The 52,076-nt window shown below is 60.3% G+C and carries 45 protein-coding genes and 12 pseudogenes; 25 read left to right on the top strand and 32 right to left on the bottom strand.

Annotated elements, in window-relative coordinates; translation table 11 throughout:
* Positions 1 to 56: 56 nt before the first annotated feature.
* Positions 57 to 1,283 (bottom strand): ISL3 family transposase, encoded by a 1,227-nt coding sequence (locus ACN8ZM_RS41510; protein ID WP_137962687.1) that lies wholly within the window; start codon positions 1,281 to 1,283, stop codon positions 57 to 59.
* 362 nt (positions 1,284 to 1,645) lie between these two features.
* Between ACN8ZM_RS41510 and ACN8ZM_RS41505 the strand changes: the two genes are divergently transcribed.
* Both ACN8ZM_RS41505 and ACN8ZM_RS41500 read left to right on the top strand, forming a co-directional pair.
* Positions 1,646 to 2,758 (top strand): IS1182-like element ISBuce1 family transposase, encoded by a 1,113-nt coding sequence (locus tag ACN8ZM_RS41505; RefSeq protein ID WP_011875621.1) that lies wholly within the window; start codon positions 1,646 to 1,648, stop codon positions 2,756 to 2,758.
* A gap of 454 nt (positions 2,759 to 3,212) precedes the next feature.
* Complete coding sequence (locus ACN8ZM_RS41500; RefSeq protein ID WP_137962686.1) at positions 3,213 to 3,464, top strand: transposase; 252 nt, start codon at positions 3,213 to 3,215, stop codon at positions 3,462 to 3,464.
* A gap of 6 nt (positions 3,465 to 3,470) precedes the next feature.
* Here ACN8ZM_RS41500 and ACN8ZM_RS41495 read toward each other — a convergent pair.
* Positions 3,471 to 3,977, bottom strand: a pseudogene (locus ACN8ZM_RS41495) (Tn3 family transposase); the annotation flags it as partial.
* A gap of 140 nt (positions 3,978 to 4,117) precedes the next feature.
* Between ACN8ZM_RS41495 and ACN8ZM_RS41490 the strand changes: the two are divergent.
* Complete coding sequence (locus tag ACN8ZM_RS41490) at positions 4,118 to 7,033, top strand: Tn3-like element IS1071 family transposase (protein ID WP_003049965.1); 2,916 nt, start codon at positions 4,118 to 4,120, stop codon at positions 7,031 to 7,033.
* Between the two features lie 143 nt (positions 7,034 to 7,176).
* Here the strand turns inward: ACN8ZM_RS41490 and ACN8ZM_RS41485 are convergent.
* The 4 genes and pseudogenes from ACN8ZM_RS41485 to ACN8ZM_RS41470 form a co-directional block, all read right to left on the bottom strand.
* A pseudogene (locus ACN8ZM_RS41485) lies at positions 7,177 to 7,647 on the bottom strand (ImpA family type VI secretion system protein); the annotation flags it as partial.
* Positions 7,648 to 7,649: 2 nt separating this feature from the next.
* Positions 7,650 to 7,811 (bottom strand): annotated as a pseudogene (locus tag ACN8ZM_RS41480) (type VI secretion system baseplate subunit TssG); the annotation flags it as partial.
* 31 nt (positions 7,812 to 7,842) lie between these two features.
* Entirely contained in the window at positions 7,843 to 8,400 is a 558-nt protein-coding gene (locus ACN8ZM_RS41475; protein WP_003100847.1) for a recombinase family protein, read from the bottom strand.
* Complete coding sequence (locus tag ACN8ZM_RS41470; RefSeq protein ID WP_003100853.1) at positions 8,394 to 8,765, bottom strand: hypothetical protein; 372 nt, start codon at positions 8,763 to 8,765, stop codon at positions 8,394 to 8,396. The genes ACN8ZM_RS41475 and ACN8ZM_RS41470 overlap by 7 nt, the downstream gene beginning before the upstream one ends.
* Before the next feature lie 72 nt (positions 8,766 to 8,837).
* On the opposite strand from ACN8ZM_RS41470, the gene ACN8ZM_RS41465 reads away from it, so the two are divergent.
* Positions 8,838 to 10,012 (top strand): IS3 family transposase gene (locus ACN8ZM_RS41465; RefSeq protein ID WP_137962692.1). Its coding sequence is split into 2 segments (ribosomal slippage): positions 8,838 to 9,111 and positions 9,111 to 10,012, totalling 1,176 coding nucleotides; the frame shifts between segments, so codons are not numbered across the junction.
* A 30-nt stretch (positions 10,013 to 10,042) separates the two neighbouring features.
* On the opposite strand, the gene ACN8ZM_RS41460 is transcribed toward ACN8ZM_RS41465, so the two are convergent.
* The 7 genes from ACN8ZM_RS41460 to merR form a co-directional block, all read right to left on the bottom strand.
* Entirely contained in the window at positions 10,043 to 10,534 is a 492-nt protein-coding gene (locus ACN8ZM_RS41460; RefSeq protein WP_420213345.1) for a transposase, read from the bottom strand.
* The gene (locus ACN8ZM_RS41455) at positions 10,531 to 10,857 is read right to left on the bottom strand and encodes a hypothetical protein (protein WP_003100858.1); all 327 of its coding nucleotides are present in this window, start codon (positions 10,855 to 10,857) and stop codon (positions 10,531 to 10,533) included. The genes ACN8ZM_RS41460 and ACN8ZM_RS41455 overlap by 4 nt, the downstream gene beginning before the upstream one ends.
* Before the next feature lie 254 nt (positions 10,858 to 11,111).
* Entirely contained in the window at positions 11,112 to 11,468 is a 357-nt protein-coding gene (locus ACN8ZM_RS41450) for a cupin domain-containing protein (protein ID WP_003465043.1), read from the bottom strand.
* A 47-nt stretch (positions 11,469 to 11,515) separates the two neighbouring features.
* Entirely contained in the window at positions 11,516 to 11,689 is a 174-nt protein-coding gene (locus ACN8ZM_RS41445; protein WP_003154411.1) for a hypothetical protein, read from the bottom strand.
* A 15-nt stretch (positions 11,690 to 11,704) separates the two neighbouring features.
* Positions 11,705 to 12,091: a DUF86 domain-containing protein gene (locus ACN8ZM_RS41440; RefSeq protein WP_003100872.1), complete on the bottom strand. Its 387-nt coding sequence runs from the start codon at positions 12,089 to 12,091 to the stop codon at positions 11,705 to 11,707.
* Positions 12,088 to 12,378, bottom strand: coding sequence for a nucleotidyltransferase family protein (locus ACN8ZM_RS41435; RefSeq protein ID WP_001247892.1), 291 nt, complete (start codon positions 12,376 to 12,378; stop codon positions 12,088 to 12,090). Before ACN8ZM_RS41435 ends, ACN8ZM_RS41440 begins: the two co-directional genes overlap by 4 nt.
* A gap of 222 nt (positions 12,379 to 12,600) precedes the next feature.
* A complete protein-coding gene (gene merR / locus ACN8ZM_RS41430; protein WP_005798840.1) occupies positions 12,601 to 13,035 on the bottom strand; it encodes an Hg(II)-responsive transcriptional regulator in 435 nt (144 codons plus the stop codon).
* A 71-nt stretch (positions 13,036 to 13,106) separates the two neighbouring features.
* Between merR and merT the strand changes: the two genes are divergently transcribed.
* From merT to ACN8ZM_RS41395, 7 genes are read left to right on the top strand one after another with little or no spacing between them, the layout of a single operon-like run.
* Complete coding sequence (merT, locus tag ACN8ZM_RS41425; protein WP_005798838.1) at positions 13,107 to 13,457, top strand: mercuric ion transporter MerT; 351 nt, start codon at positions 13,107 to 13,109, stop codon at positions 13,455 to 13,457.
* A 13-nt stretch (positions 13,458 to 13,470) separates the two neighbouring features.
* Positions 13,471 to 13,746 (top strand): mercury resistance system periplasmic binding protein MerP, encoded by a 276-nt coding sequence (merP, locus tag ACN8ZM_RS41420; protein ID WP_004178136.1) that lies wholly within the window; start codon positions 13,471 to 13,473, stop codon positions 13,744 to 13,746.
* Between the two features lie 27 nt (positions 13,747 to 13,773).
* Complete coding sequence (gene merC, locus ACN8ZM_RS41415; protein WP_000522996.1) at positions 13,774 to 14,199, top strand: organomercurial transporter MerC; 426 nt, start codon at positions 13,774 to 13,776, stop codon at positions 14,197 to 14,199.
* 38 nt (positions 14,200 to 14,237) lie between these two features.
* Positions 14,238 to 15,923: a mercury(II) reductase gene (gene merA, locus ACN8ZM_RS41410; protein ID WP_005798829.1), complete on the top strand. Its 1,686-nt coding sequence runs from the start codon at positions 14,238 to 14,240 to the stop codon at positions 15,921 to 15,923.
* A gap of 17 nt (positions 15,924 to 15,940) precedes the next feature.
* Positions 15,941 to 16,306, top strand: coding sequence for a mercury resistance co-regulator MerD (merD, locus tag ACN8ZM_RS41405; RefSeq protein ID WP_005798827.1), 366 nt, complete (start codon positions 15,941 to 15,943; stop codon positions 16,304 to 16,306).
* Positions 16,303 to 16,539 (top strand): broad-spectrum mercury transporter MerE, encoded by a 237-nt coding sequence (gene merE / locus ACN8ZM_RS41400; RefSeq protein ID WP_005413392.1) that lies wholly within the window; start codon positions 16,303 to 16,305, stop codon positions 16,537 to 16,539. The genes merD and merE overlap by 4 nt, the downstream gene beginning before the upstream one ends.
* A 15-nt stretch (positions 16,540 to 16,554) precedes the next feature.
* The gene (locus ACN8ZM_RS41395) at positions 16,555 to 16,875 is read left to right on the top strand and encodes a DUF3330 domain-containing protein (RefSeq protein WP_010981356.1); all 321 of its coding nucleotides are present in this window, start codon (positions 16,555 to 16,557) and stop codon (positions 16,873 to 16,875) included.
* Positions 16,876 to 16,913: 38 nt separating this feature from the next.
* Here the strand turns inward: ACN8ZM_RS41395 and ACN8ZM_RS41390 are convergent.
* Positions 16,914 to 17,369: pseudogene (locus ACN8ZM_RS41390) on the bottom strand (recombinase family protein); the annotation flags it as partial.
* A gap of 115 nt (positions 17,370 to 17,484) precedes the next feature.
* Between ACN8ZM_RS41390 and istA (ACN8ZM_RS41385) the strand changes: the two are divergent.
* The 3 genes and pseudogenes from istA (ACN8ZM_RS41385) to ACN8ZM_RS41375 all read left to right on the top strand — a co-directional run.
* A pseudogene (istA, locus tag ACN8ZM_RS41385) lies at positions 17,485 to 18,435 on the top strand (IS21 family transposase); the annotation flags it as partial.
* Between the two features lie 308 nt (positions 18,436 to 18,743).
* Positions 18,744 to 19,691 (top strand): DNA-binding protein, encoded by a 948-nt coding sequence (locus tag ACN8ZM_RS41380; RefSeq protein ID WP_011875871.1) that lies wholly within the window; start codon positions 18,744 to 18,746, stop codon positions 19,689 to 19,691.
* A gap of 34 nt (positions 19,692 to 19,725) precedes the next feature.
* A complete protein-coding gene (locus ACN8ZM_RS41375) occupies positions 19,726 to 21,207 on the top strand; it encodes a tyrosine-type recombinase/integrase (protein ID WP_011875870.1) in 1,482 nt (493 codons plus the stop codon).
* Here ACN8ZM_RS41375 and ACN8ZM_RS41370 read toward each other — a convergent pair.
* The 7 genes from ACN8ZM_RS41370 to ACN8ZM_RS41340 all read right to left on the bottom strand — a co-directional run bounded on the left by ACN8ZM_RS41370 (position 21,204) and on the right by ACN8ZM_RS41340 (position 30,230).
* Positions 21,204 to 21,623 (bottom strand): hypothetical protein, encoded by a 420-nt coding sequence (locus ACN8ZM_RS41370; RefSeq protein ID WP_306415730.1) that lies wholly within the window; start codon positions 21,621 to 21,623, stop codon positions 21,204 to 21,206. The genes ACN8ZM_RS41375 and ACN8ZM_RS41370 overlap by 4 nt on opposite strands.
* A 105-nt stretch (positions 21,624 to 21,728) precedes the next feature.
* The gene (locus ACN8ZM_RS41365; protein WP_011875868.1) at positions 21,729 to 24,665 is read right to left on the bottom strand and encodes a Tn3 family transposase; all 2,937 of its coding nucleotides are present in this window, start codon (positions 24,663 to 24,665) and stop codon (positions 21,729 to 21,731) included.
* Positions 24,666 to 24,896: 231 nt separating this feature from the next.
* Positions 24,897 to 25,850, bottom strand: a complete 954-nt coding sequence (locus tag ACN8ZM_RS41360) for a nickel/cobalt efflux transporter (RefSeq protein ID WP_420213611.1) — start codon at positions 25,848 to 25,850, stop codon at positions 24,897 to 24,899.
* 85 nt (positions 25,851 to 25,935) lie between these two features.
* Positions 25,936 to 26,508 (bottom strand): hypothetical protein, encoded by a 573-nt coding sequence (locus tag ACN8ZM_RS41355; RefSeq protein WP_007180433.1) that lies wholly within the window; start codon positions 26,506 to 26,508, stop codon positions 25,936 to 25,938.
* Between the two features lie 76 nt (positions 26,509 to 26,584).
* Entirely contained in the window at positions 26,585 to 26,848 is a 264-nt protein-coding gene (locus tag ACN8ZM_RS41350) for a hypothetical protein (protein ID WP_007180432.1), read from the bottom strand.
* Positions 26,845 to 27,207, bottom strand: coding sequence for a hypothetical protein (locus tag ACN8ZM_RS41345; protein WP_156903410.1), 363 nt, complete (start codon positions 27,205 to 27,207; stop codon positions 26,845 to 26,847). Before ACN8ZM_RS41345 ends, ACN8ZM_RS41350 begins: the two co-directional genes overlap by 4 nt.
* Positions 27,204 to 30,230 (bottom strand): Tn3 family transposase, encoded by a 3,027-nt coding sequence (locus ACN8ZM_RS41340; RefSeq protein WP_007181927.1) that lies wholly within the window; start codon positions 30,228 to 30,230, stop codon positions 27,204 to 27,206. Before ACN8ZM_RS41340 ends, ACN8ZM_RS41345 begins: the two co-directional genes overlap by 4 nt.
* 143 nt (positions 30,231 to 30,373) lie before the next feature.
* Here ACN8ZM_RS41340 and ACN8ZM_RS41335 point away from each other — a divergent pair, with 143 nt between their 5' ends.
* The 5 genes from ACN8ZM_RS41335 to ACN8ZM_RS41315 all read left to right on the top strand — a co-directional run bounded on the left by ACN8ZM_RS41335 (position 30,374) and on the right by ACN8ZM_RS41315 (position 35,794).
* Entirely contained in the window at positions 30,374 to 32,065 is a 1,692-nt protein-coding gene (locus ACN8ZM_RS41335) for a site-specific integrase (RefSeq protein ID WP_007180429.1), read from the top strand.
* 107 nt (positions 32,066 to 32,172) lie between these two features.
* Positions 32,173 to 32,841, top strand: a complete 669-nt coding sequence (locus tag ACN8ZM_RS41330) for a hypothetical protein (RefSeq protein WP_420213610.1) — start codon at positions 32,173 to 32,175, stop codon at positions 32,839 to 32,841.
* 232 nt (positions 32,842 to 33,073) lie between these two features.
* Positions 33,074 to 33,712, top strand: a complete 639-nt coding sequence (locus ACN8ZM_RS41325) for a hypothetical protein (RefSeq protein ID WP_137962482.1) — start codon at positions 33,074 to 33,076, stop codon at positions 33,710 to 33,712.
* Positions 33,713 to 33,860: 148 nt separating this feature from the next.
* Positions 33,861 to 34,643, top strand: a complete 783-nt coding sequence (locus tag ACN8ZM_RS41320; RefSeq protein WP_137962481.1) for a hypothetical protein — start codon at positions 33,861 to 33,863, stop codon at positions 34,641 to 34,643.
* Positions 34,644 to 34,783: 140 nt separating this feature from the next.
* Positions 34,784 to 35,794 carry a tyrosine-type recombinase/integrase gene (locus ACN8ZM_RS41315; protein ID WP_137962480.1) on the top strand — a complete coding sequence of 337 codons (1,011 nt, stop codon included), beginning with the start codon at positions 34,784 to 34,786 and terminating at the stop codon, positions 35,792 to 35,794.
* 331 nt (positions 35,795 to 36,125) lie between these two features.
* Here the strand turns inward: ACN8ZM_RS41315 and ACN8ZM_RS41310 are convergent, their stop codons facing one another.
* Positions 36,126 to 36,353, bottom strand: coding sequence for a hypothetical protein (locus tag ACN8ZM_RS41310; RefSeq protein ID WP_137962479.1), 228 nt, complete (start codon positions 36,351 to 36,353; stop codon positions 36,126 to 36,128).
* A 30-nt stretch (positions 36,354 to 36,383) separates the two neighbouring features.
* A pseudogene (locus ACN8ZM_RS41305) lies at positions 36,384 to 37,037 on the bottom strand (ImpA family type VI secretion system protein); the annotation flags it as partial.
* Between the two features lie 144 nt (positions 37,038 to 37,181).
* Between ACN8ZM_RS41305 and ACN8ZM_RS41300 the strand changes: the two are divergent.
* The 4 genes and pseudogenes from ACN8ZM_RS41300 to ACN8ZM_RS41285 form a co-directional block, all read left to right on the top strand.
* Positions 37,182 to 38,144, top strand: a pseudogene (locus ACN8ZM_RS41300) (DUF4158 domain-containing protein); the annotation flags it as partial.
* 168 nt (positions 38,145 to 38,312) lie between these two features.
* Complete coding sequence (gene istA, locus ACN8ZM_RS41295; RefSeq protein ID WP_059453606.1) at positions 38,313 to 39,836, top strand: IS21 family transposase; 1,524 nt, start codon at positions 38,313 to 38,315, stop codon at positions 39,834 to 39,836.
* Between the two features lie 12 nt (positions 39,837 to 39,848).
* A complete protein-coding gene (istB, locus tag ACN8ZM_RS41290) occupies positions 39,849 to 40,616 on the top strand; it encodes an IS21-like element helper ATPase IstB (protein WP_059888203.1) in 768 nt (255 codons plus the stop codon).
* Between the two features lie 86 nt (positions 40,617 to 40,702).
* Positions 40,703 to 41,743, top strand: a pseudogene (locus tag ACN8ZM_RS41285) (Tn3 family transposase); the annotation flags it as partial.
* 33 nt (positions 41,744 to 41,776) lie between these two features.
* Here ACN8ZM_RS41285 and ACN8ZM_RS41280 read toward each other — a convergent pair.
* Positions 41,777 to 42,951, bottom strand: a protein-coding gene (locus ACN8ZM_RS41280) for an IS3 family transposase (protein ID WP_137962692.1) whose coding sequence is annotated in 2 segments (ribosomal slippage) — positions 41,777 to 42,678 and positions 42,678 to 42,951 — 1,176 coding nt in all. Because the reading frame shifts where the segments join, the coding sequence is not laid out codon by codon here.
* A gap of 54 nt (positions 42,952 to 43,005) precedes the next feature.
* Here ACN8ZM_RS41280 and ACN8ZM_RS41275 point away from each other — a divergent pair.
* A pseudogene (locus tag ACN8ZM_RS41275) lies at positions 43,006 to 43,938 on the top strand (Tn3 family transposase); the annotation flags it as partial.
* 143 nt (positions 43,939 to 44,081) lie between these two features.
* Here ACN8ZM_RS41275 and ACN8ZM_RS41270 read toward each other — a convergent pair.
* Positions 44,082 to 44,592 (bottom strand): annotated as a pseudogene (locus tag ACN8ZM_RS41270) (IS91 family transposase); the annotation flags it as partial.
* 18 nt (positions 44,593 to 44,610) lie between these two features.
* Positions 44,611 to 45,105 (bottom strand): annotated as a pseudogene (locus ACN8ZM_RS41265) (tyrosine-type recombinase/integrase); the annotation flags it as partial.
* Positions 45,106 to 45,159: 54 nt separating this feature from the next.
* Between ACN8ZM_RS41265 and ACN8ZM_RS41260 the strand changes: the two are divergent.
* Positions 45,160 to 46,334 (top strand): IS3 family transposase gene (locus ACN8ZM_RS41260; protein ID WP_137962692.1). Its coding sequence is split into 2 segments (ribosomal slippage): positions 45,160 to 45,433 and positions 45,433 to 46,334, totalling 1,176 coding nucleotides; the frame shifts between segments, so codons are not numbered across the junction.
* 33 nt (positions 46,335 to 46,367) lie between these two features.
* Here ACN8ZM_RS41260 and ACN8ZM_RS41255 read toward each other — a convergent pair.
* The 6 genes and pseudogenes from ACN8ZM_RS41255 to phnD form a co-directional block, all read right to left on the bottom strand.
* Positions 46,368 to 46,757 (bottom strand): annotated as a pseudogene (locus ACN8ZM_RS41255) (site-specific integrase); the annotation flags it as partial.
* Between the two features lie 348 nt (positions 46,758 to 47,105).
* A complete protein-coding gene (locus ACN8ZM_RS41250; protein ID WP_137962690.1) occupies positions 47,106 to 47,972 on the bottom strand; it encodes a LysR family transcriptional regulator in 867 nt (288 codons plus the stop codon).
* A gap of 4 nt (positions 47,973 to 47,976) precedes the next feature.
* Positions 47,977 to 48,981: a phosphonate dehydrogenase gene (locus ACN8ZM_RS41245; RefSeq protein WP_137962689.1), complete on the bottom strand. Its 1,005-nt coding sequence runs from the start codon at positions 48,979 to 48,981 to the stop codon at positions 47,977 to 47,979.
* Between the two features lie 16 nt (positions 48,982 to 48,997).
* Complete coding sequence (locus tag ACN8ZM_RS41240; RefSeq protein ID WP_011875618.1) at positions 48,998 to 50,380, bottom strand: PhnE/PtxC family ABC transporter permease; 1,383 nt, start codon at positions 50,378 to 50,380, stop codon at positions 48,998 to 49,000.
* Positions 50,380 to 51,210, bottom strand: coding sequence for a phosphonate ABC transporter ATP-binding protein (locus ACN8ZM_RS41235; protein ID WP_050782032.1), 831 nt, complete (start codon positions 51,208 to 51,210; stop codon positions 50,380 to 50,382). Before ACN8ZM_RS41235 ends, ACN8ZM_RS41240 begins: the two co-directional genes overlap by 1 nt.
* Positions 51,210 to 52,076, bottom strand: an 867-nt coding sequence (gene phnD / locus ACN8ZM_RS41230) for a phosphate/phosphite/phosphonate ABC transporter substrate-binding protein (RefSeq protein WP_137962688.1), incomplete at its 5' end; no start/stop codon positions are given. The genes ACN8ZM_RS41235 and phnD, both read right to left, overlap by 1 nt.

Here is a 52,076-nt window from a genome sequence, read left to right as displayed (position 1 = left end):
AAATTGCTCCTTATTGATAAATCAGGCTCTTTTGAAAACGGTGTGGGTAACGGGGTTCACCGAGCGTTTTCGTTGAAGCGGAAGAAGTCGAGTTTTCCAGCGACGAGGAAGAGGACTGTGCGCATGGTCTCAAAGCGCGCATATCCGCGAGCCTTGCGCTTTGCCGCTTGAAACAAACCATTGATGGCCTCGATATAACCGTTGGTCTGACGAGTCTGAGTCCAAGCAACGATTCCGTCGAAATGTCTGCGAATCAAGCTGACGACATCCTTCATAGGCTCGACCTTGGAGCGCATGACGTTGGTGCACCACTGATGCAGCATCTCGGAGACGACGTTGATTTGTTTGCGCTCGAGAATGTCGCGCAATTGTTCTCGGTAAAGCCAGGCTCGCGCGGTGCGATTGGTCGTGTACTGACTAACCAACGCTTCAAGGTCGGTGAGTTGTGCGAGGTTCAGTTTGTCGGCGTCCTTGAGCAAAGTCCAACGCATGCCTTTAAGCTGAGGGTCGAGTTTCTGCTGCTGCCGACGGACTGCGTCGAGTGCCTTGGAAGCGTGTGCGACGACATGGAATTTGTCAAAGGTAACGCGCGCTTCGGGGAGATGTTCATTGACGCCCTTGATGAAAGCCGGCGACATGTCGATGCTCACCGAGCTCACTTGCTCGGGCGAGCCGCCGTGCTCGCTCAGATAAGTTGCAAAACGCTCTATCGTGCTGGCATCCTTGCCCATAGTGACGAACGCGACCCGCCGCGCCTGCATGTCGGCGACCAGCGTCAGATACTCATGACCGCGACGGTACGAAGTTTCGTCAATCGCCACCGCCGTCACATCCGACAGGTCGGCCGCCGCGAGTGCCAACTCTACATACCGCGAACAGATGGCATGTACTCGATGCCACGACAGGTTGACCGCGCGTGCAACGGCGGCGAACGGCATCTGCTGCGCGAGCATCAGCACGAGCGCCTCGAACAGCAGCGTGAAGCCGTTGAGCTGTCCGACCCAATCAGGTTCGACCAATCGTACCGAGCCATCGGGCAAACGCACACGCGGAACCCGCACTTCCAGAAAACACTCGTGCTGGAAGAAATTCAGATGCCGCAGACGCTTGATTTGTGTATCGTGCACAGGATGCTCGCCTGCGATTCCGGCATAGGGAAATCGGCTGCCTGCAACGAAGTCAACGGCGATGTTGAGCTGCCGCTGAGCAGCATCGAAGTCAATACTTCGGACATACCAAGGAGCCGTGATACCGAGGGCGGATTCGAACAATTGATTCGTCATAGCAGATTGGCTTTACATGGGTGATTCCCGCATTCTGCCGCAATCACCCATGACTCATCTTACTGGGAGAGCGCACCTCAAGGGTTCGCTGCGCCGGGCTCACGCCCGCCCTTGACCCGCCAAACCCACCCACTACAAATTCAAAAGAGGCATAAATCAGTTATTGTGATTTGGTTTCGGAATCAATCCCGGCCAATGATTGCTAAATCGAATTAGCGAATGAATTCTAGTTACCGTTTGTTACGGCAGCATGACACTCATGGATTCCTTTGCTCTTAGCAGGCTGCTGAAAAACTGGCCGACGGAGACGGTCGAGCAACGGGTAGCAAGGACAATTTGAGCACCCGATCTGACTGAGAACGATGCGAGGCACCGACACCTTCACCGAGAGCCTGTTCACCATGCGCAAGCTGGAGGACTTCGTGCCGGCACGGCACCCGCTGCGCGAGATTCGCAAGACGGCCAATGCGGCGCTGGACAAGCTGGGGCCAACGCTGACGGGGATGTATGCAGCCGAGGTCAAGGGCGGACGGCCGAGCATCGCGCCGGAGAAGCTGCTGCGCGCCATGCTGCTGCAGGTGCTGTTCAGCGTGCGATCTGAGCGGCAGCTGATGGAGCAGGTGCACTACAACCTGCTGTTCCGCTGGTTCATCGGGCTGTCGATGGACGACGCCGTGTGGGTGCCAACGGTATTCACCAAGAACCGCGAGCGCCTGATCAAGCATGACGCGGTCATCAAGTTCTTCAACGAGGTGGTGGACATTGCGCACAAGCGCGACCTGTTGTCGGGCGAGCATTTCAGCGTGGACGGCACGCTGATCCAGGCCTGGGCCGGGCACAAGAGCTTCGTACCCAAGGACGACAAGCCCGACGCAGACGGTGGTGGTGCCCCGGCCGGCGACTTCAAAGGCCAGCGACGCAGCAACGACACCCACGAATCGAAGAGCGACGGCGATGCACGGCTGTACCGCAAGGGCAACACCGCCAGCGAGCTGCGCTACATGGGCCACACCCTGAGCGACAACCGCCATGGGTTGATCGCCAGTGCCATGGTGACCCAGGCCGACGGCTTTGCCGAACGCGAAGCGGCCAAGGCCATGATCAGCGATGCGCGCCAAGCGCTGGGTGACGACGAGCGCGAGATCACGCTGGGCGCTGACAAGGGCTACGACGCCAAGGAGTTCATCGACGCCTGCATGTCGATGAAGGTCACCCCGCATGTGGCGCAGAACACGTCGGGCCGCAAGTCGGCGGTGCCCGACGAGATCGCGCAGACGCAGGGCTATGCGACCTCGCAACGCAAGCGCAAGCTCATCGAGCAGGGCTTCGGCTGGGCCAAGACAGTGGGCGGCATCCGCCAGGTGATGGTGCGCGGCCTTGAGCGTGTGGACCAGATGTTCGTGCTGACCATGGCCGCCTACAACTTGGTGCGCATGCGCAGCCTGGGACAAGTCCGTCTGCAGGCTGCCCAGTGACCAGAAACCGACCTGAAAGCGCATGAAAGTCGCTCCAAACCGATGAACTTCATGCTCAACATCCCGCATCGCGAAAAGCTCAGTGCCCCGACCTCGAATCGTGTGCAGAAGATCCGCGATCGGGGTGGTTTTTCAGCAGCCTGTTAGTGGCAAAGAGCAATTCGACCTGCGATGAAATTGGATTTATTTCATGAAGTTGCAAATCTCACTTCCTCAGACCATTGAAAGATTGGCGGATCATTCGTTCCATCCCAGAAAGCCGACCATGTTCTCGACCCGAAGATGTACTAGAGGATGTCCAAGCGATACGCTTCTGGTGAAGCAGGGAACTCAGTTTAGACAGGATATTTCGCAAGACTAGCTGGACAACGGCTGCTTGGGTCGTTAGTGAAGTTGAAGTTGAAGTTGACCCCATTTCACGGACACCTTATTGTTCTTGCAGAAGGAGTCCGAAGTGAGCAAACCACATACCCCCAAGCCACCTTATCCAGCGCAATTTCGTGAGCAAATGATTGAACTGGTTCGTGCCGGACGCAAGCCCGGCGAACTGGCCCGTGAGTTTGGCTGCCATGCCACCAGCATCCTGAACTGGGTGCGTCAGGCCGATGCGTCCAGCGGTGTTGTCCCTGGAGAGGCCGGTGCGTTGAGTGCCAGCGAGCGCCAGGAACTCATCGAGCTAGGGGTCGTCTCAGAAAACGGAAAATAAAGCACGTTAAGCTGGTGGCAGCGGTCGCAACGCCCTGAACTTCCCTGCACCGACCTTGGTGCTGCTGCGCCAAAGGTAATCGCCGGTCAGATTGATGTGTTCCCACCCCAGCGGCGATAGGTACTGCAACAGCGTGTCATCGACGGTCTGGCTGTGGCTACGCAAAGCACTGGTGGCACGCTCCAGATAGACCGTATTCCACAACACGATGGCCGCCGTCACCAGATTGAGGCCGCTGGCTCGATAGCGTTGTTGCTCAAAGCTGCGGTCGCGGATTTCACCCAATCGGTAGAAAAAGACAGCCCTGGCCAACGCGTTGCGCGCTTCGCCCTTATTCAGTCCAGCATTGACGCGGCGACGCAGCTCCACGCTTTGCAGCCAATCCAGTATGAACAGCGTGCGCTCAATGCGCCCCAACTCGCGCAGTGCAACGGCCAATCCGTTCTGACGCGGATAGCTACCGAGCTTGCGCAACATCAGCGAGGCCGTCACCGTACCCTGCTTGATCGGGGTCTCCTCGTTTTCAGTGCAATAAGTGACGGTACGCAAAGCTAGCACTGGCGCGGGGGTGGTCTGGGTAGACCGTTGATTTCATTGACTTTCCTGTTCGCTTTGTAAACGGGTATGGTGGCCTCCCACTTTTGAGGTTCACGATGCAGGGTTGGCACACAACGTTTTTGGGGATGCGTGGGCTCCCCCGCGATATCAGCGACTTCGAGATGAAGGCATTTTTCACCTTCGATGGTGCCGAGCGCGACGCAATCAATGCACGCCGAGGTGATTCCCACAAGCTTGGTCTGGCGCTCCATATTGGTTTCCTGCGCATGAGTGGGCGTTTGCTCGGTGCCTTTCGGGTAATTCCAGTAGCCTTGTGGCGCCACCTTGGCAACGAGCTTGGCATTGCAGCACCAGAAGTCGCCTCGCTGAGAGCCATGTATGAACGCGGGCGCACGCTATTCGATCACCAACAAGTAGCCTGCACGGTCCTTGGATTCCAGTGGATGAGCGAGCACCAGCGCCGCTCACTGGTACGTGAACTGCGCGACGAAGTGGCGCGCTGCGCCGACCGCGATCAGCTACTCGTGCGGGCGCGTCAATGGCTGTACAAGAACAAGCTGGTGATCGTGCACGAGCGGGCAATTCGGACACTGATTGCGGCGGCACTTGCCCAGCTTGAAGTTGAAACAGGCACCGCCATCGCCGCCAGCGTTGATCCAGCAACACTTGATCGCTGGCGAGCCTCAGTTTCAGAGCTGCGCCCAGATGGACAAACCCAGCAGAGTTGGCTATGGGCTGCACCGGCGAAACACTCAACCCGCCAAATCAGCGAGGTACTGGAGCGCATCGACCTGCTTTACACGCTGGACGTTCATAAGCACCTGGCAGACATCCCCGATCTCATCTTGCGCCGCTACGCGCGCCGACTTGTCTCCAGGCCGCCCTCAGCCGGAGCCAAGATCAAAGAGCCAGCGCGCACCGTGGAGGTCGCATGCTTTCTTCGGTATTGCCTGTTCACCACCACAGACCAGTTGATCCTTATGGTGCAGCGCCGGATCGCCGATCTGTGGCGTCAGGCTGCCGCCGATGTCCCCGCTACCGTCAATTGGGCCGCAATGTACAAAACGCTGCTCGGCGAACTTGTTGCCTTGAGCGCGCAAGGTGCGGTGCCAGATGCTGAGTTGCGTGCCCGTCTTGAAGCCTTGATCACCGAAACCCAGAAACGCAAACCACCGAGCAGGGCCTCCCTGGTCCGCGAGGGATTGATTGATGGAATTCGCCCCGTGCGGTCGTTGCTCGTCGCCATTGCAAAGCTGCCCTGGCAGGCCACCGGCGAGCATCCTGCCATCGAGTACCTTGCCAAGCTGCAAGCTTTATATCTCAAAGGATCCAGAAAGCTGCCAGTTGAAGTGGTGGCACCAAGTCTGGGAATGATCTGGCAGGTTTCGATCTCCAGCCCAGACCGGGAACGGGCGTTTCAGGCGTTGGAGGTGGCCACCCTGTTTGCCCTGCGCCGCGCGGTGCGCAATGGCTCGGTCTGGATTGAGCACAGCCTGAGCTTTCGGGGTCGTGCGCGCTTGTTCTTCACGGACGAGCGTTGGCAGGCAGAGTCCAAGAAACACTATGCCCGTCTATCGTTACCCAGCAAGGCTGCCACTTTCTTGAAGCCTTTGCTGGCCAGAGTAACTGCCGGTGTCGATGCGGTGGCCGCTGCAGCCCGCAGTGGCGTACTGCGCGTGGATGATGAACTCCATTTGTCGCCATTGCCCGCAGAGGACGAAGACCCAGAAGTGACCAAGCTGCGCGCGGCTTTGGATCACCGCATCGGTGAGGTTCAATTGCCGGAAGTGATTCTGGCCGTTGACGCCCAGGTGCGCTTTAGCTGGATCATGCTCGGACGTGAGCCGCGCTCTACCGACGAGCTGCTGATGGTCTATGCCGGCATCATGGCCCACGGCACCAGTCTGACTGCGGTCGAATGCGCGCGCATGATTCCGCAATTGTCTGCCACCAGCATTCGCCAGGCCATGCGCTGGGCGCGGGACGAACGGCGTCTGAGCCAGGCCTGCCAGGCTGTGCTGGAATTCATGCAGCGACACCCGATTGCCGCCACCTGGGGGCGGTCCGATTTGGCATCTTCTGACATGATGAGCATGGAGACCACCAAACGGGTGTGGCAAGCCCGGCTTGATCCTCGGCGCAACACACCTTCCATTGGAATCTACTCCCATGTAAAAGACCGGTGGGGCATCTTCCATGCGCAGCCCTTTGTGCTCAATGAGCGCCAGGCGGGCGTGGCCATTGAAGGTGTCATCCGCCAAGAAAAGCTGGAGACCAGCCAGCTTGCTGTGGATACCCATGGCTACACCGACTTTGCCATGTCACATGCCCGTTTGCTTGGTTTTGATCTTTGCCCGCGGTTGAAGGAACTCAAACAGCGCCACCTCTTTGTGCCACGCGGCACCAAAGTGCCCGCAGAAATCGCTGCGGTGTGCGAAGCCAATGTCGACGTCGCTTTGATCGAAAAGCATTGGGATAGTCTGGTGCACCTGGCAGCCTCGGTCATGAGCGGACATGCCAGTGCGGTGGCAGCTCTTGCGCGGTTCGGTTCTGCCGCCCAGGGCGATCCAATCTATGAGGCTGGCGTGCAATTGGGGCGGTTGCTGCGTACGGCGTTTTTGGCTGACTACTTTGTCAAGGACGCTTTCAGGAACGAGTTGCGCCGGGTGCTCAATCGGGGCGAGGCTGTTAACGCCCTCAAGCGCGCCATTTATACCGGCCGGATCAGCCCGGCGCAGGCCAAACGTGTCGATGAAATGCAGGCTGTGGCCGATGCGTTGAGCCTGATGGCCAACATCGTGATGGCGTGGAATACCTCACAGATGCAGGCGGTCCTGGATCGCTGGTCGAACCGCCGCCAGGTCATTCCACCGGAACTGATCGGGAAGATTGCGCCCACCAGGCTGGAGAGCATCAACTTGCGGGGTGTGTTTCGCTTCCCGGTTGACCGCTATGCTGACCAAATCCTGCCTTCGCGGCCAAATGCATCGATAACTGGCACCAATGGATGAAACCGACCACGGTTTGACGCCACGAATCGCAGATTTGAAAGTGAACAGGAAAGTCAATGAAATCAACGATCTACCAACACCACCTCCGCGCCAGTGCTAGCTTTTCGTACCGTCACTTATTGCACTGAAAACGAGGAGACCCCTAGCAGCCCATCGGGGTCCGCAAGCCCCTGCAACGCATTCATCCGCATGTCCAGCGCGGCCTCGCGATCATTGTCAACGCCTGCCTGTGGATGGATGTTGTCCGGAAACGTCTGCAGCCATGTCGCGAGCAGTCCCGTACCTTCCGCGAGTCCGACCGCACCGCCCAAGCGGGTGCGGCAACGCGTGTAGAGCGCTGCCACACGCATGTCCTTCGTGCGCAGCATCAGGCGCCGGCAGTCGCGTTCGATCTCGCTCCAGTTGAGCGGATCGGGCCCACCGACGAACGCGCCGTATTGCACGTCCTGCCTGGGTGCAGCGCCCGCGAAGAGGACCACGAAATCGTGGTCGTATTCGAGATCCGGGCCGCAAGGCGCGCCGTCGCTCACGGGCGTGAGCCAGTCGAAGTGCGACGCGCCCGTGACGGGCGCGTGGCCGGGTTTGCCGTGCGTGGCGGATTGTTTCTTGCTCATGTTCAATTTTTGGAGTCAGTGGCACGGCGATCGAAATGGCGCACGTAACGCTCGGGCTCGAAACGCATGCCGGTAATGGGTTTATGCGGGTCCGGACGTCCCAGCCATCCGGACCAGCCCATGCGCTGCCGGCCACCCATCACTGCCGGTGGCGCACTCTCAGGGGTCGTCTCAGAAAACGGAAAATAAAGCACGCTAAGCGTGCGTGGAGGCTGGCACCCAGCGGTACAGCGTCGGAATGGACACGCCGAGGTTCTTGGCCACGTCCTTGGGCGGCACCCCGCTGGCCAGCAGCTTCTTGGCCGACTCGATCTTGCTGTCGGTCATCTTCGGCTTGCGGCCGCCTTTGCGGCCGAGCTGCTTGGCGACTTCCAGCCCGGCGCGGGTGCGCTCGACGGTCAGCTCGCGCTCCATTTCGGCAAGGCTCGCCATGACGTGGAAGAAGAACCGCCCGGATGGTGTGCCGGTGTCGATGGAGTCGGTGAGGCTCCTGAACTGGACACCGTGCTTGTGCAGATCGCCGACCAGATCGACCAGTTGCTTGACCGACCGGCCCAGCCGGTCGAGCTTCCAGACGACCAAAGTATCGCCTTCGCGCAGCATTTCGAGCGTCTTGGCCAAGCCAGGCCGGTCTGCCCGCGTGCCACTCACCTTGTCCTCGAAGACCTTTTTACATCCGGCCTTGCTCAAGGCTTCGCGTTGCAGCTCCAGGTTCTGATCCTGCGTCGAGACGCGCGCATAGCCAATCAACATGGCTTGTCTCGCGCCCGGTCGATGCGTTCCTGCATCGCCTGCATCACTTCTTCGTGGGTGTACGATCTGGCGTTGGCGTCGGTGGCTTGCCGCAGGGCTTCCTCAACCTCGCGCGTCATCCGCTCGTAATCCTCCGGCCACAGCGCTTGCTCCATGCGCAGCGACGCCTGACCCAGCAGGTGCAGCAGGCTGAACAGCCGCATGTCGTTGGTGGCGACGATGCGCTCCCGAATCTGCTCCTGAATAGCTTCGCTAGCCCGATGCGCTTGTGGTGTGGCAGTCCCCTCGTAGTCAGCGGGGAATTCCGCTTCCTCGGCAATCCTTGCCCAGGCGCTGGCCAGCGCCTCGATGGTTGACGTGCTCATTTCCGCCGCTCCTGAGGTCGGCCGAAAAAAGTGGACGCCAACATTCCGTAGAATTGAGGAATGGAGGCACTGATGAAGCGAATCCCCAAGGCTGTGTACACGAAGGAATTTCGTGAAGAAGCAGTAAAGCTAGCAATGACTGACGGCGTCGGCGTGTCTGAAGCTGCACGTCGAGTGTCAATATCGATGAAGACGTTGGCGAACTGGGTTCGCGCCGCAAAGGACGGCAAGCTGGAGACCGTGGGGCAAACCCAGAAACCACTGACAGAGATCGAGGCGGAGCTGGGCCGGCTCAAGCGAGAGTTGGCAGAAGTGAAGATGGAGCGCGATCTGTTAAAAAAGTTTGCAACGTACTTCGCGAAGGAGTCGCGGTGAAGTACGGCGTAATTGAGCAGATGCGACAGCATTACCCCGTGCCGCCGATGTGCCGGTTCCTGGGCGTGTCCACCAGTGGCTACTACGCCTGGCGCAAACGGCCGCTGTCGTTGCACGATCAACAAGAGCCTGGGCTCGAAGCGCAGGTGCGTGCAGCTCACGAGCGTAGTCGACAAACCTTCGGCCCGGAACGGCTACAGAAGGATCTAGCGAACCACGGTGTCCAGATTGGTGTTCACCGCATCAAGCGTTTGCGGGCAAAGCTCGGCCTTCGCTGCAAGCAAAAGCGCAAGTTCAAGGCGACGACCAACTCGACGCACAATCTGCCAGTCGCACCGAACATCCTGGATCAGGACTTCAGTGTGAGCGCACCAAATCAGGCCTGGTGCGGTGACATTACCTACATCGCGACCGATGAGGGATGGCTGTATCTGGCCGGCCTCAAGGATCTGTTTAGCGGAGAGATCGTCGGCTATGCCATGAGCGAGCGCATGACAAAACAGCTGGTCATGCAGGCGCTGTTTCGGGCTGTCGCGTCGCACCGGCCACCGACGGGCCTGATACAACACACGGATCGCGGTAGTCAGTATTGCGCCCACGCCTATCAGAATCTGCTCAAACAGTTCGGCATGCAGGCATCAATGAGCAGACGTGGAAATTGCTTCGACAACGCACCCATCGAATCATTCTGGGGCTCACTGAAGAATGAACTCGTCTATCATCGCAAGTTCGCGACCCGCGATCAGGCCAGCAAAGAAATCACGGAATACATCGAGATCTTTTATAACCGGCAGCGCACACAGGAGCGTCTGGACTATCTGTCGCCGGCCGCTTTCACGCAGCGATTCCATTTGAGTAAAATGGCTGCTTAACCCGTTGGCGTCCACGGATTCCGACCGACCTCACTCCTGTGCTCTTTGGCGAATCAACCGGCCAAGGGGCCTCGACGCGAAAACCAGCAGCATCACGCCTATCGGATACCAGGTCGAGAAGACCACCAAGGCATCGAAGGCTGGCCGTCCGGTGTTGGTAGGCAGTACGGCGGTCACAGCCATCAACCCGCCGACCGTCCAGATGATGCGCCACACGTAGGGCATCACGCGGGGCACGTAGCCGTCATCGAAAGCGGTCTGGTAGTAGCGGCGCAGGCCGCGCTCGGCAAGCGCCTGGCGCTGCCGCTCCGACAGCGCATCCGTCCGGCCATACCAGCGCCGGAATGGTGGACAGCGCAGCAGCAAAGGGGTGAAGAGGATCATCACCGCCACGATCGCGACACCCCACGCCATGACGGCGCCGGCATCGGGCCGCTTGGCGTTCTCGATCACGGGCGCGAAGACGCCCGGAGCACCGATCATCCAGAACAGCGCAATGTGCTGATGGAAGGAGAGCTTCATTTGCTCATCCACTTGCGCAGCAGGCGCTTTTTCAGGGAGGCGCGTTCTTGCGGGTTGCGTCCCTTGTGATTGGCGATGCGATCCGCCGTGGCGGCCTGGCGCTTGACGGGCCAGTAGGAGCGGCCATCCTTGCCCATCGACCAGACGCTGCTGGCCTGGTTTTCCAGCAGGGGCAGATGGGCGCTCAGGGCTTCGGGCGACGCGCTGGTCAGCGCCGTGCGCTCACGGGTGCGCCAGCGCTGATGCCAGAGCTTCTTGTCCTCGCGCTCGCTGCCGCAGGTCGTGTGCCCGACGATGGGTGTTTTGCGGCGGCTGCGGCTCATAACGTAGTGGTCTCCAAGAACATTCAGGACTGATCCCAGGCGTCGATGGTCAAGACCTGATCGGCAGGACAGGCGGCTACGCGGTCGGGAACTGGATGGTGTTCAGTCTCATGCCGACCCCATTCGATTGATCGCGTCGCTTGCGGCACGCTGCGACGCAAGGAGGTTTGCGACCTGGTTTAGCAGCCGTGTCCGCTGCATGTCTGTTACCTATCTCCCCGACCGCTCATTGGACCAACTCCAGAGATTGGGCTCTATCGCTCAGCCAATACGAAACCGGCATTGGCTGATGCCACAACCGAGACGAACACAAATGGCTCGGTACCTGTATTTCGCGCCCCGTGCACTTGGCCCGGTCTTGCCACGGCTATCTCACCTTCCCTGAGGGCACGAACAATCCCATTGCCCTGAAAGTAATCAGCCATTCCCGACAAAACAGTCCACGTGTCTTGGCCGTGAGGATGAATGTGAGCCGCAATTTCCTGCCCGGGATGGACATGCCAAACCACGATAATTGAGTCTCGGGTTTCAAGCACAACGGAACGAATAGGCTCGCCTTCGGACGGCTGAACATACTCGGCTACAGAAAATATTCTCGATTCAACAGTCATCGGAGATCCCTCTTTCACAGTGCCCCCAGACAGGCTGGATATGAGTTCTAACTCGAATTTGAACGGGAGGCTGGTCGTGCGGTCGTGCAGTTGCCGATGAGCGTGTCGGCTGCTGCCTCCTTGCCCACCAGCGAACTCACGTCCGTTGCGGCCATCCAGAAGGTCTTGCCCGAGCGCGGCTCATAGGTCGCGGGATCGAACACGCCAGAGGGGCCGAACATCGGCGGCTTGATTGGTCATGGCTCCATGCCTTTGTCGTTACGGTCTTCATCGTCGGCATCCTGACGCACGGCGGGCAATTGCTGGAGCAACGCCGGCAGCCATTCCTGTACCGTCTCCCACACCACATCGAGGTTGATGTCGAAATAGCCGTGAGCCATGCGATTACGCATATTGCGCATGCTGCGCCACGGCACGTCGGCATGCGCCTGGGTGAACTCGACGTAGCCATCCATCACCTTTGTGGCCGCCTCGCCGATGACGATCAGGCTCATGATGACGGCCTGCTGGGTGCGCTTGTCGGCCAAGAAGTCGTCCTTGGCCATCCCTTCCACGAAGCTGCGCGCATCGGTTGCGGCCTGCTGAATGTGGTCGAGGTAATCGGGCAGGCGGTTCTCGCTCATATCGGTTGCGCCTCCGCGAGCACCTTGGCCCGGAACTTCGGCGGCAGGTCGCCGGGAGTCAGCAGATCGACGTCAACGCCGAGCAGCGATTTCAGTTCTTCTTCCAAATCGCCCAAGTCCAACAACGTGGCACCGGGCAGCGCATCGACCAACAGGTCGAGGTCGCTGCCATCCCGGTCGGTGCCATGCAGCACCGAGCCGAAGACGCGCGGGTTCGCGGCGCGAAAGCGGCCTACCGCTTCACGCACTGCGCTTCGCTTCATGTCAAGCACAACAGACGGTCGCATGCGCATCCTTTCTTATCGAAACTCGTTGAGATGATATGCAATCAAGAATAGAATTTCAAGAACTATTTTCGAGAATCGCAATGCCTTGATTCCCGTGCCGCGCCTGTCATTTTCAGAAGGCGATAGCACGAATTATCAAAAGTCGGCCGCACGGTTTTTTCTGACGGTTGACGTCACCTCAGAAAACGGAAAATAAAGCACGCTTAGGCGTAGTTCCCTTGGCTACACCGCGTCGGTACTGCGCGGTTCTTTCTTCCCTTGCAGTGAAGCAATCAGCGGGCAAGAAACATTCCCCTGCCGCAGGTGGCAGGCACACACAAGTTCGGAAAGCACCGACTCCATACGCGCCAAGTCAGTCATTTTTTCGCGCACGTCCTTGAGCTTGTGCTCGGCCAGACTACTGGCTTCCTCGCAATGGGTGCCATCCTCCAGCCGCAGCAGTTCGGCTATTTCATCCAGACTGAAGCCCAGCCGCTGGGCTGATTTCACGAACCGCACCCGCGTTACATCCGCCTCGCCATAGCGGCGGATGCTGCCGTAAGGCTTGTCCGGCTCCGGCAACAAGCCCTTGCGCTGATAGAACCGGATGGTCTCTACGTTGACCCCGGCCGCCTTGGCGAAAACGCCGATGGTCAGATTTTCCAAATTGTTTTCCATATTGCTTGACTCCGTACATGACTACGGAAGTAAGGTTACGCTATCCAATTTAAATTCGAAAGGACACGCGCATGTCTGAACCACAAAACGGGCGCGGGGCGCTCTTCGCCGGCGGGCTGGCTGCCATCCTCGCCTCGGCCTGCTGCCTGGGGCCGCTGGTTCTGGTCACCTTGGGGTTCAGCGGCGCTTGGATCGGCAACCTGACGGTATTGGAGCCGTATCGGCCGATCTTCATCGGCGCGGCGCTGGTTGCACTGTTCTTTGCCTGGCGGCGCATCGTCCGACCGACCGCAGCCTGCAAGCCGGGCGAGGTGTGCGCGATTCCGCAAGTGCGCACCACCTACAAGCTCATTTTCTGGTTCGTCGCCGTGTTGGTCTTGGTCGCGCTTGGTTTTCCCTACGTCATGCCATTTTTCTACTAATCAGGAGTTCATCATGAAAAAGCTGTTTGCCTCCCTCGCTCTCGCCGCTTTCGTTGCCCCCGTGTTCGCCGCCACTCAGACCGTCACGCTGTCCGTGCCTGGCATGACCTGCGCCTCTTGCCCGATCACTGTCAAGCACGCGCTTTCCAAGGTTGAGGGCGTGAGCAAGACCGACGTAAGTTTCGACAAGCGCCAGGCCGTCGTCACCTTCGACGATGCCAAGACCAACGTCCAGAAGTTGACCAAGGCGACCGAGGACGCGGGCTATCCGTCCAGCCTCAAACGCTGATCCGTTAACCGAACTCGGGAGCGACACATGGGACTCATCACGCGCATCGCTGGCAAAACCGGCGCGCTCGGCAGCGTCGTTTCCGCGATGGGCTGCGCCGCCTGTTTTCCTGCCATCGCCAGCTTTGGCGCGGCCATCGGACTGGGCTTCTTGAGCCAGTACGAGGGGCTATTCATTGGCATCCTGCTGCCGATGTTCGCCGGCATCGCGTTACTCGCCAATGCTATCGCTTGGCTCAATCATCGACAGTGGCGACGCACGGCGCTCGGCACGATAGGCCCGATCTTGGTGCTGGCAGCGGTGTTTTTAATGCGGGCTTACGGCTGGCAGAGCGGTGGACTGCTCTATGTCGGCCTGGCCTTGATGGTTGGGGTGTCGGTCTGGGATTTCATCTCGCCAGCACATCGCCGCTGCGGGCCGGACAGCTGTGAATTGCCAGAACAACGTGGCTGACGGCAACAGCCGTAGCCACCACAGAAAAGGAAAAATACATGACCACCCTGAAAATCACCGGGATGACCTGCGACTCGTGCGCGGCTCACGTCAAGGAAGCCTTGGAGAAAGTGCCCGGCGTGCAATCGGCGCTGGTGTCCTATCCGAAGGGCACAGCGCAACTCGCCATTGAGGCGGGCACGTCATCGGATGCGCTGACTACCGCCGTGGCCGGACTGGGCTACGAGGCAACGCTTGCCGATGCGCCACCGACGGACAACCGCGCCGGCCTGCTCGACAAGATGCGCGGCTGGATAGGGGCCGCTGATAAGCCCAGTGGCAACGAACGCCCGTTGCAGGTCGTCGTCATTGGTAGCGGTGGCGCGGCAATGGCGGCAGCACTGAAGGCCGTCGAGCAAGGCGCGCACGTCTCGCTGATCGAGCGCGGCACCATCGGCGGCACCTGCGTCAACGTCGGCTGCGTGCCGTCCAAGATCATGATTCGCGCCGCCCACATCGCCCATTTACGTCGGGAAAGTCCGTTCGACGGCGGTATCGCGGCGACTGTGCCTGCGATTGACCGCAGCAAACTACTGGCCCAGCAGCAGGCGCGCGTCGAAGAACTGCGCCATGCCAAGTACGAAGGCATTCTGGACGGCAACCCGGCCATCACCGTTGTACATGGTGAGGCGCGTTTCAAGGATGAGCAGAGCCTGGTCGTCCGTTTAAACGATGGTGGCGAGCGCGTGGTAGCTTTCGACCGCTGCTTAGTCGCCACGGGTGCCAGCCCGGCCGTGCCGCCGATTCCGGGCCTGAAAGAGTCACCCTACTGGACTTCGACCGAGGCCCTGGTCAGCGACACCCTTCCCGAACGCCTAGCCGTGATCGGCTCGTCGGTGGTCGCGCTGGAACTGGCGCAAGCCTTCGCCCGGCTGGGCAGCCAGGTCACGATCCTAGCTCGCAACACGCTGTTCTTCCGCGACGACCCGTCCATCGGCGAGGCCGTCACAGCGGCCTTCCGTGCCGAAGGGATCAAGGTACTGGAACACACGCAAGCCAGCCAGGTCGCGCATGTGAACGGCGAATTCGTGCTGACCACGGGACACGGTGAAGTACGTGCCGACAAGCTGCTGGTCGCTACCGGACGGACACCGAACACGCGCAGCCTGGCACTCGACGCGGCGGGAGTCACCGTCAATGCGCAGGGTGCCATCGTCATCGACAAGGGCATGCGCACCAGCACGCCACACATTTACGCGGCCGGCGACTGCACGGACCAGCCACAATTCGTCTATGTGGCGGCAGCGGCCGGCACCCGTGCCGCGATCAACATGACCGGAGGGGATGCTGCCATCAATCTAACCGCGATGCCGGCCGTGGTGTTCACCGATCCGCAAGTAGCAACCGTGGGCTACAGCGAAGCGGAAGCGCATCACGACGGGATCGAAACCGACAGTCGCACGCTCACGCTCGACAACGTGCCGCGTGCGCTTGCCAACTTCGACACACGCGGCTTTATCAAGCTGGTCATCGAGGAAGGTAGCGGACGGCTCATCGGCGTGCAGGTCGTCGCCCCGGAAGCCGGCGAATTGATCCAGACGGCTGTTCTCGCCATTCGCAACCGCATGACGGTGCAGGAACTGGCCGACCAGTTGTTCCCCTACCTGACGATGGTCGAGGGGTTGAAGCTCGCGGCGCAGACCTTCAGCAAGGACGTGAAGCAGCTTTCGTGTTGTGCCGGATGAGGAAAAGGAGGTGTTCGATGAACGCCTACACGGTGTCCCGGTTGGCCTTTGATGCCGGGGTGAGTGTGCATATCGTGCGCGATTACCTGCTGCGTGGATTGCTGCGGCCAGTCGCCTGCACCACGGGTGGCTACGGCCTGTTCGATGACGCCGCCTTGCAGCGACTGTGCTTCGTGCGGGCCGCCTTCGAGGCGGGCATCGGCCTCGGCGCATTGGCGCGGCTGTGCCGGGCGCTGGATGCGGCGAACTGCGATGAAACTGCCGCGCAGCTTGCTGTGCTGCGTCAGTTCGTCGAACGCCGGCGCGAAGCGTTGGCCAATCTGGAAGTGCAGTTGGCCGCCATGCCGACCGCGCCGGCACAGCATGCGGAGAGTTTGCCATGAACAGCCCCGAGCGCATGCCGGCCGAGACGCACAAACCGTTCACCGGCTACCTGTGGGGCACGCTGGCCGTGCTGACTTGCCCCTGCCACCTGTCCATCCTCGCTGCCGTGCTGGCCGGCACAACCGCCGGTGCATTCCTTGTCGAGTATTGGGTCATCACGGCGCTCGGTTTGACCGGCCTGTTTCTTCTGTCACTGGCGCGGGCGTTGCGGGCATTCAGGGAAAGATCATGAGCGCTTCCCGGCCGGATGGATGGACTACGGCGGAGGGCCCAAGCGTTCGAGCGCGGGCAAGGCTTTCTGTTCGCAAAGCCGATGCCGGCGGCGGCATTCGCCGTCTTCGTCAGTCAATGGAGGGGTGCCACCATGAATGCAAATGATCCGACCGCCACCAGTTGCTGCGTGTGCTGCAAGGAAATTCCGCTCGATGCCGCCTTCACACCGGAAGGCGCGGAGTACGTCGAGCACTTCTGCGGGCTGGAGTGTTATCAACGTTTCCAGGCGCGGGCCAGCACTGCGACCGAAACGAGCGGCGAACCGAACGCTTGCGGTTCGCCGCCGTCAAATTGAGACAAACCACGCTTTCGCTACGTCGCCTCATGTCGGCATCAAATTCGGCTGAGTAGCTTCTCGCCATCTGGACGTAGCTCGCCCTTGGGTGAAATATGCCGATACAGGGTCTGCCGCGTGATGCCAAGTTCCTGGCACAGGTCGCCGACCTTGGTCTCTGACTGCCCCATTGCCGCCATCGCCAGCCGCAGCTTGGCGGCGGTCATCTTGAACGGCCGGCCGCCTTTCCGGCCGCGTGCCCGTGCTGAGGCCAGGCCCGCCACGGTGCGCTCGGCGATCAACTCGCGCTCGAACTCGGCCAGCGCGGCGAAGATACCGAAGACCAGCTTGCCGGCGGCGGTCGTGGTGTCAATGGCCGCGCCGTGCCCGGTCAGCACCTTGAGGCCGATGCCGCGTCCGGTCAGGTCATGGACGGTATTGATCAGATGGCGCAGGTCGCGCCCGAGCCGATCCAGTTTCCAAACGACCAACGTGTCGCCTGGCCGTAGTGCCTGTTGGCGCCGACCGAAAACTGAGCCACTTATGAGGGTTGTGCCGACCCAAAATTGAGCCAGGTGTTCAACCTACTCTGCTGTTTTTTTGTGCAGCAGAGGACGAGGAGTGATCACCATGGACATGATTGGCAGGATCCGGCGTTTGCATGCCCGGAAGAACAAATCGGAGCGCGAGATCTCGCGCATGACGGGGCTGTCGCGCAACACGGTTGCGAAGTGGCTGCACGGCGAGGTGGATGGCCCGCCGAAGTACCGGCGCGGGGAGCAGCCGAACAAGCTCACTGCGTTCCACGAGGCGCTCAGGCAGGCGTTGAAGGCCGACGCCCGGCGGCCCAAGCGCGAGCGTCGCACGGCCAAGGCGCTGTACGCCGAGATCAGGGGCGCTGGCTACGACGGTGGCTACACGCGGGTGACCGACTTCATCCGGGCGTGGCGCCAGGGCGAAGGTCAATCTGCGAGCGCCAACGCCTTCGTGCCGCTGGCCTTCGAGCTCGGCGAAGCCTTCCAGTTCGACTGGAGCGAGGAAGGGCTGGTGGTGGGCGGGATCTACTACCGCATGCAGGTCTCGCACATGAAGCTATGCGCTTCGCGGGCCTTCTGGCTGGTGGCCTATCCGAGCCAAGGCCATGAGATGTTGTTCGATGCCCATACCCGCAGCTTTGCAGCCCTGGGCGGCGTGGCCCGGCGCGGCATCTACGACAACATGAAGACCGCGGTGGACAAGGTCAAGAAGGGTAAGGGCCGGATCGTCAATGAGCGCTTCGCGACCATGTGTGCGCACTACCTGTACGACCCGGACTTCTGCAACGTCGCCAGCGGCTGGGAGAAGGGCGTCGTCGAGAAGAACGTGCAGGACAGCCGCCGGCGCATCTGGATCGACGCGGCCAAGCAGCGCTTCGGCAGCTTCAGCGAACTCAACGCCTGGCTGGGCCAGCGGTGCCGGGCGTTGTGGGACGAGGTGCGCCACCCCGAGCACGAGCAGTTCAGCGTGGCCGAGATGCTCGAACACGAGCGGGCGCATCTGATGCCCATGCCGGCGCCGTTCGATGGCTACGTCGAGAAGCCCGGGGTCCCCTTGATTTTCATGCAGTTTACCGGTGTAGGTCCACCTAGCTGCGACAAGGGTTAGCGCTCCGCCCCCAAAATAATAATCAATAAAATCAGCCGCTTCCTGACTGGTCTTTCTGCTCCTCCTCAACACCTCTTCGCCGAGCCCCGGCGGGCGTAGACATGCATTCGCCGGCGCGGTCGGGTCTGCATAGCAGCGATAATGAAAATTATCTTGGATCACTATCTTTATATCGTCCTAAAAGGGGTTATCTAACGTTAGATATATGTGGAATAATTGAGCCAATTTGACTCGATTAGTCCGTCATGTCCCGCCCAGCCGCCGTCACCGCCGATCAGATCCGCACCGCCGTGCTCGCGATGCTCGCCGAGGCCGGCGACGCCGCGCCGGCCAGCGGGACCCGCTTTCGCCAGATCGTGTCGGTCCGCAAGCTTCGCGCGCGCCTCGGCGCGGGCGACCCCGCGACGCTCGCCCGCGCGCTGAATGCGATCGAGGCGGAGGTCGTCCGAGCAGGACTGACTGAAGTCGCCATTCCGGATCTGCCGCCCGACATTGCCGATCTCATGCGCGCACTTTGGCAGACCGCCGTCGCGGTGCAGCTCGATGACGTCGTCCGGCTTAAACAGGCGGCCGACGCCAACGTCGTCGCAGCCGAAGCGGCCCGTACCGATGCCGAGCTGCGCGTCGAATTGCTCCGGCAGGAAGTCCAGACCCTCCGCACGACGCTCGTCACGCGCGACGCCGAGCTGGCCGATCTGCGCGCCCAACACGGAGTGCAGCGGGACCGCTGCGCCTCCCTTGAAGCGCAAGCCGACGAGCGTCAGGTCGCCCTCGACGCGCTGACAACCGAGCAGGCTTCCCGGGACCACGCACACACGACCGCGCTCGAGGCCGCCCAGCACCGGTATGAAGCGCTGTCGAAGCAATTGCTGCAGGAAACCGCGCATCAGCGCGAGGCGCTGAAAAAAGAGCACACGCATGCGGTGACGCAACTGAAATTCGCCGAGCGCCGGATCGCTGCGCTGGAAGGCGAACGCGATCGGCTCGACAGCGAGGTCGTGCGTGAACGCGAGGCGCGCCAACAAGCGGTCGGCGAGGCACTGGCGCTGAAAGCGGTCAATGCGCAGCAACACGCCCAGCTCGGCGACCTGCTGCGCGACATCGCGCCGAAACCAGCGCAGACCGCCCGCGCAGGCCTTGCAACGGCAAAACGCGCCACGGGTAGCGCATCGACGAAGCGCAAGGGAAAATGACCCGGCCCGCCGCTTGCCCGATCGCTGACCTCTCATGAACTTCGCCGACTGGATCGATACCGGTGCGACGCCACCGCAGCGTCTGCCCAACGGTCTCGATGCCGCCATCGCTTACGTGAGCGATGTGCTCGGCCAAGTCGTCTATCTGCGCTGGACGCTGACGCTCGTCAAGCGGCGCTTTCCGTCGCTCGCCGATGCGAAGGTCGCAAAGCCGGCCGTGATGCGGCTATTGCTCGATCAGTCGACCGCGGTCGAATACTGGGATCGCGGTCGCGCACGGGTCGTGTCGGTCGACGACGCGCCGGCATCCGAAGCCGTGCTGACACGCGTGCTGCACGCGCATGGGCGGCGCTTCAAGTTCGGCGAGGTGGCATTACTGGCGATCACGAGCGGTGAGTGGTTTCGGGAGTCGGCGCCGCTGGTTGGCGGCGTCCCGCTTGCGTTACGGCCATGGTTCGCGCGCGCGGGGCGCTTTGCCGCCGTCGCGAGCGCAACCAACACGCTCGGCGTCGGCGATGACGCCCAGGCGACCGCGCTGTTCCTGCGCGACCGGGCCAGTCGGTCGCCCCATACGGCACGCGCCTACCTGACCGAGATTCGCCGCCTTGCGGCGTGGTGCATCGCGCACGAGCTCGGGCCGTTGTCCGACCTGACGCGACACGATTTGCTCGAATACAAACGCATGCTGCACCGTCCTTCGCAGGACGTTGCTGACGATGCGCAACCTGAAGGCCGACTGTCCGAGGCGACACAGGCTCGAGCGCTCGCGGTCGTCGCCAGCCTGTTCCAGTACTGGACCGAAACCGGTTACCTGACGGCGAACCCGGCCGCTGGCCTGGTGCGAGGACAACGGCGGCATGCCGGTTTCGCCCCGACCCGCATGCTGTCAGCTGCGCAGTTGGGCGCTTGCGATGCCGAGGTTGACGCGGTCGATCGCGACGTCGAGCCGCTGATCGCGGCGCGACGCCGGGCGATCTGGAGCCTGTACCGCTTTGCGGGCGTACGGCTGGTCGAGTTGGCCTGGTCCGACGCACGACAACTACCCGTACTCGACGTCGACTCCAATGGATGCTGGACCTTGCACGTGTGCGGCAAAGGACAGAAACCGCGAGCGATTCCGTTGCCCGCGGGTTGCGTCTCGCGTCTGCAAACCTATCGACGGTTGCGGGGACTGCCTGAGCAGCCGGAACCAAGCGAACACGTGGCGCTGGTGCATGGCCTCAAGGGCGGGACGCTGCAGAGTTCGGGGCTGTATGACGAGGTCAAGGCGATCTTTCGGGCGGCGGCCGCGCGACTCGACCCGACCGATCCGCCGAGTGCCGCCACGTTGCGGCGGGCGTCGCCGCACTGGTTGCGCCATGCCTATGCCCGCACGCTGGTCGTCGACCGGCAGGTGCCGCTGCCGGCCGCGCAGGCACTGCTCGGCCATGCGTCGATTCAGACCACGGCCGGCTACGCAAAAACGGATCTGTCGCAGTTGCGCGCGTTCGTTGATCGCGCGTTCGATACCGATTAGGGTTCGGTCGCCAACGGAGGAATCGGCGATTGCAATCCTTCTACGGCGAAGCGATTCAGTTTGTCGAGCGCCGTCAGGTAACAATGCGTCGGTATGCTCGCCAGTTGCTCGTCGTGAAGCACCAGGATCCGCTCGATCACGACTTTGTCTCGATCGAGCATGACCCAGGTTTCACCGCGCTCGGCGCGCGCGATGCACCGAGCCAGCGCAGCTTCCGCGCGCTGGAATTCGGCATCGTCACCGGTCGCCGGCGTTTCCTTGCGCAGATAGAACGCCGTATAGACGGCCTTCAGCAAGCAGACCATCAAGTCGACATTGGCATGGCCCTTTGCGATGGTGGCCAGCGCGAGATGATGTTCGAGCGACAACGCGCGGGTCCGTGCGAGCGGGAGCGGCAACAACATTTCTTTGCTCAACGGACGGTGTCCCGAACGCCGGGCGGACTTTCGACTCATGGCGGCATAGCAAAAGACAGGAGCCGCGTATTATGCCCCGACCATTTACGCGGACTCCTGCCAATTTCATCCGCGTGCCTCGCGTCCCGCCATCGGCATGCCGATCGCAAGACTGGGCATCAGGCGATGCGCGTAGTCAGCGACCGGGAATTCGAACGTGCCGCGCAGGTTGATGCCTTCCAGATACGTCGGCGCGATGCGCCGCAGATAGTCGGGTAGCACTGGCGTTTGTCCGAGTGTCTCGATGCGTTCGATCGCCTGCTGCATGTGCATCGTGTTCCACGCCAGCACGGAATTGGTCAGCAAACTCAACGACGACGACACGGCCATGAGCGTATGGCGGTGCCGCGTGAGCTCGACGGGAATCTTGCCCTGATGAATCGCACGCTGCACGGTGTGCACCGCTTCGCCGCGATTGAGCACATGCTGCAGTTCGGCACGGAACGCCGGCAGCGTGAAATAGTCGATCAGGTAGATCGACCGGAACAAACGTCCCAGCGCGACGCCGCCGTCGTACAACGGCAGGCCGCGTGCGGCAGCCCCGAACCGCGTCAGCGCCTGCACGGCCGTACAGTGCCCGCTTTGGATCGAGGCCACCAGCCGCACGAAGTCATCCCAGATTACCTCGATGGCTTCCAGTTGGACGTCGCGATCGACGACGGCGGCCAGCGCTTCGGGCACGCTCATGCTGACCGGAACATGCAAACGCCGGTCACGCAAATGCGCCAGCCGCGGGCACAGATCGAATCCCAACCCGCGGGCCACCGCCATCCCGAAATCCGTATATCCGTGCGTGTCGACGGCCAACTGAGAGACGTCGTCGGTGCCTTCCTGGCGGATGGCGCCTTCGATGGCCACGCCGGCCTGCCGCTCGTTCAGCACGATCGGCTGGTCGTAGAAGATACCCCACCGATCGCGCACGTGGGTGTAGACGCCGATCGACGCCGTGCGCCGCCGCGGATCGGCACGTGCCTGCCAGACCGTACGGGTCGTCTCGAGCGACATCATGTCGGACGACGCGAGATCCGCGCGCCCCCAGTGCGCTGCGATCGGGTGGCGGTGCATGAAACCAAGCACGGCATCTGCCGCCTCTCGCAGCACGCGCTCGTCGGCGACGCGATGCATCATCTGACGGATCGCGCCGGCCGACAATTCCGGCACCATGCGCGCGACTTCGGCGGCCGACATCGACGTGCCGTGCGCGAGCACGGCCGCGTAGACCATCAGTAGCTCGCTGCGCGCACGAGGTTCGCGGCCCAGCAGCAACCAACTGAACCGCGTCTCGCTATCGATCTCCAGGAGGATGCGCGGCAACTGGCCGTCCGGATGAACATTGAAGATCGCGCGGCGCAGCGCTTCGACAGCAGGTTCGGCCCGCTGCGCCGAGGCGGGATCGAGGTGGATCGCCGTGTCGACCCGAACCTCACCACGCGACACGGCTTGCGTCAACCGTTCAAGGCCCTCGCTCAGGTGCGCGCAAATCGGCTCGATATACTCTTTGGGGTCCTGCGACAGTTTCAGATGACCATAAAAGTGGTTGCGCTGCGCCTTCCAGGTGTCGTCGGGAATCAGCAGCGTGGCCTGGCTGCGGAACGCGAAACTGTGCTCGACGAAGACTGAGCCGTTGCGCAGCGCGACCCGCAACGCGGACAAGGTCGCCCATTCGAACGCAAGCAGTGCCTGCACGCGGTCCTCGCCGGCCACGGTCCGTTGCCAGGCGCGCCCGACCGGCACGGATACATCCGCCGGCAGTTCACGTTCGCCGCAAACGTAGATCGTTCGCAGTACCTCCAGCGCGTCAATGACGGGATGCGGGGTTTGCGACGCGAACGGCAGCGTCAACAACTTCGCCAGCATCGCGCGGGCGACGCGTTGTTTGGTCAGCAATTGCGCGCGCACCAGGCTCGCGCGGCTCGGGCCGCTTTGGGCGAGCGTCGTGTCGGCCAGTTGCACTAGACGCGCGACTAGCGCGTCGTGCGCCAGGGTGGCGTCGGTCGCGAGCGCTTTCACGGCCGTCGCAAATTCGCGCAGTTGCGCTTTCAGGTCCGGGCGCGTTGCGTCGACCTTGCGGCCGGCTTCATTGACCATCTTGCGCTGCCAGCGGGCAAGCATCCACAGCAGCTGATCCGTGGCGACGCAGAGCGCGTAACGCATGAAGCATGCGGCCTCAAGCTGACGGACAGGCTGACGGATGCGCTTGCTCACCGACGGCGGACGGTTCGCGCAGCGTCGCGCGTAGTGTCGCACCGTCGCTTCGTTGCACTCGACTGGCCAGTCACGATGTACACCGAGCTTGGTCAGGCGCTCGATCTTTCGAAACAACTCGCCCATCTGATTCGTCGAGTTCCGTAATGGCACGGACCAGACCCACTGCTGTAGGCTGGCTCCGCCCGATTCCGGTCGCGGCAACAACATGCCCCATTGATCGAGCGCCGCGGCGCCGAACGCTACCTCGAGACGGTGGATTAGCGCGGCTTCGACGTCCTGCACTGCCTGCACGATCAGTTGCTGCAGTGCGCGGTCGTGAACGATCAGGACCCGGTGCTCGTAAAGCCATTGCTTGAGGTCGAACAGCGCCGTGCTGCGATCCTGCCGGCCCGACAGCCGTTCCTTAAGCCAGCGCACGACGTAGCGCCGCTGGTGCTCGGCCATGGGCTTGAATCCGAGCGCATCGTAGGCAAGCCTCTGGTGATCGGCGAGCGTGTCGGTGCGGTCATCGTACAGTGCGCGCAACGTCCCCAGATCCGGCGAGTCGATGCCGAGTTGCTCGCCGAGATGCTGCCACAAACGATTTGGAACCTGTTTGTAAGCATCGAGCGTGCGGCCGGTCATCCGCACGAAGCCTAGGTGGAGCGCGACCGCCAGGCGGTAAAGATGCGAGCGGCGGCCGTCGATCAGGGCGCGCTCGCGGGCGGAGAACGTGAAGAAGGTGTTGAGCTCGAACTCAGTCAACTCATGCGGGAAGTGCCGCACGCCGAGGTAGGCGAGGCGCCAGTGGTCCATCGTGCGCATCCCGAAGCGGAAGACGGGCTGTGCAGCATAGCGAGAAATTTGGTGACGGACAATCGCGGGCCGAATATGACATATTCGTAGCGTTGTCGTGTGCCGTCCAACGAATCGGCCGCGGAAATCGGGCTTGTCAGGTTTCGGATAGGCGACTATGTGAGAGTGCCGGCATGCACGAAAACTGAAAGCCGATCTTGAGCAGCCTGAACGAGGTCGTCTACGCCGAAATCAACCCAAGGCGACGACGCCTTGATAACCGACAAACAGCCCAACGAGCATGATCAGCGCGCCAGAGAAGTACGGCGCCTTCCGCGCGAAATCGCCGAACCCGCTCCAGCGCTTCGACACGTGCTTCAAGCTGATCGCAGCCAACGTCCCCGAGACGACCATCGTCAGCGCCAGCCCGATACTGAAGCACAGCACCAGCGTGGCACCGAGCGCGATCTTCTTGAGTTGCAGGCAGAGCAGCAACACCGTGATGGACGCGGGGCACGGAATCAGCCCGCCTGTCAGCCCGAACATCACGATTTGACCCGTCGTGACTTCGCGGTTGGCAAACCGCCGACGAATATCGTTGGCGTGCGCGAGTTCGTGCGCATCCTGATAGCCGGCGTCCGATATGTTGAGCCCGTCTTGGTCGGCGCCGGCGTGGTGATGGTGACCGTGCTCGACGAACTCGACGTCATAGTCATGGCTGTGGTTGCCATGGCCGAGACTCAGTCGAGCAACAAACTCGTGCGGCTCCGGAATCTCCTGCACCGATTCCACGAATCCGTCTCCCATCCTGAACGTGAAGGCCTGCCGGCTGCCGTCCTGACGTTCGGTTTCGATCCGGACCTCATCGGAGCTCCACACGTGACTGTGCCGGCCTTGTCGATACAGACGGAAGCGAGGCGGCACGCCGTCCTCGAACACTTCGAGACGCACGACGCCATGCCCGGTATCGATCAGCTTGGCTTCATCGCCGTGATCGTGGTGGTCATGGTCGTGATGATCGTGAGCGTGTGCGAGTCGCTGCTGACGCCAGGTCCGCCAGATCATCCACGCGGCAACGCCGACGATCAGTACCGCCGACGCGACCTGGAAGTAGGGTTCGCTGGTCTCGGCATTCCAGTTGCGCCCGAAGTACATCCGATCTACGCCGGAACCCCAGAAAATTCCGTCGTTCCACATTGTGAACATTAATCGGCTTATTCCAGCCGAAGAATGTTGGAGCGACGTCCGGTGAGTGACATGACGGTCTCGGTCACACGGACCATCAGGACCGTTACGCGGGGCCCAGTTCGATTACATTGTGGGACAGGTCGAGACAATCTTCGCAGTCCCGGCAAACCCAGTGCAGCATCGGCCCGACCGGATCTGGATGGTCGCTGAACGTTGTCAGCGCCGCGTCGTACTGAGCATCGGACGTGCTCGAGCGCAGTATCCGCTCGAGATTAGACTCGATGCTGTCCAGGCTGCATTCACCGATGCCGGACTTGAACACCGTCACACCGCCTGACGGGTTGACCGCGAAGAAGAAAAACGCCTTCGTGTCGACCATGTGCGACAGGATTGTCCTGGCGATGAAGTTGCTCGGATTGATCAGCGCATTGAAGATGCGGTAGCCGTAAAACTCTAAGCCGAAGTGTACGACCTCGAAGTCGTCGGTGCCGCGTATCGAGTGGCCAAAGTTGAAACCGCTGCGTGTTACGTCGTTCGGAATGTCATCCACCGGCCGCAGTGCCAGGCAAGCATAGTGCGTCTGGCCCTCGGCCACGAGTCCCATCGCAAAGCAGGGCGCGCGCTCGGCCAGCAAGGCCTCGACAAAATTCCGGTTCATGCGGAGCGTTGGCAGCATCGGGCATCCTTCATCGTGAATCAAATCAACATTTGCCGACCTGGCTGTGCGGTGCGTCGACGTCGAACATCAAAGGCTATACATCGTCGAGCTCGAACAGCGCGCGATCGGCGGGCCGCGACAGATAATCGTCCATCATCGCGCGGAAATCGGCTTCATCCCACTCGCCGCGATCGACACGCCGCAGCAACGCCTCGCCGGCCAGCATGATCTTTCGCTCGCGATCCGCGCGCGTTTGCTTGACCTGCTGGCGCTGCGCCTTAGCTGCCGCTTTGCGGGCTGTTTTCAGCTCCTGCAGCTTTTCGTCTGTCGCATCGAGACGACGTTTCAGCATGTTCATTCTGGCGTCCTGTTCGAAGAAGCGGTTTGCGCGGGAAACCGGCGCGCCGGCGTGCGCCGGTTCGTTACATTCGCGCCGTACTGTCGCGCCCAGGTGCGTACCGAGGGAGCGATATCGACTAACGTCGGCGGCATGTTCGGCAACACATCCATCGTCCAGCCACCCAGCCGCTTTGGCGCAATATACGCCGGTCGCCAGCTGCCGTCGGCCAGGATATCGATCACGAACAGCGACGTGCCGACGCTCAGTCGCCAGGTGTTGACCACGGCTGGGGGTAAAGGATTACCTGGTTGTGGCATCGTATTCCACCGTAACAGGAATAAGGGATTCCAAGCCAGAACCGCCGAAAATTCGATCACTCCAATTCGAGCCCTGCAATGAGCGCGTCCAGGTCGATTTTGTTGTCGCTTTGAAAAGTGTAGTGCCCGTTCAAAAGGATATGCCGCCAGGCTGCCGGTGATATCTGCGTAAGCCGCGCCAGCGCCTTGGCGTTGCCACTGGCCTCCCATTTCGTCAGTAGATGCGACAGAATCGCCGAGTTGTAAAAAATGATGACGTTGGCGATCAGCCGGGCGCACTGGTTGCTGATCTCGATTTCGATGTCGGTGCGGCCGGTCAATTCCTTCTTGCCGCCGACCTGGGCGATGGTCGAACGAAGCTGATGGTAAGACTCGAGGCGGTTTTGGGAGCGATGCACGTTTCGCTCGAGCTGCGGGTCGCGCAGGTAACGCAACGTGTAGATGGTACGAATGAGCTTATCGAACTCAAAAATCGCGCGACGTGTCGGGTTTTCCTGCGAGTACGTACATAGTTTGCGGATCAGCGAGCCCTGCGTGATCTCTTTGAGGCCCAGCGTGGCGACGATCTGATCGATATTTGTCTTCTCACTGGTGATGAGCTGCCGATCGATTTGTCCGATCGGCTGAATCAGGCATTTCTCGTACAGCGCCGGGTCGTCGATACAATACAATTCCTGCAACTGGTCATCGAGGTTTGTGAAGCGAGGCTCGAAGCGCAACCCGAACCAATACAGGATAGCGAAGTTGGCTTTGTTGATGCTGTGCATGTCGCCGGTGATCGCAGTCGGCACTATATCCGACGTGTTGCGATACCAGATGTCGAACACGTGATGCGCCTCGTACTCGTGCGCGCCGATTAGGTAGCCGTTCAACGGGACATGATTGCACAGCAGCGTGTAGGCGACGACGCCTTTGCCTCGTCCGAAGTATTTGCGCGAGTAACGCGCCTTCACGGTCGGTCGCTCGACGCCGAATTTCTGCCCATCGACGGCGCTGTACAGCGCATCGAGATCGAACGAGTAGTACGGGAAGATCGGCAGCGCGGCGATGGCGTTGCTGATGCAGTCGTTGGCCGCATGCAGCGTCGCCTGACGCAGATACTGCTGGTAGGTGCTATCCAGAACGTGGTACGGAATGTCGCTGGTGCGCGCCATGACATGGTTGCCATGGTTCATTGCCTGAGCGATGATAACCGCCATCAGGCTATCGGCGTCCGCTACCTTCTTCGCGTAGCGCGGCTGCAATGGCGTCAGCGCCGACAGGAACTGGCACTGGCCGTTGACGAAGCGGAACACGTCGGCAACATCGCAGAATGGCAGTTGCTCGTAGAATGCCTGCTCACGCACCTTCTGGTTCTCGGTTTTCGGTTTGCGCCAAATCAGCTTCTGCGTATCCTTGTCGTATTCCAGGTGCGTAAGCTTGCCCTGTTTCAGCTCTCGGTTGAAGGCCAGCCATTGTGCATGCAACTCGGCCGCTAACGCATCGAGTTGGGCATCGATTGGCTGCTGCAGGAACGGGATCTCCATCTGCGCCAGCGCGTCGGCCTTCTCGTTCATCGAAACAAGCTCGTCGGAGAAGTGACGATGTTGCAGACTGTCGTCGAGATAGATCTCTCCCGACTGGAAGCGCTTCCGGATCTGGCGGTACAACCAGAATTCGTAGCGATCGGCGTGCAAACCGGTCGGCTGACCATCAGCGCCGAAGATCAGCAGGTACGGTCGCAGGCGCTTCGGCAGCGTGGCCGCGGGACATTCGGCGAGCGGTCGTTGTGACAGGCGCTGCTGTTTGGCGAAGGCCCCCTTGACCCAAGCCAGCGCCGCGAGCCACGGGTTGTCTGGGGAGGTGCCGACGAAGTCGAGCTCGACGTACAAGGGGCGCAGGTGACGGCGAATACGTTTGGCTAGGCCGTCCACCGCCAACCAGTGTAGTGCCAGTTGACTCAGCGGCTTGACCGTCATGCGTTGCGCCGTGTTTTGTAGCACATCTTTGGCCATGATTTTATAGGCGCGCTGACGCACCTCGCCGAACGGCGTCGGATCGGCTACGCTGTCGTCCACATAGAGCGACAACAGGCGGCCGATCTGCGGCGTTTCCCGATGGCGTTTTACTTGCTCGGCGATGAGTGACTGTTTCGCGCCCGCGCTGCTTTCTTCCTCGAGCTGCTTCATGTGGAAGGCCATCGCATCGACCAGGTTGTCGGTGAGCTGTCGGAAGCGCACCCAGGCGTAACACAGCAGGTAGAGCTGCGCCTGATCCGCCTTCAGGTTGCGCAGGTCGTGGACGGTATAGAAGTTCGCCAGGCTTGCGTAGTACAGCACGTTCTGCTGCGAGATATCCAGCCGGGGCAGCAGCGTCCTGGCGATTTCGTGCAACGGCTGCAGCGTGCCGCGCTTTTCGCGTTCGCGGACCATCTGACGCCAGCCGAAATTCTTGGCATCCTGTTTCAGCGCCGCCAGTTTCGACAGAGTATCATCGCGCACCAGAAGTTGGTCTAGCGCGGTTTGGGTCAATTCGTCCAATACGCCGGTGAGCAGGTCGCCCAGCCGCCGACGTTCGACGGACAGGGCTTCGCTGACTAGCTCTTGCAAGGTCGTGTAGCCGGGCCGGATCATCTTGTGCTCATTGAGCCACACGATGAGCTCGGCGGCGACGAATCCCGGTGTCACGTCGCGACGTACGATCTGCGCGGCCTGCTGCATGAGTTGCGGCAGGAAGGCGGCCACCCACGGTCGATAGCCGTACAGTTCAGCGATCTGTTCGCGCTGGGCGTAGTACTCGTGCCGGGTGATCGGCTTGCGTTCGAACGGCTCGCCGTGGAAATAGCGGCTCAACACGAAATCGTAATCGTCCTCAACCTCGTCCCAATCGAAGCGGAAGAAGGCGTGCTTGGACTTGAAGTAGCCAATCTGCAAGATGCAATAGACCTGCGCGGGTATGGAGGGCCGGCTACTGGCGAGCGCCAGTTCGGATTCGGTCAATGCCAGGTATTCCAGCCGCTGCGCATCGTCGAAATCAGGCAGGCCATACAGGGCTTCCTGTTCGGCGTCGGAAAAGACGCTGAGCAGCTTATTCTTGTTGATCATCGACCATCCTCTCCACGCAACGTCAGATCCTTCAATTTTGTGATATCACGACATGGGGTACGACAGAAATATTGAACTCCCGCATTCTACAGAGATAAGCTTTATTATCTCTGTGGCATTGTTTCCATATTAAACTCGATGACATGAAAACGCGCCCCACGAGCCCGTCCGCCGCCGACATCCCGACCGACTTTCCTGATGCTGATGCACTGGCAGCGCTGCGTGCCTGGTACGAGGGCGCATCCTCGCGTGAGGCGGCACACCGGTACATGCAAGATCGGCTCAGCCACAGCCAGTCAGCCCGCGGCGTCATCGGCCAGATCCGCCGGCAACTGGCACTTTATGCCCGTAACCGACAGCGGGCAGATCTGGCCACGCTGTTCGAATGCCCGGCCCAAAAGCGTATGCATCATGCGCGCGCCACCACGCAGGCTGTCGAGCTACTGCGCATCATGCCTGCGCCAGCTCCGCAGATCGGCGACGACATTGCGCACTGGCTGCCGAATCGCGCTGCCCGCACCCTGCACGCGGCCGGCATCCGGACCCTGGCCGATCTCACGGTACGGATTCCGCGTCGCCGGCAGTGGTGGACCGTCATTCCGGGTCTCGGGCCGGCCAGTGCAAGAAGGATCGAGGCCTTCTTTGCCGCGTACCCGGCGCTCACGGAGCGGGCCCGCGCACTGATCATCGCGGATCGGCAGTCAGTCGTGACGCCTTGGGAGCAACTACGGCTACCGCACGAGATCGACGGATCCGCCGGCGCCTTCCGCGCACCGGTGTCGGCCTGCATCCTCGGCGTCGACAACGATTACGACGCTATCCAGGCATGGCTCGCGTTGCACGAATCCCCGGCCACGCAGCGGGCCTACCGCAAGGAAGCCGAACGGCTGATTCTCTGGGGCATCGTTGCTCGCGGCAAGGCGCTGTCTTCGCTGACCACCCGGGATGCCACCGACTACAGGGCGTTTCTGCGCAGACCTACACCGCGAGAACGCTGGGTCGGGCCACCGCGGCCGCGCACATCAACGGACTGGCGCCCGTTTGTCGACAACCTCTCGGCCCGTTCGATTGCGCATGCGCTTGCCGTGCTCAGCGCCATGTTCCGCTGGCTGGTCGAGCAGCGCTACGTCGTGGCCAACCCATTCTCCGGCATCAAGGTACGCGGCAGCAAGCGCGCCATGGCTCTTGAAACCTCGCACGCTTTCACCGAAGGAGAATGGATGCTGACGCGCACCATCGCCAACGGGCTCGAGTGGTCGTACGGCTGGCAGGCGCCCGCTGCGCAACGGTTGCGGTTCATGCTGGATTTCGGCTACGCAACGGGACTGCGGATCAGCGAACTGGCTGACGCCACACTGCGCAGCATCGAAGTCGACGCAGCCGGTGATCACTGGCTGCACGTGGTCGGCAAGGGCGGCAAGCCAGCCCGCGTTACCCTGACACCCCTAGCGCGCACAGCGCTGGACCGATATCTGCAGGAGCGGGGGCTTCCTGTCAGCCGTGCTCACTGGAATCCGACCACGTCCCTGATTGGCAGCCTTGACGACGCCGATGCCGGCATCAAGCCCTTGCGGCTGTGGGAAGTCATGCGCCGGTTTTTTCGGCTCGTCGCGCAGATTATCAAGAACGACCATCCGGTGCTGGCTGAAAAGCTGCATCGGGCCTCTCCGCACTGGATGCGGCACACCCATGCGACCCACGCGATCGCCAGAGGGGTTGAGCTGAGCGCCGTACGAGATAACCTGCGTCACGCGTCGATTTCGACCACGTCGATTTACTTGCATACCGACGATGTAAAGCGGGCACGGCAGTTCGGGCAGGCATTTACCGACTGAGTTACTCGCTCGGCACGTCAGGCAACAAACCGATTGACGTTCACAATGTGGAATGACGGAATTTTCTGGGGTTCCGGCGTAGAACCCCTTACTGCCAGGGCGACGGCATGCGTTTCACCGGATGCGTCGATGCGAAGGTCGTGGCGCGTCGCCTGCTGGCCGACAAGCCGGTCTTCATGGGCCTGGTGTTCAGCGCGGTGGGTAGAGGCGAGCGGATCAACATCACCGCGAGCGATCATCGCTACGTACACGAGCACACGATGACGGCCGATCGCAGCTACGATACCGACCTGACGCTGGCGGAAGACAAGGCGATGTCGCTTCTGCTGTCTCTCGTCGAGGAGGACATCGTCAGCGTTTCGCAACGACTCAGAGATGACGGCTATGCGTGCATCGAAGCGGCGCCGAGCGACGCCAGCGTTGTTGTCGATCGCACGTTCGGCGACTTCGGATTGAAGGTCAGCGTTCAACAGGAAGAGGCACAGTATCTGGCCGACAGCGGTGATCGGCTTTACGACCTCATCGACATGATCGAGATCGCCAAAGGTCGGCAAGGGGCGGTGATGGTCTCCGTTCAGCTCGAACATGACGGTGAAGAAGTCGGTTCATCGCAGCTGGGTGGGTTTTCCTTCACGGGCGACTGGCAGGCTCTGGCCAGTCAACGAGACTTCCGAAGCTGCGTGCGCGAGCTGCTGGGCGGCGCGTGTGCGGAAGTGAGGGAGATTCTCGGTATGGAAAAGCGGGGGCATCAGACCGCATCGATTATGGCGGCATAGCTGTTCTGCCCATGGTCAGGAAGGATGTTTCCAGCAGTTCAAAAGCCACTCCTTGCGAGTGGCTTTCTATTTTCCGCGCCAGAAATCCTGCTGAAAGTGCTTGCGAAGGAAACAGGCCGCACATTGAACATGTTTCGCGATAGCTGAGAAGCGTTCCCGGTGCGAATATCCTGGCAGGATCCTGCCCACGAGCAGGACAAATTCAAAGTACGGCCATGGATCACGCAAATATATGACGACGGCTCTACGTTCCCAGGTGGATGCAGCAACTCTCATTCGGAAGGGCTTCAGCGCGGAGGATCTGGCGCGCTGGCCGCAGAAATCCTTGCCTCAATTCATGCTCGAGGACATGGCCGACCAGGAACTGGACCTCCTGGGAATCAAGCGAGGGCATCGGGTGTACCAGCAGAGACGAAAGAGCATGCTCGAAGAACTGAGTCAGCCCCTTCCGACAATCGAACTGCCTTGGGGAAGAATCATCGCGCGTTACGACGATTCGGATTCCCCTCCCTCATTCTCTCTGGTGTTTGCCTTCAATTCCACCGACGGCTTTCCGAACCGTCAACGCCCCGGCCTTGGGAGCGAGTGCGATATCGAAGCGATCCAGTTCGCGATCGGGAAGGTTCTTGAGACGAAGTTCGCCGATATCGAGCGTGCTGGTGCCGAACTGACGGACAGCTACGTGGCGGGTGAAATTCTTAAGTTCGAGGTTCTGGACGCGTCTCGGGCGAATTTCAAGGTACTGAGCGAAAGCATCGCCGACTTCGTCGAGCATTACGACATGGTTGGCATGCTCGCTGACGAGTCCGTTGTTGTCCACGGGAACGAGGCATCTGCGCGACGCTACGTTGCTCACGGGTGGGTGGCGTAAGCCGGTCGAGGCAAATACCTAGAGAGAATTCCAGTATGGCCCTGTGATTAAGGGCGCTTGTTTTTCATCAGTCGTTCGGCATCATTCGATGGCAGCGTGTCAAGTCCAGGCACGCAAGGATCAATTCACATTGCGAAGGAACTAGGGTATGCGCGGGAAAGTGAAGGTCGTCTGGATGGCGACCGCTGTCGCGATGGTGTCTTTGCTTACGGCATGCGGTCCGGATCCGTCCATTCAGCTTCGCGCCAATGCCGAGGCCGCCGTCAAGCGTCAAATGGGCAAAGATGTCGACCCGGCCAAGAGTTTCACAGGCATTCGCATCGCGCGTGAATCCGTTGCGGAGCAGTGCGACGACTACAACGGGATCTATCATTTCTCGATGCAGAAGGCGTGCTCGGAAGAGCTGGAGTCGATGAAAGCGGCCGCAATTGGCCCGCTCCCGGACGCACTGCTTGCAGGGAACGTCGGCGCCGGCCGAATCGCCATCGGGGCGCTGTCTGCCAATGCAACCGATGATCTCAGCGAGGATATCCGGAACATCATCGCGCGGCCGGAGGTGGCTACAAGCATCGTCTCGACGGCCGTCTCGCTAGACGGGCAAGTGACGGACCAAGCGAGGACGTACGAGATGCTTGCGGCGGCCGTGCTGGTCGCGGGCCAGGGCGTGCCGGTGGATCGCGTGCGCGGCGTGCAACTCTACGACGCAGCATGGTCGGCCGGCGAGACCTTGGCCGCGGCTATGCTCGCGAATGTGTACGTGCAGGGCAGGGACAGCGTGAACGCGTACCTCTGGAGCCTTCGCTGTACGGACTCCTGCCGAGCCGGACTGACGACAGAAGCCGCAAGGGTTGCGCTGGAGCGATCGCTTGATCCGCAAACCCTCAGCAACATTCAGCAGAAGGCAAAGGACCAAACCGTCTTGAACCTGTAACCGGCTAACCGGCAGGCGGAGGGGATTTTTGGCGAAATTTGAGTGGGTTATATACGCATAAGCGATTACAATCCACAAGTAAGCGAATCTACGATTCGCCAAACCCCGTCTTCAGGAACAGGGCCGAGGAGGACTCGAACATGGCAGAGCCGACAGTCAACTGGGATAGCGTGAATCCAGCCGCGTTCGTCGAATGGCAACGCGAACTCGTCGACGGCCGTGGGAACCCCTTCAGTTCGCAGACGCTGAAGCAGCGTGCCTCGATGTACGGCAAGTTCCTGAAATTCCTCTACGGTCGGGACGAACCGGCCTCCGTTCTGTCGGTAGGCCCAGACGAGATACAGTTGTTTCTGTCGACGCTGGCGGGGAAGCGGGAAGCCGGTGAGGGCAACGCGACCAGAAAGGTAGCGGCTGAGCGTGGTACCGCGCAGCGGTACGTTCGGTTGATCAACGACGTGTTCGAGCACCTAGTTGATCTGGGCCTTCGAGAGGTCAACCCCGCGGCGGCGTTGCTGGTCGAATTCAGCAAGCGCACTGGAGATCGGTCAGAAGCCAAGCTTCCCGAGTGCCTCGATTCGATGCAGGATGCTCGCTTGCGCGAGAAAATCCTTTCGATGCCAACGAACACTTGGACCGGATGCCGAAACAGGGCAATGCTTGCGCTTTTCGCTGGGGCAGGTCTCACACTGTTCGAAGGCATCCACATTGAACTCGAAAACGTTGATCTCACGACTGAGCGGCTGGTCACGCCCGGTACGGCGAGCGGTTCACGCCGTGCTCACGTTGTGCCCCTCGCCAGATGGTGTGTCGAGCCTCTGACGACGTGGATCCGATGCCTTGAAGAACGGGGCGGGGAGTGGCGCTATCTCTTTCCGTCAAGCGCAGGCGGCGGCGATCCCGTACCGTCAGATGAACCGTTGGCCGAGAACAGCGTGTACTCGCTGATCAGCGCCGCGCTCGAGGCAGTCGGATTCAACGGCCAGGACAAGGGCGCCTCGGTGCTTCGCAACACCTATGCCTTGCGGAACCTCATGGCTGGCACAAACCAGAACGATCTCCGCTCATGGATGGGGCTCGAGACCGACTACCAACTTTTTCGTATCGCGCGACTTCGAGGGCTATGGAGTGCCGGCGATCGCCGTCCTGTTTGATCCTTCCAAAGGGGCATCCGATGCAACCTCTCTCGCTACTTGGCTTGCTGGACCGCATTCACCTTCCGGCATGGGCCGCCATCGGGTTTTCCATGGCGGCGTGCGTGGCTGTCGCCGCGGCGTTCTACTACAGGTCGGCCGCGCACGGGACCACGCACGAGTAGTACTCTCGCTTCCACTCCTTCGTCGCGGCATCGCCGGCGGCTTGACTCGCAAGCTTCCTATCCGGGGGACCTTTGCTTTTGATGCAATCTGCAGGAGTAAGACGGCCGACCCTCTTTAAGCTTCTGACAGGTCGTATCCGGCGTCGTGCGAACACGCACTCCCAATGTCAGCGGTGGGCCGGAACCGGCCTGTCCTGAATCAATATCTCATCCAGACACACCCACGTGAGCAATGCTGAAACCGCAATCGCGGCCGTGAGCATGAGCATTCGCGAATTCGGTCGTGACTGACGCGGTTCGTTCTCACGTGGCTTCGGCGGGTGTTCCCGGATGACTCGCTTGAGGTCGCCGATGCCGGTCGAAAATTGGAACTCGGAAGAGCTGTCGTTTTTCATTCAGTGTGATCCGTTCGAAGTTTTTCGCTATCACGGACCTTCGGCCTCATCCCATTGCGCCAGAAGGTCGCCAGGAATTGCCTTGACCGCTTCCGCGTAGCGCTTACCGACAAACTGCTCGGCGCGCTTGAGCAATACCGGAACCGGGCTGCTGGGCTCATGTGTCTCGAACCAGTGACGTGCCGCACTGATCAATGCCAGCGCCGCTTGTCGGTCGGTGGGCGCGCCATCCGTGCGCGCCGCGATGGACGGCGGCTCGGCAGTGTCGAGGCGCTCGCCGTTGTGCTGCACTGGCGGGGATTCGGTCGCATGCGTTCCCGGCGTCATGCTGCCATCGTGATCGGCGGCGTCGAAGGGAGATGTGTCAGCCGGTGCGGATTCGATGTGTTGGTCGCCTTGCTGCAGCAGCTGGAGGAGGCGGATCAGGGACGAGAAGTCGGGCAGGTACGACTCCAGATGGGCGGCGCACCACGTGTTGATCGCAGCGAGGTTCGAGATCGTCTCGTCAAAGGCGGCCATGGTCGCCGGCTGCTGCACACGTAGATCCTGCAGCTGCTGCTCGACCGAGTCGGGTGCGATGGCGTCGGCCGGGCGTGGATGCGCGAAGGCGCGCTCGACATCCCGCACCTGAAGCCGCGTGGCGGTCGACTTCATCAGCACGATTTCCCGCACGTCGGCTAGCAGGGGTCTCCTCGTTTTCAGTGCAATAAGTGACGGTACGCAAAGCTAGCACTGGCGCGGGGGTGGTCTGGGTAGACCGTTGATTTCATTGACTTTCCTGTTCGCTTTGTAAACGGGTATGGTGGCCTCCCACTTTTGAGGTTCACGATGCAGGGTTGGCACACAACGTTTTTGGGGATGCGTGGGCTCCCCCGCGATATCAGCGACTTCGAGATGAAGGCATTTTTCACCTTCGATGGTGCCGAGCGCGACGCAATCAATGCACGCCGAGGTGATTCCCACAAGCTTGGTCTGGCGCTCCATATTGGTTTCCTGCGCATGAGTGGGCGTTTGCTCGGTGCCTTTCGGGTAATTCCAGTAGCCTTGTGGCGCCACCTTGGCAACGAGCTTGGCATTGCAGCACCAGAAGTCGCCTCGCTGAGAGCCATGTATGAACGCGGGCGCACGCTATTCGATCACCAACAAGTAGCCTGCACGGTCCTTGGATTCCAGTGGATGAGCGAGCACCAGCGCCGCTCACTGGTACGTGAACTGCGCGACGAAGTGGCGCGCTGCGCCGACCGCGATCAGCTACTCGTGCGGGCGCGTCAATGGCTGTACAAGAACAAGCTGGTGATCGTGCACGAGCGGGCAATTCGGACACTGATTGCGGCGGCACTTGCCCAGCTTGAAGTTGAAACAGGCACCGCCATCGCCGCCAGCGTTGATCCAGCAACACTTGATCGCTGGCGAGCCTCAGTTTCAGAGCTGCGCCCAGATGGACAAACCCAGCAGAGTTGGCTATGGGCTGCACCGGCGAAACACTCAACCCGCCAAATCAGCGAGGTACTGGAGCGCATCGACCTGCTTTACACGCTGGACGTTCATAAGCACCTGGCAGACATCCCCGATCTCATCTTGCGCCGCTACGCGCGCCGACTTGTCTCCAGGCCGCCCTCAGCCGGAGCCAAGATCAAAGAGCCAGCGCGCACCGTGGAGGTCGCATGCTTTCTTCGGTATTGCCTGTTCACCACCACAGACCAGTTGATCCTTATGGTGCAGCGCCGGATCGCCGATCTGTGGCGTCAGGCTGCCGCCGATGTCCCCGCTACCGTCAATTGGGCCGCAATGTGCGTATTTCGGACGAACGTGACCGGCCGTTTCGGGATCGTGACCGGCGATTTCGGCAACGTGACCGGTCATCTCGGGAACGTGACCGAGCGGACCGGAAGGCAGGATTGGCGTTGCGTATGACATCAACCACGCGGGCTATGCTCGCCGGCTTTGGCCGGAGACAGCATGCCCGCGCACCGGATGAACATGCGCATGATCAAGGACGTTTTACGACTTAAATTCGACGGCGGCTTCTCGCACGATCGGATCGCCGCGTCGCTGGGCATTTCCAAAGGCGTGGTCACGAAGTACGTCGGACTGGCCGGCGCCGCCGGGCTCCACTGGGCGAGCGCCTGCGATATGGACGAAGGCGAACTCGAGCGGCGGCTTCTCGGTAAGCCAACGGGACCGGGAGCCTACGCCCAGCCCGATTACGGACGCATCCATCAGGAGCTGCGCCGCAAGGGCGTGACACTGACGCTGCTGTGGGAGGAGTACCAGGCCGAGTTTGCGGATCGGCAGACCTACCGCTATACGCAGTTCTGTGAGCACTACAGGACGTTCACCAAACGCCTGAAGCGCTCGATGCGCCAGATCCACCGCGCCGGCGAGAAGCTGTTTGTCGACTTCGCCGGCCCCACGTTGCCGCTGACGAGCGGACGCCGCGCGCACATCTTCGTGGCCGCCATGGGCGCCTCGAGCTACACGTTCGCGTGCGCGACGCCGGCCGAAACGATGGAGGACTGGCTGGGCGGCATTGCACGCGCGCTGACCTTCTATGGCGGCGTGCCGCAGCTGATCGTGCCGGACAACCCGCGCGCGATGATTGCCGATCCCGACCGTTACGAACCTCGTGCAGGCGACACCGTACTGGACTTCGCACGGCATTACGGCACCTCATTCCTGCCTGCACGCGTGTATCGCCCGCAGGACAAACCGAAGGTAGAAGTTGCGGTCCAGGTGGTCGAGCGCTGGATCATGGCGCGCCTGCGCCATCACCGGTTTGCGTCGGTCCAGTCGGTCGATGACGCGATCCGGCCGCTGCTGAAGAACTTGAACGAGCGTCCGTTCCAGAAGTTGCCGGGATGCCGCGCCAGCGCATTCGTCGAACTGGACGCGCCGGCACTGCAGCCGCTGCCACTCCAACCCTATGAACTCGCGCGCTTCAAGACGGTGACGGTTCACATCGACTATCACGTCGAGATCAACAAGCACCGCTACAGCGTGCCGCACGCACTGGTCGGCCTCAAGCTCGATGCGCGCATTACGGCGGGCGCGGTCGAACTGTTGCATCGCGGCCGCCGCGTTGCCAGCCACGCCCGCAATGACCGCACGGGCGGCTACACCACCGTCGTCGAGCACATGCCGGCCGCACACCGAGCCCATCTCGAATGGACGCCGCAGCGGCTGATTCACTGGGGCCAGCAGATCGGCTCGGCCACCGGCGCGCTCGTCACCCGACTGCTGCAGGAGCAACGCCACCCGGAACACGGCTATCGGGCGTGCCTCGGATTGCTCTCGCTCTCTCGTCGCTATGGCCGCGACCGTCTCGAAGCGGCGTGTGCGCTGGCGCTGGAACTGGGCGTGCACCGTTACCGCCACGTGCGCGACATCCTGGTCAACAACCGCGACCGGGCTGCGGCGACAACGCCTGCCGACTGGATCAGCCCGAGCCATGCGCATGTACGCGGCCCCAGCTACTACCAATAAAGAGAACCCACCATGATGATGCAACAGACCCTGACCCAACTGCGCACCCTGAAGCTGGACGGCTTCGCTGACGGACTGGAAGAACAGTTGACTCAGCCCGGTGCGGCCAGCCTGAGCTTCGAGGAACGCTTGTCGCTGCTGGTCGACCGTGAAGCCAGTTGGCGTGACGATCGGCGCCGGACCCGACTGCTCAAACAGGCGCGCCTCAAGTATCCGCAGGCCGCCATCGAGGACCTCGACACCCGCTCCGGTCGAGGCGTGGACTCGCGCTCGCTCACGAGCCTGGCACTCGGCGACTGGGTCGAAGCCGGCTACAGCCTGCTCATCAGCGGCCCAACCGGCGCGGGGAAGTCATGGCTCGCTTGCGCCTTGGCGCAGTATGCCTGCCGGCGCGGGCACTCCGCGTTGTACCTGCGTGTGCCGCGACTCGGCGAGGAACTGCGCGTGCTGCACGGCAACGGCGGCTTCACCAAATGGCTGCTGCAGGTCGCCCGCGTTGATGTTCTCCTGCTGGACGATTGGGGAATGGCTCCCCTCGACGCGATGGTTCGAAACGACCTGCTCGAGATGATCGATGACCGCGCGGCGGGCAGAGCCACAATCGTGACCAGCCAGTTGCCGATCGAGCACTGGCATGGATGGATCGGTGACGAGACCATCGCCGATGCGCTGCTCGACCGCCTCATGCAGCGTCATCACCGGATCACGCTTACCGGCGAATCGCTCAGAAAGACATCCCCCAAACCCAACGTCCTGGAGCCCGAACTCGACCAGAACTGACAAGGAAATCTACAATCGACACTGCGCAACGCCCAAGCCAGCCGAATCGGTCACGTTCCCGAAATCGGCGGTCACGTTCGCCGAAATACGCAGCAATGTACAAAACGCTGCTCGGCGAACTTGTTGCCTTGAGCGCGCAAGGTGCGGTGCCAGATGCTGAGTTGCGTGCCCGTCTTGAAGCCTTGATCACCGAAACCCAGAAACGCAAACCACCGAGCAGGGCCTCCCTGGTCCGCGAGGGATTGATTGATGGAATTCGCCCCGTGCGGTCGTTGCTCGTCGCCATTGCAAAGCTGCCCTGGCAGGCCACCGGCGAGCATCCTGCCATCGAGTACCTTGCCAAGCTGCAAGCTTTATATCTCAAAGGATCCAGAAAGCTGCCAGTTGAAGTGGTGGCACCAAGTCTGGGAATGATCTGGCAGGTTTCGATCTCCAGCCCAGACCGGGAACGGGCGTTTCAGGCGTTGGAGGTGGCCACCCTGTTTGCCCTGCGCCGCGCGGTGCGCAATGGCTCGGTCTGGATTGAGCACAGCCTGAGCTTTCGGGGTCGTGCGCGCTTGTTCTTCACGGACGAGCGTTGGCAGGCAGAGTCCAAGAAACACTATGCCCGTCTATCGTTACCCAGCAAGGCTGCCACTTTCTTGAAGCCTTTGCTGGCCAGAGTAACTGCCGGTGTCGATGCGGTGGCCGCTGCAGCCCGCAGTGGCGTACTGCGCGTGGATGATGAACTCCATTTGTCGCCATTGCCCGCAGAGGACGAAGACCCAGAAGTGACCAAGCTGCGCGCGGCTTTGGATCACCGCATCGGTGAGGTTCAATTGCCGGAAGTGATTCTGGCCGTTGACGCCCAGGTGCGCTTTAGCTGGATCATGCTCGGACGTGAGCCGCGCTCTACCGACGAGCTGCTGATGGTCTATGCCGGCATCATGGCCCACGGCACCAGTCTGACTGCGGTCGAATGCGCGCGCATGATTCCGCAATTGTCTGCCACCAGCATTCGCCAGGCCATGCGCTGGGCGCGGGACGAACGGCGTCTGAGCCAGGCCTGCCAGGCTGTGCTGGAATTCATGCAGCGACACCCGATTGCCGCCACCTGGGGGCGGTCCGATTTGGCATCTTCTGACATGTGAGGTCGGTCGGAATCCGTGGACGCCAACGGGTTAAGCAGCCATTTTACTCAAATGGAATCGCTGCGTGAAAGCGGCCGGCGACAGATAGTCCAGACGCTCCTGTGTGCGCTGCCGGTTATAAAAGATCTCGATGTATTCCGTGATTTCTTTGCTGGCCTGATCGCGGGTCGCGAACTTGCGATGATAGACGAGTTCATTCTTCAGTGAGCCCCAGAATGATTCGATGGGTGCGTTGTCGAAGCAATTTCCACGTCTGCTCATTGATGCCTGCATGCCGAACTGTTTGAGCAGATTCTGATAGGCGTGGGCGCAATACTGACTACCGCGATCCGTGTGTTGTATCAGGCCCGTCGGTGGCCGGTGCGACGCGACAGCCCGAAACAGCGCCTGCATGACCAGCTGTTTTGTCATGCGCTCGCTCATGGCATAGCCGACGATCTCTCCGCTAAACAGATCCTTGAGGCCGGCCAGATACAGCCATCCCTCATCGGTCGCGATGTAGGTAATGTCACCGCACCAGGCCTGATTTGGTGCGCTCACACTGAAGTCCTGATCCAGGATGTTCGGTGCGACTGGCAGATTGTGCGTCGAGTTGGTCGTCGCCTTGAACTTGCGCTTTTGCTTGCAGCGAAGGCCGAGCTTTGCCCGCAAACGCTTGATGCGGTGAACACCAATCTGGACACCGTGGTTCGCTAGATCCTTCTGTAGCCGTTCCGGGCCGAAGGTTTGTCGACTACGCTCGTGAGCTGCACGCACCTGCGCTTCGAGCCCAGGCTCTTGTTGATCGTGCAACGACAGCGGCCGTTTGCGCCAGGCGTAGTAGCCACTGGTGGACACGCCCAGGAACCGGCACATCGGCGGCACGGGGTAATGCTGTCGCATCTGCTCAATTACGCCGTACTTCACCGCGACTCCTTCGCGAAGTACGTTGCAAACTTTTTTAACAGATCGCGCTCCATCTTCACTTCTGCCAACTCTCGCTTGAGCCGGCCCAGCTCCGCCTCGATCTCTGTCAGTGGTTTCTGGGTTTGCCCCACGGTCTCCAGCTTGCCGTCCTTTGCGGCGCGAACCCAGTTCGCCAACGTCTTCATCGATATTGACACTCGACGTGCAGCTTCAGACACGCCGACGCCGTCAGTCATTGCTAGCTTTACTGCTTCTTCACGAAATTCCTTCGTGTACACAGCCTTGGGGATTCGCTTCATCAGTGCCTCCATTCCTCAATTCTACGGAATGTTGGCGTCCACTTTTTTCGGCCGACCTCAATGATGAGCATGGAGACCACCAAACGGGTGTGGCAAGCCCGGCTTGATCCTCGGCGCAACACACCTTCCATTGGAATCTACTCCCATGTAAAAGACCGGTGGGGCATCTTCCATGCGCAGCCCTTTGTGCTCAATGAGCGCCAGGCGGGCGTGGCCATTGAAGGTGTCATCCGCCAAGAAAAGCTGGAGACCAGCCAGCTTGCTGTGGATACCCATGGCTACACCGACTTTGCCATGTCACATGCCCGTTTGCTTGGTTTTGATCTTTGCCCGCGGTTGAAGGAACTCAAACAGCGCCACCTCTTTGTGCCACGCGGCACCAAAGTGCCCGCAGAAATCGCTGCGGTGTGCGAAGCCAATGTCGACGTCGCTTTGATCGAAAAGCATTGGGATAGTCTGGTGCACCTGGCAGCCTCGGTCATGAGCGGACATGCCAGTGCGGTGGCAGCTCTTGCGCGGTTCGGTTCTGCCGCCCAGGGCGATCCAATCTATGAGGCTGGCGTGCAATTGGGGCGGTTGCTGCGTACGGCGTTTTTGGCTGACTACTTTGTCAAGGACGCTTTCAGGAACGAGTTGCGCCGGGTGCTCAATCGGGGCGAGGCTGTTAACGCCCTCAAGCGCGCCATTTATACCGGCCGGATCAGCCCGGCGCAGGCCAAACGTGTCGATGAAATGCAGGCTGTGGCCGATGCGTTGAGCCTGATGGCCAACATCGTGATGGCGTGGAATACCTCACAGATGCAGGCGGTCCTGGATCGCTGGTCGAACCGCCGCCAGGTCATTCCACCGGAACTGATCGGGAAGATTGCGCCCACCAGGCTGGAGAGCATCAACTTGCGGGGTGTGTTTCGCTTCCCGGTTGACCGCTATGCTGACCAAATCCTGCCTTCGCGGCCAAATGCATCGATAACTGGCACCAATGGATGAAACCGACCACGGTTTGACGCCACGAATCGCAGATTTGAAAGTGAACAGGAAAGTCAATGAAATCAACGATCTACCAACACCACCTCCGCGCCAGTGCTAGCTTTTCGTACCGTCACTTATTGCACTGAAAACGAGGAGACCCAGCAACGGACCCAGCGTTCGCCGTCCGGGGACAGACCCCCGCCGGGGACGATCCCGTGCACGTGGGGATGATGCGTCAGCGCCGACCCCCAGGTGTGCAGGACCAGCGTCACCCCGATCTGCGCGCCCAAATGTTTCGGATCCGCCGCGATGGTGCCGAGCGTTTCGGCGGCCACCTCGAACAACAGGCGATAGATCACCGCCTTGTTGGTGTAGGCGATGGCGCTGATCGGCGCCGGCAGGGTAAAGACCACGTGGTAATACGCCACCGGAAGCAGGTCTGCCTGACGGGCTTCCAACCAACGCTGTGCCGCCTTGGCCTGACACTTCGGGCAGTGGCGATTGCGGCAGGAATTGTAGCAGCACGTGTCCCCCCAGCGCCGCGCTGCGGCACTGTTCGATGGCCGACATGACCTTGAGCTGTCCCAGACTCAGATGCTCGCGCTGAGACCAACGCCAGGCCGGACCAAAGGCGCGGAAGATATCCGCGACCTCCAGGGTCGGACGCCCCATGGAAGGAACTCGGTGGTTCTATTCCGGGTGCAGCATCTCCAGGGGGCTGACCACTTCGCGCAGGAGGTCGGTGGCGACCTGGGTATAGAGCGCCGTCGTGTCCAATTGCTTGTGCCCGAGTAGCACCTGGATCACACGAATATCCACCTTCTGCTCCAGCAGGTGCGTTGCAAAGCAATGTCGAAGCGTGTGCATCGAGACGCGCTTGTCGATCTTCGCCTCCGCGGCGGCGGCATGGATAGCCCGGTTGAGCTGGCGGGTGCTGAGCGATTCGATCGGGTTGAGGCCCGGAAACAGCCAGCCGCCATCGAGCATCTTGCCCTGTGCGCGTGCCACACGCCACCACACTCGCAGGCGTTCGAGCAGTACTGGTGAAAGCATGGCGTAGCGATCCTTGCGGCCTTTGCCCTGTTCAACGCGCAGCGTCATGCGTTGGCTGTCAATGTCGCAAACCTTGAGCGCGACAACTTCGCTGGCGCGCAGCCCAGTTCCGTAGGCGAGCGACAGTGAGGTCGGCCGAAAAAAGTGGACGCCAACATTCCGTAGAATTGAGGAATGGAGGCACTGATGAAGCGAATCCCCAAGGCTGTGTACACGAAGGAATTTCGTGAAGAAGCAGTAAAGCTAGCAATGACTGACGGCGTCGGCGTGTCTGAAGCTGCACGTCGAGTGTCAATATCGATGAAGACGTTGGCGAACTGGGTTCGCGCCGCAAAGGACGGCAAGCTGGAGACCGTGGGGCAAACCCAGAAACCACTGACAGAGATCGAGGCGGAGCTGGGCCGGCTCAAGCGAGAGTTGGCAGAAGTGAAGATGGAGCGCGATCTGTTAAAAAAGTTTGCAACGTACTTCGCGAAGGAGTCGCGGTGAAGTACGGCGTAATTGAGCAGATGCGACAGCATTACCCCGTGCCGCCGATGTGCCGGTTCCTGGGCGTGTCCACCAGTGGCTACTACGCCTGGCGCAAACGGCCGCTGTCGTTGCACGATCAACAAGAGCCTGGGCTCGAAGCGCAGGTGCGTGCAGCTCACGAGCGTAGTCGACAAACCTTCGGCCCGGAACGGCTACAGAAGGATCTAGCGAACCACGGTGTCCAGATTGGTGTTCACCGCATCAAGCGTTTGCGGGCAAAGCTCGGCCTTCGCTGCAAGCAAAAGCGCAAGTTCAAGGCGACGACCAACTCGACGCACAATCTGCCAGTCGCACCGAACATCCTGGATCAGGACTTCAGTGTGAGCGCACCAAATCAGGCCTGGTGCGGTGACATTACCTACATCGCGACCGATGAGGGATGGCTGTATCTGGCCGGCCTCAAGGATCTGTTTAGCGGAGAGATCGTCGGCTATGCCATGAGCGAGCGCATGACAAAACAGCTGGTCATGCAGGCGCTGTTTCGGGCTGTCGCGTCGCACCGGCCACCGACGGGCCTGATACAACACACGGATCGCGGTAGTCAGTATTGCGCCCACGCCTATCAGAATCTGCTCAAACAGTTCGGCATGCAGGCATCAATGAGCAGACGTGGAAATTGCTTCGACAACGCACCCATCGAATCATTCTGGGGCTCACTGAAGAATGAACTCGTCTATCATCGCAAGTTCGCGACCCGCGATCAGGCCAGCAAAGAAATCACGGAATACATCGAGATCTTTTATAACCGGCAGCGCACACAGGAGCGTCTGGACTATCTGTCGCCGGCCGCTTTCACGCAGCGATTCCATTTGAGTAAAATGGCTGCTTAACCCGTTGGCGTCCACGGATTCCGACCGACCTCACAGTGCCGTTTGATGCTTCAGGTTGCCAGACGCCGCGATCAGGCGACCCACTTCCTCGCGGCTTAATACGACGGGGAGTCTCTGCGGGACACGAACGGGTTGCATCTTGGCCATCAGCTCGGCACGATCGAGCGTGACGTCGAAGAAGAACTTCAATCCGGCAATCGCGGCATTGAGCGAGATCGGCGAAGTGCCGGTATCGACGAGATGCAACTGATACCACCTCAGATCTTCTACGGTGGCCGTATCAGGCGAGCGGCCGAGAAACCCCGCGAATCGTTTCACGGCGCGCAGGTAACCGTTTTGTGTCTTGGCAGTGAATTTGCGCATCCGCATGTCGTCGATCATGCGCTGGCGCAGCGGACTGATGGTTTGAGTGGATGGGTTCATGGCTCGGCTCCTGTCGAAAAACGAGGCGGATTGCCTCATTCCTCAACATAGAAAACCGGGGCTTTGTCTCAACTACCCACCGGCGCCGGATCGGAGCCCCCTACCGCGCGAGCGGTTTAGTCCATTGATAGAAGCCGCCATTCAACGGTAGTGACTCATCGGCAGAAATCGGCCAAACCGGACTGTGGGAATTTAATGGAAGTGCGGCTTGCTGGATGTCCGCTTTCAACATATTCGAATACCGATTCTGGATTGGAAGGCTTGCGCTAAATCGGTTTACTATCCAGTTTGAAGACCGGATGGTTTAGCAGAAGTGAAACCCCGCATACACAAATTCCTGACACCCTATCAAGGCGACTTGAGCAAAAAGTCGGCGAATTGCGCCGCAGGACCATCGTGCAGCCCGCCGCCATCGCGACGTACAACATAAAGCGCTTTTTGTATCGGTTCGCCTGAAATTGGTATTGCGTGCAACTGTCCGTTGCGCACTTCATGGGTTACGGCCGCGGCCATGACCAGAGAAATGCCGAGGCCGGCTTGTACTGCATGTTTTACCGCTTCCGTGCTCCCCAGTTGCATCGATACACCAATCGTGCTCGCGTCAGTGCCAAAATACTGTTGCAACAGACGCCCCGTTCCGCTACCGGCCTCCCCCCCCAACAATTGCTGGCCCTTTAACAAATCACGGGGAATATTGCTCATGCCGGCCCAAGGATGGTTCGGCGGAACGATTAAGACCAGCTCTTCACGTCGCCAAACCGTTGGAACAAATCCGGGGCGGTCATCCCACCACTCCATAATTGCAACATCGATTTCAAGATTTTGCAGCTTATCGGCGATGGCGGTATTGGCCCCAATGATCACGTCCAACTCATGCGGCGAAACATCCTTGTACGATTTCAAATACGGCTGCAGCAGATATATCCCCGTATTGGAACTGGCCCCAATCACGACTGAGGTTTTTTTAAATAAGGTGCTGGCCAGTTCGTAGGTTCTTATCATGTTTTCCGCGTATGGCAGGAAGACATGGCCTTCCGGCGTCAGCGTGCTGCCTGCATTGTTGCGTGCGATCAAATTGACATTCAGCGATTGTTCCAGCCGCTTTACATGCTGCGTCACGGCTGGTTGCGACAAACCAGTATTTTTGGCGGCTTCACGAAAACCGCCGCATCTCGCAACCGCCAGAAAGGTTGCAACGGATCCCAGTTTAATCATACGGCTATACCGATGTAAATAAGGGGTTATTGATTGCGCCGACAGGTCTTTCTCCAGCCAGAGCCTGGAGGATGTTGGTTGCCGCTTGCCGCTCAATCTCTATCCGCACTTCCTTGACCGCCGACCCAAGGTGAGGTGTGAAAAAAGTCTGCAAGGTATTGTCCAGCAGGGATTGAGGAACGCTTTCCGGCCTTTCCGGCCGAGCCCATTCCTCCATCTCGAACACATCGGCTGCATAGCCGGCAAGCCTTTCCGTTCGTAGCGCCTCGACCACTGCCGATTCATCGACCACAGAACCACGGCAGGCATTGATCAGATAACTGCCAGACTGCATTTTGCCTATGGTATCGGCATTGAACAGGTGCAGGTTTTGCGGAGTCATCGGCAGCATCGGAACCACGAAATCGCTGGTTGCCAACAATTCGTCGAGGCTCAAGCGGCGTGCGCCCCATGCCTGCTCCAGATCGTCGGTCAGCGCGACGTTGTCGCAGTAAACCAGTTTCATATCGAAGGCCGAAAGCCGCCTAGCAATTGCCCTGCCCACTGCCCCCATACCTACAATGCCAAGTGTACGGCCTGTCAGTCCGATGCCATACAATTCCGGGCGCCAGCCTTGAAATCTTCCGCTGCGGATTCTGCGGTCACCTTCCATCAGATGCCGAGTCAAACCCAAAAGCAGACCGATTGTCAATTCGGCCGTCGGAATCGTAAGCAGGTCCGGCACGATGCTGAACCATATTCCACGTTGTGTGCAGGCATCAACGTCGAAATTATCGTAACCCTTGAGCGCAGCGCTGACTATCTTCAGTTTAGGGCATCTCCCAAGAAAATCCGCGTCTATAGTATCTGGCATGAAAACCATCAGCGCGTCGGCATCCTTGGCGCGTAGCAGCAAGTCTTCACGGGGAAGTGTCTCGCGCGTTGTGTTGGGAATGACATCTGCGGCGGATTGCAATAGATCGATGATCTCAGGGTGGACCCAGTGGGTAAGTACAATTTTTGGTTTCATAAAATCTTATTGCTCCTCATGTTATGGCCTGTGAGAGCTTGTAGCGGCACCGTAGCGCTTCGCTTGCATTGTCGATCAAGGCAACAAGTCCCCAAGTGATCAGGATATAGGCCATCATTTGTTGATAAAAGAATAACTGCTGCGCATTGTAAAGTGCCTGTCCGATACCACCCGCACCGATCAGCCCCATTACCGTGGCCATGCGCAAATTCCACTCAAAGCGAAACAGAGAATGTGCGGCCAGCGGCCCGAGCGCCAAGGGAAAGGTGGCGTAGGCGGAAACGGCCAGCCTGGAGGCACCTGTTGACGCCAAGGCAAGTTGTGGTGCTGGAGCGGCGTTCTCTAGAGATTCGGCGAATAGTCTTGCCAGGCAACCCGCCGAGTGGATGCCCAGCGCCCAGGCACCTGCCGTCGGGCCGACACCAGCGACTGCGATCAGGACTAGACCCCATACCACCTCCGGCACCGTGCGCAGGAACTCCATCATCCGTCGCACCGGCCAAGCAAGCCAAATCGGTGCGATATTTCGCGCGCTGCAAGTCCCCGCGATGATCGCCGCAATTATCGCGCCGCTGGTACCTGCAGCCGCCATCCATATGGTTTCCCAGATTTGCTGGGGCAACTGTGTCCATCCCCGGGCAGTCATTTCAGGCGGGAACATTTGCCCGAATACCTCTATCGCGTGTCCAAGCGCGATCATATGAGGACTATAGGCCGTCAGGGCGACCAAACCGGCGGGAATCAACGCCAACAGCCAGCGCGGGTGCTTCCTGAGCCAGAATGCAACCTGATCCAACACGGCGATCATTGTAACGAGAACAAGAATTAAGGTGGTCACGCGAGGTAAATCCAGTGCTGCCAGCGAACCAACCAACTCACTGCCAAGTCCGCCTCCGCCAACTGCGCCAACGACGATGGACGCACGCAAAGCGCTTTCAAACTCGTACGCGCCATAAGTCATTAGGTCAGCACGCTTTAGCGGCAAAAGGCCATACATGGCAATTTGCAGCCGCGAAGCGCCGGTGGCGCCGAGCGCGTCGAGTGGCCCCTTTGGTGCTGTACGCAAAATGTCTGCGAACATCTTGGAGACGATGGCAGTGTAATACAACGCAATCGCCAGCAAGCCGGCCCCCGGCCCGATGCCGAAGAGGATGACGCAGAGAATTGCCAGCGTTAAATCAGGAATGGCCCGCCAGGCTGCAAGTGCCGAAAGCAGCGTGCGCGCACCGCTCAAGCGCAGTCCCGCCGCGACTCCGAGTGGAATGCTAACGCAAAAGGCAATGAATATTGCCCCAACCGCCATCCCAATTGTTTCCATTACCGGCTCAACCAACGCAAGTAGATAGGAGGGCGTCAAAACCGGAGGAAAAAATGAAAGGAAAAGAGTCAACCCGTTCATCAGCTGGCATGCCCCAATGATGCAACTCCCTCCCGCGAGCCACCAGCCGGGTGCTTTGCACTTAACTCTATCAACGTGCCCTGCCGGACTTCGATGATGCGGTCGAAATAGCGCGCTGCAAGGTCGGGCTGATGCAGCGAGCAGATCAATGCCATGCCCCGTGAATACGCGAGGCTCGTTAATAGTCCCAAGATGTCGTTGGCAGTACCTGGATCGAGTGAGGCGACTGGTTCGTCCGCCAGCAATAACTGGGGTGCTTGAACCAAAGCGCGAGCGATGGCCACGCGCTGCTGCTCACCGCCGGACAACGCTGTAGTGGGCTCATGCAGTTTGTGCGCAAGCCCAACTGAAGCCAGCGCTGCTTGGCACTCGGCCAGTTCGTCTTGCCGCGGCCAAACCAAGTAACGCAATGCACGGCCATTAGACCAGCGGCCAAGCGCGCCAGCCATGACGTTTTGGTGCACACGTAGCGGCTCAACCAAATCATGCTTCTGCGCGACAAACCCAATTTTGCAGCGCAACTGCCTTAGCGCTGTTGCCGACAGGGAAGCCATGCTCACACCATCAAAAACAATCTGACCAGTGTGCGCTCTAATTTGGCCATTGACCGTCCGCAGCAGCGTGGTTTTCCCAGTGCCACTCGGTCCGACCAGGGCCACTCGTTCACCCCGTGCCACCTGCAGGTCGATCTGCGTCATAATAGCCGCATCGACACTTGGTGGCGCGATCGCTACTGATTTCAAACTGAGAAGGGGGGTGTTGATATGCAGAGCGGACGCCGCCAATGTCGCACCGAAATTTCCCGGATTCATCTCGATAGCTGCCGTCATCACATTAGCCCCAATTCTTTTGCTACGCGCTCGACCTCGGAATATTCATCATTATTGGCAACCACGAAATGCTTTGCGCGCAGAATTCCCAATATCTTGTCATCATGACCCGGCTCAAGGCGTAGCATCGCGTTGGAAAATTTTTGCTCCAAGTCGCGCGGCAAATCCTTTCGCGCCGCCCAGACGTAGTCCGCGAATGCTGGTGTCGTAAAGAACACCTTCATTTCGTTGCCGGGAATCTTGCCGTCGGCAATCATTGACTTGTAAACGGTTTCGTCGAGAGAGCCTGCGTCACAAGCGCCTGTTGCCACTGCCTGCGCCGTTGCAGCATGACTTCCTGTATAGCGATAAGACTTAAGATCGTGGTCGGGCAGGATGCCGGCATTTTTCATGGCCAAATAAGAAAAAAGATGACCGCTGGTCGAATTGATGTCGCCAAAACAGAAGGTTTTGCCCTTAAGGTCTTTGAGACTGTCAATCCCCGTACTTTTGCGGGTGATTAACAGCGAGTGGAATTGACGGTCAACATCGCGCTGCACTAGCGGAATGGCGCCGTAACGGGCATGCGCCTTAACGTACGTCAAACCGCCGAAATAAGCCACGTCCAGGGAACCGTTTCCGAGACCCTCTACCGTTGCGTTGTAGCTTGTGGGAATGATCAGCTTCACGGGCATGCCAAGTTGCTGCTCAAGATACTTCTGCAGAGGCACCTTTTCTTCGACTGAAACTTGGGTGGCGCCGGCATCCGGTATCATGCCGATTCGCAGCGGTTCAGCAGCAAGGGCGGGCGTCAGCGACAGCAGCAGGACAACATTAGCGGCAAGCAATGTTGTGATTTTCCGCGCAATACAAGAATTAGGTTTCAT

It is taken from the genome of Burkholderia aenigmatica (assembly GCF_048627025.1).
GTDB lineage: Bacteria > Pseudomonadota > Gammaproteobacteria > Burkholderiales > Burkholderiaceae > Burkholderia > Burkholderia aenigmatica.
Note: the sequence above shows the minus strand (reverse complement) of the source record. Positions and strands in the feature narration are given on the sequence as shown.

Bases quoted from the DNA above. Each gene is read 5' to 3' on its own strand.
- ACN8ZM_RS41510 (WP_137962687.1), bottom strand. From the start codon at position 1,283: ATGACGAATCAATTGTTCGAATCCGCCCTCGGTATCACGGCTCCTTGG.
- ACN8ZM_RS41505 (WP_011875621.1), top strand. From the start codon at position 1,646: ATGCGAGGCACCGACACCTTCACCGAGAGCCTGTTCACCATGCGCAAG.
- ACN8ZM_RS41490 (WP_003049965.1), top strand. From the start codon at position 4,118: ATGCAGGGTTGGCACACAACGTTTTTGGGGATGCGTGGGCTCCCCCGC.
- ACN8ZM_RS41475 (WP_003100847.1), bottom strand. From the start codon at position 8,400: ATGTTGATTGGCTATGCGCGCGTCTCGACGCAGGATCAGAACCTGGAG.
- ACN8ZM_RS41470 (WP_003100853.1), bottom strand. From the start codon at position 8,765: ATGAGCACGTCAACCATCGAGGCGCTGGCCAGCGCCTGGGCAAGGATT.
- ACN8ZM_RS41460 (WP_420213345.1), bottom strand. From the start codon at position 10,534: ATGAAGCTCTCCTTCCATCAGCACATTGCGCTGTTCTGGATGATCGGT.
- ACN8ZM_RS41455 (WP_003100858.1), bottom strand. From the start codon at position 10,857: ATGAGCCGCAGCCGCCGCAAAACACCCATCGTCGGGCACACGACCTGC.
- ACN8ZM_RS41450 (WP_003465043.1), bottom strand. From the start codon at position 11,468: ATGACTGTTGAATCGAGAATATTTTCTGTAGCCGAGTATGTTCAGCCG.
- ACN8ZM_RS41445 (WP_003154411.1), bottom strand. From the start codon at position 11,689: ATGTTCGGCCCCTCTGGCGTGTTCGATCCCGCGACCTATGAGCCGCGC.
- ACN8ZM_RS41440 (WP_003100872.1), bottom strand. From the start codon at position 12,091: ATGAGCGAGAACCGCCTGCCCGATTACCTCGACCACATTCAGCAGGCC.
- ACN8ZM_RS41435 (WP_001247892.1), bottom strand. From the start codon at position 12,378: ATGCGACCGTCTGTTGTGCTTGACATGAAGCGAAGCGCAGTGCGTGAA.
- merR (WP_005798840.1), bottom strand. From the start codon at position 13,035: ATGGAAAACAATTTGGAAAATCTGACCATCGGCGTTTTCGCCAAGGCG.
- merT (WP_005798838.1), top strand. From the start codon at position 13,107: ATGTCTGAACCACAAAACGGGCGCGGGGCGCTCTTCGCCGGCGGGCTG.
- merP (WP_004178136.1), top strand. From the start codon at position 13,471: ATGAAAAAGCTGTTTGCCTCCCTCGCTCTCGCCGCTTTCGTTGCCCCC.
- merC (WP_000522996.1), top strand. From the start codon at position 13,774: ATGGGACTCATCACGCGCATCGCTGGCAAAACCGGCGCGCTCGGCAGC.
- merA (WP_005798829.1), top strand. From the start codon at position 14,238: ATGACCACCCTGAAAATCACCGGGATGACCTGCGACTCGTGCGCGGCT.
- merD (WP_005798827.1), top strand. From the start codon at position 15,941: ATGAACGCCTACACGGTGTCCCGGTTGGCCTTTGATGCCGGGGTGAGT.
- merE (WP_005413392.1), top strand. From the start codon at position 16,303: ATGAACAGCCCCGAGCGCATGCCGGCCGAGACGCACAAACCGTTCACC.
- ACN8ZM_RS41395 (WP_010981356.1), top strand. From the start codon at position 16,555: ATGGATGGACTACGGCGGAGGGCCCAAGCGTTCGAGCGCGGGCAAGGC.
- ACN8ZM_RS41380 (WP_011875871.1), top strand. From the start codon at position 18,744: ATGTCCCGCCCAGCCGCCGTCACCGCCGATCAGATCCGCACCGCCGTG.
- ACN8ZM_RS41375 (WP_011875870.1), top strand. From the start codon at position 19,726: ATGAACTTCGCCGACTGGATCGATACCGGTGCGACGCCACCGCAGCGT.
- ACN8ZM_RS41365 (WP_011875868.1), bottom strand. From the start codon at position 24,665: ATGGACCACTGGCGCCTCGCCTACCTCGGCGTGCGGCACTTCCCGCAT.
- ACN8ZM_RS41360 (WP_420213611.1), bottom strand. From the start codon at position 25,850: ATGTTCACAATGTGGAACGACGGAATTTTCTGGGGTTCCGGCGTAGAT.
- ACN8ZM_RS41355 (WP_007180433.1), bottom strand. From the start codon at position 26,508: ATGCTGCCAACGCTCCGCATGAACCGGAATTTTGTCGAGGCCTTGCTG.
- ACN8ZM_RS41350 (WP_007180432.1), bottom strand. From the start codon at position 26,848: ATGAACATGCTGAAACGTCGTCTCGATGCGACAGACGAAAAGCTGCAG.
- ACN8ZM_RS41340 (WP_007181927.1), bottom strand. From the start codon at position 30,230: ATGATCAACAAGAATAAGCTGCTCAGCGTCTTTTCCGACGCCGAACAG.
- ACN8ZM_RS41335 (WP_007180429.1), top strand. From the start codon at position 30,374: ATGAAAACGCGCCCCACGAGCCCGTCCGCCGCCGACATCCCGACCGAC.
- ACN8ZM_RS41330 (WP_420213610.1), top strand. From the start codon at position 32,173: ATGCGTTTCACCGGATGCGTCGATGCGAAGGTCGTGGCGCGTCGCCTG.
- ACN8ZM_RS41325 (WP_137962482.1), top strand. From the start codon at position 33,074: ATGACGACGGCTCTACGTTCCCAGGTGGATGCAGCAACTCTCATTCGG.
- ACN8ZM_RS41320 (WP_137962481.1), top strand. From the start codon at position 33,861: ATGCGCGGGAAAGTGAAGGTCGTCTGGATGGCGACCGCTGTCGCGATG.
- ACN8ZM_RS41315 (WP_137962480.1), top strand. From the start codon at position 34,784: ATGGCAGAGCCGACAGTCAACTGGGATAGCGTGAATCCAGCCGCGTTC.
- ACN8ZM_RS41310 (WP_137962479.1), bottom strand. From the start codon at position 36,353: ATGAAAAACGACAGCTCTTCCGAGTTCCAATTTTCGACCGGCATCGGC.
- istA (WP_059453606.1), top strand. From the start codon at position 38,313: ATGCCCGCGCACCGGATGAACATGCGCATGATCAAGGACGTTTTACGA.
- istB (WP_059888203.1), top strand. From the start codon at position 39,849: ATGATGATGCAACAGACCCTGACCCAACTGCGCACCCTGAAGCTGGAC.
- ACN8ZM_RS41250 (WP_137962690.1), bottom strand. From the start codon at position 47,972: ATGATTAAACTGGGATCCGTTGCAACCTTTCTGGCGGTTGCGAGATGC.
- ACN8ZM_RS41245 (WP_137962689.1), bottom strand. From the start codon at position 48,981: ATGAAACCAAAAATTGTACTTACCCACTGGGTCCACCCTGAGATCATC.
- ACN8ZM_RS41240 (WP_011875618.1), bottom strand. From the start codon at position 50,380: ATGAACGGGTTGACTCTTTTCCTTTCATTTTTTCCTCCGGTTTTGACG.
- ACN8ZM_RS41235 (WP_050782032.1), bottom strand. From the start codon at position 51,210: ATGACGGCAGCTATCGAGATGAATCCGGGAAATTTCGGTGCGACATTG.